Source organism: Psychrobacter nivimaris, from assembly GCF_904846365.1.
Classification (GTDB): domain Bacteria; phylum Pseudomonadota; class Gammaproteobacteria; order Pseudomonadales; family Moraxellaceae; genus Psychrobacter; species Psychrobacter nivimaris_B.
Map to the genome: position 1 here is coordinate 57,672 of NZ_CAJHAL010000008.1, position 40,863 is coordinate 98,534.

General features: G+C 43.9%; 31 protein-coding genes and 1 pseudogene (1 of these 32 cut by a window edge). 17 read left to right on the forward strand and 15 right to left on the reverse strand.

All coding sequences use genetic code 11. The features are described from left to right. The 3 genes in view from JMX63_RS05315 to tolQ are tightly spaced (at most 57 nt apart) and all read right to left on the reverse strand, a layout consistent with a single transcriptional unit that may run on beyond the window. Positions 1-220 carry the 5' end (the start) of a cell envelope integrity protein TolA gene (locus tag JMX63_RS05315; protein ID WP_227673246.1) on the reverse strand. Its footprint begins 803 nt before the window's first position, so the window shows 220 of its 1,023 coding nt (coding positions 1-220); its start codon is at positions 218-220; the stop codon falls past the left edge of the window. Positions 221-277: 57 nt separating this feature from the next. Further along, entirely contained in the window at positions 278-739 is a 462-nt protein-coding gene (gene tolR, locus JMX63_RS05320; RefSeq protein WP_201571412.1) for a protein TolR, read from the reverse strand. Continuing rightward, entirely contained in the window at positions 736-1,458 is a 723-nt protein-coding gene (gene tolQ / locus JMX63_RS05325) for a protein TolQ (protein ID WP_102092824.1), read from the reverse strand. The genes tolR and tolQ overlap by 4 nt, the downstream gene beginning before the upstream one ends. A gap of 628 nt (positions 1,459-2,086) precedes the next feature. On the opposite strand from tolQ, the gene JMX63_RS05330 reads away from it, so the two are divergent. From JMX63_RS05330 to JMX63_RS05340, 3 genes are all read left to right on the forward strand, one after another. Beyond that, positions 2,087-3,382, forward strand: coding sequence for an NCS2 family permease (locus JMX63_RS05330; RefSeq protein WP_201571413.1), 1,296 nt, complete (start codon positions 2,087-2,089; stop codon positions 3,380-3,382). Positions 3,383-4,119: 737 nt separating this feature from the next. Next, positions 4,120-7,383 carry a bifunctional proline dehydrogenase/L-glutamate gamma-semialdehyde dehydrogenase PutA gene (gene putA / locus JMX63_RS05335; RefSeq protein ID WP_201571415.1) on the forward strand — a complete coding sequence of 1,088 codons (3,264 nt, stop codon included), beginning with the start codon at positions 4,120-4,122 and terminating at the stop codon, positions 7,381-7,383. Positions 7,384-7,394: 11 nt separating this feature from the next. Further along, positions 7,395-8,087 (forward strand): 1-pyrroline-5-carboxylate dehydrogenase, encoded by a 693-nt coding sequence (locus tag JMX63_RS05340; protein ID WP_201571417.1) that lies wholly within the window; start codon positions 7,395-7,397, stop codon positions 8,085-8,087. A 192-nt stretch (positions 8,088-8,279) separates the two neighbouring features. Here the strand turns inward: JMX63_RS05340 and JMX63_RS05345 are convergent, their stop codons facing one another. Continuing rightward, positions 8,280-9,452 carry a cupin domain-containing protein gene (locus tag JMX63_RS05345; protein ID WP_201571419.1) on the reverse strand — a complete coding sequence of 391 codons (1,173 nt, stop codon included), beginning with the start codon at positions 9,450-9,452 and terminating at the stop codon, positions 8,280-8,282. Positions 9,453-9,582: 130 nt separating this feature from the next. Between JMX63_RS05345 and JMX63_RS05350 the strand changes: the two genes are divergently transcribed. After that, positions 9,583-9,768, forward strand: a complete 186-nt coding sequence (locus tag JMX63_RS05350) for an NF038104 family lipoprotein (RefSeq protein WP_201571421.1) — start codon at positions 9,583-9,585, stop codon at positions 9,766-9,768. 180 nt (positions 9,769-9,948) lie between these two features. On the opposite strand, the gene purB is transcribed toward JMX63_RS05350, so the two are convergent. Together purB and mnmA are read right to left on the reverse strand one after the other, a co-directional pair. Continuing rightward, the gene (purB, locus tag JMX63_RS05355; RefSeq protein ID WP_201571423.1) at positions 9,949-11,340 is read right to left on the reverse strand and encodes an adenylosuccinate lyase; all 1,392 of its coding nucleotides are present in this window, start codon (positions 11,338-11,340) and stop codon (positions 9,949-9,951) included. A 212-nt stretch (positions 11,341-11,552) separates the two neighbouring features. Continuing rightward, complete coding sequence (gene mnmA / locus JMX63_RS05360; RefSeq protein ID WP_455566973.1) at positions 11,553-12,665, reverse strand: tRNA 2-thiouridine(34) synthase MnmA; 1,113 nt, start codon at positions 12,663-12,665, stop codon at positions 11,553-11,555. Positions 12,666-13,039: 374 nt separating this feature from the next. On the opposite strand from mnmA, the gene ispF reads away from it, so the two are divergent. From ispF to JMX63_RS05385, 5 genes are all read left to right on the forward strand, one after another. After that, on the forward strand, positions 13,040-13,543 hold the full coding sequence (gene ispF, locus JMX63_RS05365; protein ID WP_201571428.1) for a 2-C-methyl-D-erythritol 2,4-cyclodiphosphate synthase: 504 nt from the start codon (positions 13,040-13,042) through the stop codon (positions 13,541-13,543). A gap of 116 nt (positions 13,544-13,659) precedes the next feature. Beyond that, a complete protein-coding gene (gene grxD / locus JMX63_RS05370; protein WP_057759647.1) occupies positions 13,660-14,010 on the forward strand; it encodes a Grx4 family monothiol glutaredoxin in 351 nt (116 codons plus the stop codon). 266 nt (positions 14,011-14,276) lie between these two features. Next, entirely contained in the window at positions 14,277-14,816 is a 540-nt protein-coding gene (locus JMX63_RS05375; RefSeq protein WP_201571430.1) for a hypothetical protein, read from the forward strand. A gap of 259 nt (positions 14,817-15,075) precedes the next feature. Then, a complete protein-coding gene (mnmG, locus tag JMX63_RS05380; protein ID WP_201571432.1) occupies positions 15,076-16,971 on the forward strand; it encodes a tRNA uridine-5-carboxymethylaminomethyl(34) synthesis enzyme MnmG in 1,896 nt (631 codons plus the stop codon). 239 nt (positions 16,972-17,210) lie between these two features. Beyond that, positions 17,211-18,170 carry an AEC family transporter gene (locus JMX63_RS05385; protein WP_201571434.1) on the forward strand — a complete coding sequence of 320 codons (960 nt, stop codon included), beginning with the start codon at positions 17,211-17,213 and terminating at the stop codon, positions 18,168-18,170. Positions 18,171-18,279: 109 nt separating this feature from the next. Here JMX63_RS05385 and JMX63_RS05390 read toward each other — a convergent pair whose 3' ends face one another. From JMX63_RS05390 to katG, 5 genes are all read right to left on the reverse strand, one after another. Continuing rightward, the gene (locus JMX63_RS05390) at positions 18,280-18,444 is read right to left on the reverse strand and encodes a hypothetical protein (RefSeq protein WP_160021934.1); all 165 of its coding nucleotides are present in this window, start codon (positions 18,442-18,444) and stop codon (positions 18,280-18,282) included. A 48-nt stretch (positions 18,445-18,492) separates the two neighbouring features. Further along, complete coding sequence (locus JMX63_RS05395; RefSeq protein WP_201571435.1) at positions 18,493-19,494, reverse strand: LLM class flavin-dependent oxidoreductase; 1,002 nt, start codon at positions 19,492-19,494, stop codon at positions 18,493-18,495. 347 nt (positions 19,495-19,841) lie between these two features. Beyond that, a complete protein-coding gene (locus tag JMX63_RS05400) occupies positions 19,842-22,325 on the reverse strand; it encodes a glucose/quinate/shikimate family membrane-bound PQQ-dependent dehydrogenase (RefSeq protein ID WP_201571436.1) in 2,484 nt (827 codons plus the stop codon). Between the two features lie 204 nt (positions 22,326-22,529). Then, positions 22,530-23,459 carry a LysR substrate-binding domain-containing protein gene (locus JMX63_RS05405; RefSeq protein WP_057759664.1) on the reverse strand — a complete coding sequence of 310 codons (930 nt, stop codon included), beginning with the start codon at positions 23,457-23,459 and terminating at the stop codon, positions 22,530-22,532. A gap of 346 nt (positions 23,460-23,805) precedes the next feature. Continuing rightward, on the reverse strand, positions 23,806-25,989 hold the full coding sequence (gene katG, locus JMX63_RS05410; RefSeq protein ID WP_201571470.1) for a catalase/peroxidase HPI: 2,184 nt from the start codon (positions 25,987-25,989) through the stop codon (positions 23,806-23,808). A gap of 784 nt (positions 25,990-26,773) precedes the next feature. Here katG and JMX63_RS05415 point away from each other — a divergent pair. The 5 genes from JMX63_RS05415 (at position 26,774) to JMX63_RS05435 (ending at position 33,371) form a co-directional block, all read left to right on the forward strand. Then, a complete protein-coding gene (locus JMX63_RS05415) occupies positions 26,774-28,690 on the forward strand; it encodes an AmpG family muropeptide MFS transporter (protein WP_201571437.1) in 1,917 nt (638 codons plus the stop codon). Positions 28,691-28,740: 50 nt separating this feature from the next. Beyond that, the gene (gene prmC / locus JMX63_RS05420; protein WP_201571438.1) at positions 28,741-29,613 is read left to right on the forward strand and encodes a peptide chain release factor N(5)-glutamine methyltransferase; all 873 of its coding nucleotides are present in this window, start codon (positions 28,741-28,743) and stop codon (positions 29,611-29,613) included. A 47-nt stretch (positions 29,614-29,660) separates the two neighbouring features. Next, positions 29,661-30,464 (forward strand): HesA/MoeB/ThiF family protein, encoded by an 804-nt coding sequence (locus JMX63_RS05425; protein WP_406947827.1) that lies wholly within the window; start codon positions 29,661-29,663, stop codon positions 30,462-30,464. Between the two features lie 170 nt (positions 30,465-30,634). Then, complete coding sequence (locus tag JMX63_RS05430) at positions 30,635-31,978, forward strand: ABC1 kinase family protein (protein WP_201571447.1); 1,344 nt, start codon at positions 30,635-30,637, stop codon at positions 31,976-31,978. Between the two features lie 127 nt (positions 31,979-32,105). Beyond that, positions 32,106-33,371: a YbfB/YjiJ family MFS transporter gene (locus tag JMX63_RS05435; protein WP_201571449.1), complete on the forward strand. Its 1,266-nt coding sequence runs from the start codon at positions 32,106-32,108 to the stop codon at positions 33,369-33,371. On the opposite strand, the gene JMX63_RS05440 is transcribed toward JMX63_RS05435, so the two are convergent. Then, positions 33,368-33,856, reverse strand: a complete 489-nt coding sequence (locus tag JMX63_RS05440) for an Lrp/AsnC family transcriptional regulator (protein WP_201571451.1) — start codon at positions 33,854-33,856, stop codon at positions 33,368-33,370. The genes JMX63_RS05435 and JMX63_RS05440 overlap by 4 nt on opposite strands. Positions 33,857-34,077: 221 nt before the next feature. Here JMX63_RS05440 and leuA point away from each other — a divergent pair, with 221 nt between their 5' ends. Next, positions 34,078-35,862, forward strand: a complete 1,785-nt coding sequence (leuA, locus tag JMX63_RS05445; protein ID WP_160021915.1) for a 2-isopropylmalate synthase — start codon at positions 34,078-34,080, stop codon at positions 35,860-35,862. A gap of 217 nt (positions 35,863-36,079) precedes the next feature. Continuing rightward, a complete protein-coding gene (locus JMX63_RS05450) occupies positions 36,080-36,715 on the forward strand; it encodes a hypothetical protein (protein ID WP_201571455.1) in 636 nt (211 codons plus the stop codon). 129 nt (positions 36,716-36,844) lie between these two features. On the opposite strand, the gene accC is transcribed toward JMX63_RS05450, so the two are convergent. The 3 genes from accC to JMX63_RS05465 form a co-directional block, all read right to left on the reverse strand. Next, positions 36,845-38,206 (reverse strand): acetyl-CoA carboxylase biotin carboxylase subunit, encoded by a 1,362-nt coding sequence (gene accC / locus JMX63_RS05455; protein WP_201571460.1) that lies wholly within the window; start codon positions 38,204-38,206, stop codon positions 36,845-36,847. 125 nt (positions 38,207-38,331) lie between these two features. Continuing rightward, positions 38,332-38,754 carry an acetyl-CoA carboxylase biotin carboxyl carrier protein gene (gene accB / locus JMX63_RS05460; RefSeq protein WP_101204416.1) on the reverse strand — a complete coding sequence of 141 codons (423 nt, stop codon included), beginning with the start codon at positions 38,752-38,754 and terminating at the stop codon, positions 38,332-38,334. 240 nt (positions 38,755-38,994) lie between these two features. Next, positions 38,995-40,362, reverse strand: a complete 1,368-nt coding sequence (locus tag JMX63_RS05465; RefSeq protein ID WP_201571461.1) for an MATE family efflux transporter — start codon at positions 40,360-40,362, stop codon at positions 38,995-38,997. 430 nt (positions 40,363-40,792) lie between these two features. Between JMX63_RS05465 and JMX63_RS14715 the strand changes: the two are divergent. Then, positions 40,793-40,863, forward strand: a pseudogene (locus JMX63_RS14715) (transposase); the annotation flags it as partial.

A 40,863-nucleotide genomic window follows, 5' to 3' on the forward strand; every position in this document is an offset into this window, starting at 1 on the left:
GTATTTGTCCTTGCATTTCAGCAAGTTGCTCAGGGGATACCATGACCGTCTCAATACTACCAGCAATCTCAACTTCAGTGGTTTGATAGTTATAAACCAGTATGCCAATGACAAGGCCATGCGCCAGTAAGCTTAGCAACGTAGGCAATGTTAGGCCGTTGCTTTCTGGTTCGGTGGGGACATAGACGGCAGGCGCATTATGCATGGTATGGATACTCATGAACGTGGTTTATCGGATTGGCTGCTATGATGTGACATACCTATATAGAAGGTATAGCTATTGGAATGATGGCGTCGGTAGAGGCGCACCGGTCAGTAATCCAACTTTTTCGATACCTGCTTGCTGCAAAGTTGCCATGAGCGTCATGATGGCACCATACTGATTGTTTTGATCGGCATTGATCATCACCTGTACTGGCTCAGCATTACTATTATCGCTCTGAGACTGTAGGTTAGATAATGTATTAATCAGCTCAGGCTCACTTACAGGCACGTCAACATTGCTTTCATAACTGATAAAAATATCACCCTTGTCAGTCAACGAGACAATCACAGGTAATTGGCTTTGACTCATGGTATTGGTTTGTTCTTTTGGCAAATCAACATCGACGCCTGTAATCAGCATCGGCGCTGTCACCATAAAGATCACCAGTAGCACCAGCATGACGTCAATGTAAGGTACGACGTTCATTTCTGCATTAAGAGCTTTTTTTTCACGGCCGTAGGGGTTTGGTTTCATAGCCCTGTCACCTGACCTGCATTAACTTGGGTTTCTTTGCTAATAGGTGCTTGTACGCTGGTCTCACGCTGCAGCATGCCCGTCATCTCATCACAAAATAAGGCACGCGAGTCATATAGTTGGCTCGATTTTGCTGTGAAGTGGTTGTATGCCAATACCGCAGGGATAGCGGCAAACAAACCCATGGCTGTGGCAATCAGTGCTTCGGCGATACCGGGAGCGACAGAGGCGAGGGTAGCTTGCTCAGTTTGAGACAGTCCCAAAAAGGCATTCATAATGCCCCACACTGTACCGAACAATCCGATGTACGGAGCAACGGAGCCAATGCTGGCTAGCGTCGTCAGTCCCGACTCTAGCAATTGCTGCTGGCGACCTAGGCCGACGCGTAGCTTGCGTTCAACACCATCGATAATGTCGTCTTTAGGTTGACGCTTTTTATGCATTCTTAGGTATTCTGAAAAGCCCACATAAAAAATCTGCTCAAGTCCCTGACGATCAGGAGAGCCTTGAATGCCTTGATATAGTTTGGCCAAGTCTTCGCCTGACCAAAACCAAGTCTCAAATTGTTGATCAAAGTTTTTGGCTGTACCAAGTCGAGCACTCATGCGAAAGATAATAACCCAGCTGAGCAAAGAAGCTAATAACAATAGTGCCATCACAATCTGCACCAATAGACTGGCTTGGGTAATAAGATCGACAATATTTAATGATTCAGGCATGTAATGGACTCACGAATAATTGATAACAGCTGGCTGGAATAGTGGTATCCGAACCAGACAACCCCTAAACAAACACTATTTACTTTTTATTATTTAATACGCAGCACGTTTCTTCACTAAAAATTTGTAACTGTGCTTAGAAAAATGCTGCAACAGTAAGTATCGCGATTTAGGTATCGGTATAATAACCCCCTAGTTTACTTCTAAATGAGAGAAAGGTCATTATTAATGTGTTAAACGACTATTTAGTTGGGCTGCTATTGATTCATTCAATAGTTAGTTGGATAACATGGATAATGACCGAGCAAATACTTATTACCTAAAACTTATGACTCAAACCGAATATTTCCTCAATAACGAGTAGAAAGTAGTTTTTCGAATAGCGTCGAGCAGCATGACTATATATAGCTTTTCATGTGGCTTTTCTGACCGATAGTCTTGAAGTCTCTCAAAATCCTATTTTGTACGAGATAGACATTATCAACGATTGAGTTTGTAAGATAACTGGTCTAATATGTTACGCTTTGTTACTACATTATTCTTATTGTGGCATCGTTATTTTTTCGCTGAGGTCATGTTCAATTTTAGGTAATGATGACTTTTTATTAGCCAGTCGGGGGCGACACTTATGAATGCAATTGAACGCTATTTTGGGATTAATGGTGAAAATACCACGATCAAAACAGAAATCATCGCTGGTATAACCACGTTCTTGACGATGGCTTATATTATCTTTGTCAACCCTAACGTTTTAGCCGATGCAGGTATGGATAAAGGGGCCGTATTTGTAGCGACCTGTATAGCAGCAGCAGTAGGTTGTTTCATTATGGGTATCTACGCCCGACTACCAGTTGCGCTCGCACCAGGTATGGGTCTTAATGCCTTCTTTACCTATGGTGTGGTGCTTGGTATGGGCTACGCATGGCAGACAGCGCTAGGTGCGGTGTTCTTGTCTGGTTGTATCTTTGTACTATTGAGTCTATTTAAGATTCGTGAAGCAATTATTAATGCTATTCCAACATCCCTCAAGAACGGCGTAGTTGCTGGTATTGGTGCGTTCTTGGCGTTTATTGCATTGCAAAGCGCAGGTATTATCGTCAATCATGATGCAACTTTAGTTGGTCTTGGTGACATGACATCATTCGGTCCTGTCATGGCTTCATTAGGTTTTGTTGTTATCATTGGTCTGTCTTATAAGAGAGTCCCAGGTGCGGTAACCATTGGTATTTTATTGGTTGCGTTGATTAGCTTATTAATGGGCTATACACAGTTCACAGGTATCATCTCTTCACCGCCTTCTATTGCACCGACGCTGATGCAGTTAGACATTGCTGGTGCATTTGATGTGGGCATGATCAGTGTTATCTTTGCTTTCTTATTTGTCGATTTGTTTGATACTGCTGGTACTTTGATTGCTACCACTAGCCAAGCAAAACTAACGGACAAAGATGGCAATATCCCGAACATGGGCAAGGCACTACTCGCTGATTCAACAGCGACAGTAACGGGTTCTTTATTGGGTACTTCATCGACGACTAGCTATATTGAGAGTATCTCTGGTATCGCCTCAGGTGGCCGTACAGGCTTGATGGCTGTTACGGTAGGTGTGTTATTCCTGTTCAGTATCTTCTTCTCGCCATTAGCAGGTATGATTCCAGCTTATGCAACGGCTGGCGCTATCTTTTATGTAGCCGTACTCATGATGGGTACTCTAAAAGACATTAACTGGAGCGACTTAACAGAAGCAGCACCAGTGGTCGTGGTATTGCTATTCACGCCGCTTACATACTCTATCGCTGACGGCATCGCACTTGGTTTTATTACCTTTACGGCTGTAAAAGCAATTGCAGGTAAGTTTGCAGATATCAGTATCGCTGTCTGGATTTTGACTGCTATATTGTTGTTCAAGATTATCTTCTTATAATGCAACGCATTGTGAGACATTAGATAGCGTCTTAAACAAAAACCCTCTTTATCAGCTGATGATAAAGAGGGTTTTTTTGTCAGTATTATAAGACTATCGTCTTAATTTAATCCCGATATTCTTATGGTTAATGTTTAGTATTTCTGATAGCAGCATTAAGTAGGGTGATGCCAAACTATGGGCAATAGTAAACAAAAAAACGTAACCAAAGCGTCATGGCCAATAAAGTGCTTGTAAGTTATTGTTATTTAGATATATATTAATTTATGAAAATAGTGAATTTCGTTAGTTTGAAAAAAACTTTCGTGATATTATAGCCGAGTTAAGCGCATCACCTCAATCAACGCCGTAGAGGTTTTTCTTACAGTGAATTAGCATCATAAAAGATGACAGATTTGTGATTATTAGAGCGATTTTTCGGTTCAATAAGGCGATATTTGGTCATCACACTCCTTTCACTACTAACAAGAAGAAGGCACTAATGCCGCTTAGCTTTTCGTTGTTGCCTTTGTATTGTTAACGTAGCCCGTTTAACAGTCGAACGACCTACTTAACCGTCTCCAGCCTATGCTGGATTTTTAGTTTTGTGATGGCGCCGTTTGGTCTTTTGATTATTGCTGTGAATATCCGTCAATAACCACTATTTTTTAATAGCGGTTATGAGCAGTTATACAGAACGATCAGACTTCCTAAAGCACCATTTATTATGGTTTTTAAACGATAGTTATGGAGTTATTATGAACCCAGTAGACCAGTTTACCCCGCAAGAGCCGATCTTGTTTAATCCTGTTGATATGCTGTCGCCTGAGTATCTCGCCCAGTCAGCAGAAGCGCTAAATAAACGTATTTCGCCGCTATATAGCGCCGATGAAGAACGTTGGTTGTCTGAGTTATTGCCACTTGCCAAACCCAGTATAGAAGAACGCGATGCTGCTGCTGAGCAAACGCGCAAACTGGTCGAGCACGTACGTAATGATGGTAAAGCCGTCAAGATGGTTGACTCATTATTGCTTGAGTATAGCCTCGATACCCAAGAAGGTATCTTGCTAATGAGCTTGGCAGAAGCCTTGATTCGTGTACCAGACAACTATACGGCTGATGCGTTGATTCATGACAAAATGAGTGTGGCTGACTGGAAAAAGCACATCAAAAATGACAACGGCTTTATGGTCAATGCCTCTACTTGGGGCATGATGATGACTGGTCGCGTTGTCAGTATTGACAGCAGCACCACTGCATCAGGTTTCTTGGATCGCATGACTAAGAAGATGGGCGAGCCTGTCATTCGTAGTGCGATGCAAAAAGCCATGCGTATCATGGGCCATCAGTTTGTATTGGGCGAGACCATCGAAGACGCCAATAAAAACAGCCAGCCATATCGTAATAGAGGCTATACCTATTCATTTGATATGTTAGGTGAAGCGGCTATCACGCATAAAGATGCGGAAAAATATTTCAATGACTATCTACATGCGATCAGAGCTACGGCGAACGTAAAAGTCAAAGAAGGCATGCCAAAGCCGTCAGTGTCTATCAAATTATCAGCACTGCATCCTCGCTATGAAGCCACGCAAGAAGCACAAGTAATGGGCTTATTGCGTCAGCGCTGCCTGCTATTGATTGAAGCGGCACGTGAAGTCAATGTCGATATCAGTATTGATGCTGAAGAAGCAGATCGTCTGGAGATTTCTCTCAAACTGTTTGAGTCTTTGTACCGTGATAATTTAACGGCGGACTGGGATGGTTTAGGTATCGTTGTACAAGGGTACTCTAAACGCGCAATCGCTGTATTAGCGTGGCTTGCTCGTTTGTCTACTGAAGTCGGTGATCGTATTCCAGTACGTCTAGTAAAAGGTGCTTACTGGGATACTGAGATCAAACTTGCTCAGCAAAAAGGTCTATCAGGCTATCCAGTTTGGACACGTAAAGAAGGTACGGATACTGCATACCTTGCTTGTGCGCGCTTCTTATTGTCAGACCATCTGCGCGGCCTAATCTGGCCACAGTTTGCGACGCATAATGCGCATACATTGTCTTCAATCATGACCATGAGTGCACATAGAGACTTTGAATTCCAACGTCTGCACGGCATGGGCGATGCGCTTTATGATCATATTTTGCAAGCTTATGAGATTCCTGTACGTATCTATGCGCCAGTAGGTGCACACAAAGACTTGCTACCGTACTTGGTGCGCCGTTTGCTTGAGAACGGTGCCAACAGCTCGTTTGTTCATCAGTTGCTAGACAAGTCTTACCCAATCGAAAAGCTAACAGTGCATCCATATGACAAGCTGCTTGGCAATGCAACATTGCACAATCCAGACATCCCGTTACCGTTAGAGATTTACGGTGAACGTCGTGCAAGTTTTGGCCCTAATATCTTTGTAGAGTCACAATGGTTGCCGTTCAAATCAGCTATTGATAGCCATCTGCATAAGACATGGTCAGCAACCTCTATTATTAATGGTAAAGCTGTTGATACCTATGAAGTAGATGGTCAAACGAATCAGCTTGATAAGCAGACTGTACTTGCGCCTTGGAACCACGAAGTTAGGGCTGGTAAAGTAACTTATGCTAACGCTGAAGTGGCTCGCCAAGCGATTGACGTTGCTGTTGCCGGTCAAGATGTATGGAAAAATGTACCAGCTGCTAAGCGTGCTGAGATATTACGTAAGATTGCTGAGCTATACGAAGAAAACTACGCTGAGCTAATGGCACTATGCCAAGTTGAAGCGGGTAAAACCATGCAAGACGGTATTGATGAAATCAAAGAAGCCGTTGATTTCTGTCGTTTCTATGCTGACGAAGCAGAGCGCTTAGATGACGTCGTACATGAGTTTACAGATTTGGCTGGCAAGCAGTCTCGTCAAGTATATAAAGCACGCGGTACTTTTGTTTGTATCAGTCCATGGAACTTCCCATTGGCTATCTATACGGGACAGATTGTAGCTGCACTTGCTGCAGGTAACACGGTAGTAGCGAAACCTGCTGAACAAACCAGTTTGGTAGCTCACTTTGGTGCCCAGTTGATGTATCAAGCGGGTATACCTGCAGAAGCATTGCAATTAGTCATTGGCGCAGGCGAGGTAGGTGGTGCTTTGACGGCTGCTGACAATATCGCAGGGGTGATATTTACAGGCTCTACTCAAACAGCCCAACGTATTAACCAAAGCTTAAATGATCATGCACAAACCAGTGGCGAATTGCCTGTCTTTATCGCTGAGACTGGCGGTCAAAATGCGATGATCGTTGACTCAACAGCATTGCCAGAGCAAGTCGTTAGAGATGCGGTATTATCAGCATTTGGTTCAGCAGGTCAGCGTTGTTCAGCTTGTCGCATATTGTGTGTACAGGAAGAAATGGCGGATGATCTAATTGAGCTGTTGCAAGGTAACATGGCTGAGCTGTCTGTAGGTAATCCTTTATATGCTGCCACAGATGTAGGTCCAGTAATTGATGCGGATGCTAAGCATGGTTTAGAGGCGCACATCGAACGTATGAGTGCTGAGCCGACTGCTACTATCTTGGCACAGACGCCGATGAGCTCAAGCTCAGTCGTCAGTCAAGAGAAGTCTACCTTTGTACTGCCAACCGCAATCGAAGTGAAAAGCATCGATGTGATCGGTGGTGAGCACTTTGGCCCAATTCTACACGTACTGCGCTATCAAGCACGTGATTTGAATAAGCTGATTGATGCTATCAACAACACAGGCTTTGGTTTGACGTTAGGTATCCATAGCCGTATTGAAAGTACTGTTGAGCACATTGAGCGCCGCGCATTTGTTGGTAACACTTACATTAACCGTAACCAAATCGGTGCGGTCGTAAACGTACAGCCATTCGGTGGTTGTGGTCTGTCAGGTACTGGCCCTAAAGCTGGTGGCCCGCACTATGTCGCGCGTCTGATGCAACTTAGCTCAGAAACAGTCAACGCTGAACAGTCAGCTGCTCATATGACTGCGACTGAAACCCAAACTACCACTCAAACAGAACTCGCATAAGGAGTAGCAACATGGCGACTGAATTCAAAAAAAATCATGCCCAGGTTTGTGAATCTTGGCGATTACTCGGCGCAGTCAATCGCGCAACGTATCTACAAGCAGCCATTCCAAAGCTGGCATTGCTCACTGGTGATGCCAATAAAGCAAAGCGTTTATTCAACCATTTGTTGAGCGCTGTGCCTAGCTTGGATGAGATGCATCGTATGACAGGGGCAACAGGCGAGTCTAATGACTTGTATGTGACTGGTCGTGGTAAGACGATGGTCATCGGCGGCGAAACTGCTAGAGCCATGGCAGTATTAGGTCAGCTTATCGCGGCACTCCTAACAGGTAATGAAGTTATATTGCATTGCCCAAGCCAAGATGAGATGTGTAATGAAGCGGCTAAGATATTGCACGATACAGGTATCAGCGAAGATGTATTAAGTGTGGCTAATGATTCGCAAACTGTGACACTTTTATATATCGATCGTCTAGCGCAAGTAGCAGTGTCTGGCAGCCATAGCGAAGTGCAGGCTATCAGTCAAGAGCTTGCCAATACTGACGGTATTTTGACGCAGGTTATTAGTGTTACTGATATGGAAGGCTTGTCAGAAATGCTAACGCCTGACTACCTACATCGTTTTGTCACTGAGCGAGTCAAGACTATCAATACCACAGCAATCGGTGGTAACGCGAGCTTGCTTGAGCTTGGTACAGAGTAGAATCACTGCATTAATTACGAATCCGCTTCGCTTTTATATCAACTTTTATAAAGGCTAAGCGGTGTTTGGTAGCGCTATAACTACCAAACCAGTGATTGCATAAGATGTATAAGAAAAAACCGCTATCTGAGTCATTATCAGTTAGCGGTTTTTTTTATTTGCGCTGTTTGGCTGAAATTTGATTATGGAATTTTATTCGGCAATATCCACCCATACCCAGCCGTTCTCTAGCCATTCGCTCAAATCATCTGCATCAACATCGGTGACGTCTCTATGTTGTAATGCTTCACCATTGGCCAAGCGTACTAGTACTGCTATCGCCGCTTCATCGAGCCCATCGATACGTTGACCATTGGCATATAGCACGGTGCCATCAGTGGTCTGGCTATAGAGTAGGCGGTTGCTATAGTCCGCCTGCAATGTGGCCCCTTCTGATAGCGCTTGCATTAGCTCATCGGTATCTAATGTTTCTTCTGGCATTAGTGCATCGTATTGACGCTTACTGACCACCTCCAAGACTGCCTGACGAATCATGTCGTCACCGCGACTAGATTGTAGCATCTCTAGCAATTGTGCTTTGATAGCAGCGATACTGTTCGCCTGTAGTTCACCTGAGTTCTGTAGTGCTTGTGGTAGTAGCATCGGGACAAACAACTTGCTGTCGTTGGTCGCAATATCCGCTACGCTATCGACAATTTGCATCAGGTTTGGACGACGACAACCAAAAGAAAAGGTCAGACAGTCATCTTGTGCCACACCAAAATGCGATAGTTTTGGTGGTACATAAAGCACGTCACCTGCTTCTAGTACCTCATCAAAGATAATCTCGCCCATGTCATCAAACAAACGCAGCGGTTCATCAGCAACAAACTCTGTCTGCTCATCACAGAACTTGCCCAACTGCCAACGTCTAGAGCCATAGCCTTGTGCCAAAAACACATCATAGTCGTCATAATGCTTACCGACCGATCCCCCAGCTGGTGCATAAGACACCATGATGTCGTCACGCTGCCACTGCGGAATAAAGTCAAACGCTTGCCACAGTTGTCCAAGCTCTGGTGACCATTGCTCGAGATTTTGTACCAATACCGTCCACTGTTCTGGTAGGTTTTCAAAATCAGTCTCAGTTAGTGGGCTTTTTTTAAGTTGCCACTGCGCTTGACCTTCTTTTTTACTCGCCGCTTGGGTTAGCAGTCGCGCGCTAGCGTCTTCTTCGAGGGCAAGACCGATCATGTCGTCGGGTTCAAACATATCAATCAGTTGCGACAACCCTTGCTTAATAAGAAGTGGCTTTTTTTGCCAGTATTCAGTTAGGAACTGCTCAGGCGTGATAGTGTCAGGTAGACAAAGAGGAATAGAGGTCATTGATAAATCCATATTTTAAACGCGTACAATATTAATAATAAGGGACGCTTTATAGGAAGGTTTTAATAGTCTATGATTATGGTCTATCTGATGGTTATCATCAGAGTAGTCACTAAATCGTAGGAAAGTTATGAAAAAATTGCACTTGATCGCAATCATCGCTAGCGTGTTTTTGCTACAAGCCTGTGTCCACAAAATTGTCACAGTACCTGCTAAAGTTGCTTATAAAACCACTAAAGGCGTGGTCAAAGGAACCGTTGCTGTGGGTAAAGCTATCATACCGGGCGACAGTGATGACGATGATGATAAAAAATAAAACCTTACTTATCGACTATGGGTTTTGAATCAAAAGCAATCGAATCAAAACCAGTCATAGTATTCAAAGTAAGGTTACTGTTTATTTAGACAATAGCTATCAAGATAGGAGCGAGTAAATAATACTAGGCGCTCCTACCTTTCTAGTCCGATCTTATTATCAGTATGCTCTTATTAGTTATTAAAGCTTGACAATCCATTCTTTAATAGCGCGTGCTTGCTCAGCGGCATTACCGATATAAGTAGCAGGCGTCAATGCACGTAGACGTTCTTTGTCCACATCACTAACTGCTGATAGCTCATCACTTTCGACAAACGTTAGCATGGCTTCACGAGTCATGGCATTACCACGAGTCAAGGCTTTTAGCTTTTCATACGGGTTTTCAACACGGTAGCGACGCATGACCGTTTGAATCGGTTCTGCCAACACTTCTTGTGCTTGATTCAAATCATCATTTAAACGCTGTGCATTTAGCTCAAGTTTACCCACGCCTTTTAAGCAAGCGTCAAACGCAATCATGCTTTGGGCTAGGCCAACACCGATATTACGCAACACTGTTGAGTCCGATAGGTCACGCTGCATACGTGAAATTGGTAACTTCTCACCCAAATGGGCCAGCATCGCATTGGCAACGCCTAAGTTACCTTCAGAGTTTTCAAAGTCAATTGGATTAACTTTATGCGGCATAGTAGAAGAGCCAACTTCACCATCTTTTAGGCGCTGTTTAAAATAGCCTAAGCTAATATATTGCCAAATATCACGGTTGAAGTCGATCAAGATTGTATTGAAGCGTTTAACAGCATCAAACAATTCAGCGATATAGTCGTGTGGCTCAATTTGAGTCGTATAAGGGTTAAACGTTAACTCAAGACGCTGATTGATAAACGCTTCAGCATGGCTCTGCCAGTCAACATCAGGGTATGCTGAAAAATGGGCATTGTAGTTACCAACGGCGCCGTTAATCTTACCTAACAACTCTACTTGACCGATTTGCTTGATTTGACGGGCTAGGCGATAGGCCACATTTGCCATCTCTTTACCAAGCGTTGTTGGACTGGCTGTCTGACCATGCGTACGTGATAGCATTGGTTGGTCAGCATGAGCAATAGATAAGTCAACGATACTATCAGTCACTTGCTGCATTTTGGCAACGACGAGCTCACGGCTGTCTTTTAGCATCAATGCATACGATAGGTTATTGATATCTTCACTGGTACAAGCAAAATGAATGAACTCAAGTGAGTCAATCAAGGCATCCTGACCACGGAACTTGTCTTTGATAAAGTACTCAACCGCTTTTACATCATGATTGGTCGTCGCTTCGATGTCTTTGATAGCTTGAGCATCTGCTTCGCTAAAATCATCAACGATTGCATTCAAAAAAGCGTTGGTCTGGTCATCAAATGCTGCTAATTCACCAATTGCGCTGTTGTCAGCCAAAGACTGCAACCAGCGAATCTCTACCGTAACGCGAGCTTTGATTAGACCAAATTCAGATAAATAAGGACGTAAGCTGTCAGCCTTTGATGCGTAACGGCCATCAATTGGAGAGAGAGCGGTAAGTGGGGTCATGGTTATGCCTCAGTAGTTATGAAATAAAAAACTGCAAGAGTCTGGATGAAAAATTACCATATAATAAACGACGTCAAAATCGTTGCGCGTAATATAGCAGAAATATGATATTAAAAAAGCGGTCTATGCAAATAAAGCGATGTTGACGCTCGTTAAACTCAATCTATTCACTGCATCAACCTCTCTGCTTTAAGTTGGGTCTTAGGAATCAATTAGAATCCGCAAGGTGCATCGATAGATTCAATCACGCCGCCGCCCAGACATACTTCATCGATATAAAATACCGCTGACTGACCAGGGGTGACAGCGCGCTGTGGCTCATCAAATACCACGCGCACTTCGCTGCCATCAGCATTGGTCGCAAATACGCGGCAGGCTTGGTCTGGCTGGCGATAGCGAGACTTTTCCATACAGGCTAGACCTTCGTTGCTAAACACATCCGCAGGTGGTAAACCATCAATCCAATCGAGCTTATAGGCTTTTAGCTCGTTGCTCATTAGCATGAGATGTTCATGCCCTTGACCGACGATTAAACGATTTTTCTCTAAGTCTTTTGCCAATACAAACCATGGTTCTTCCGGACGGTCTTTAACGCCGCCAATGCCGATGCCGCCGCGTTGACCCAATGTGTAATACATGAGGCCATCATGAGTACCGATGACTTTATTATCATCAGTAAGTATCTCGCCTTTTTGGGCAGGCAAATATTGCTGTAAGAAGTCTTTAAAACGGCGCTCACCAATAAAGCAAATGCCTGTAGAGTCTTTCTTTTTAGCCGTCGCTAGGTCATGATTTTCAGCGATCTGACGTACCACTGGCTTTTCAAGCTCACCAACGGGAAATAGCGTTTTGGCGATTTTGTCACCGCCAACCGCATGTAAGAAATAGCTTTGATCTTTATTATTATCAAGACCGCGTAAGAGCTGCGCAACCTCATCACCGTCATCATTAGTATAATTCACACTGCGGCGCGTATAGTGACCAGTAGCGATATAATCTGCCCCAAGGGTCAACGCATAGTCCAAAAACGCCTTAAACTTAATTTCTTTATTGCACAAAATATCAGGGTTTGGAGTGCGGCCTGCTTTATATTCCGCCAAAAAGTGCTCGAATACGCGATCCCAGTATTCCATAGCAAAGTTGGCCGTGTGCAGCTTCATACCGATTTTGTCACATACGGCTTGGGCGTCTGCTAAATCATCCATCGCGGTACAGTATTCGGTACCGTCATCTTCTTCCCAGTTCTTCATAAACAAGCCTTCGACCTTGAAGCCTGCCTGCTGAAGTAGAACGGCTGATACAGAAGAATCGACCCCGCCTGACATACCGACGATCACATGCTTGGTGCTAGGATTTTCGACATCAGCAAGTGTTAAAGGGCGATGAGCATGAAAAGACTCAGAAACGGTTGTGCTTGAGGTATTTTGTATGGCTGACATAAAACGGCTCAACTATTTATACGTTATCCAAAGTACATGCCGCCGCCAAGTGTTGTGCAATCACTACAATAGGTAGTCTCAGCATAACAACGTCAGCTTGTCTTTTGGATCTGGTATTATGATAAAATAAACGTCATATTATACCAGTTAATTGAAACTGGTGGCGACCGATGGTGTCTGGCTACTAGTAAAACCACTTTGAAAATTCAGATAGTGGTTTTGAATTATTTTAATCACCTTTAACTCATCTTGGAATAATAATGATAAAAATTGGTCAAGGTATCGATGTTCATGCTTTTCATAATAATGGTCAGCAGCAACAATATGTCATTCTAGCAGGCGTGCCTATTGAGCATACTCACAGTTTGCTGGCACACTCTGATGGTGATGTGGTCTTGCACGCATTGGCTGATGCGCTTCTTGGTGCTTTAGCACTTGGCGATATCGGGCAGCATTTTCCCGATACCGATGCGGCACATGCTGGATTGGATTCACGAGTATTGCTGCGTTATGTTTATAGTAAAGTGCAAGAGGCTGGTTATAGCCTAGGTAATGCTGATATTACGGTAATGTGCGAGCGTCCAAAGTTAGCGCCGCATAATCCAGCAATGCGCGCTAATATCGCTAGCGACTTACAAACAGATATTAGCAATATCAGTGTAAAAGCGACCACGACTGAAAAATTGGGATTTACGGGTCGTCAAGAGGGCATCATGGCCAATGCCGTGGTATTATTAGTCCCTAATGCTGTCGAACCTACATAGATTGAAATTCGTGCTTGTAATACAGCGGCAGTCGCCCCATGTATCAGCCACGTCTTTATACAATTATTTTATATAAATAATCATTTTAATGAACCGCTTTATCAATAGGAGCTTTTATGAGTGAGCAAACCCCAAACACTGCTGCAAACGACGTTGAACAATTGATCCGTGATCAAATCCGTGACAATAAAGTTATTATCTACATGAAAGGCACACCGCAATTTCCACAGTGTGGCTTTTCAGCGCGCTCTATTGAAGTGTTGACTCAGATTGGTCGTCCATTTGCGTTTGTAAACATTTTAGAAAACCCAGAAATCCGTGCAACGTTGCCAAAAATCGCGAATTGGCCAACGTTCCCGCAGTTATGGATTGATGGCGAGCTAATGGGCGGATCAGACATTATCTTGCAAATGTATCAATCAGGCGAGTTAAAGCCATTGGTTGAAGCAAACAGCCCTGCTGCTTAATACTTGAAAGTGTGAATTGGATGTCTTTAATGTCCAATTAGCCTTTGTAAGATACGAGCACAGCAAACCCAAGTAGTCATTTAATGGCTATTTGGGTTTTTTATTGTCGCTATTATTGTCGTTAGTAGCGTATCTATTCTTGTCCCCATTAGTATTTTCACGCGCCTATGTCATTAGGCTTCGTTGTTTTTATGGGATTTACCCCCATATAGTGTCCAAGATACCAGCGATATAAATAATAATTATCAGATGAGTAAGAGAGCTTTATGAATAACCAAACCAGCGAACAGTTAAACGAGCAAAGAGAAGCGGCTGAGCAGGCAGCGATTGAAAAACGCCGTGAACGTTTAAAAAATGTATCGACATGTATTATTGAGATTGCTAATAATGAGTCATACTCAGCCCTTAAATGTATTCATCAGCTGAGTGTGGCGGGCGGTGCAACTGAAGCGACATATGTTGCGATTGAGCAGCGCATCGTTGTAGACCAAGACCCTGCAGGCGCTTATCATTTGGCACTTTTAGCACAAAACACGCCAGATTTGCCTATTGATGCCCGTCAGCTTATCGAGTTGGTAGTCAACAAGGGTGATAACCATCAACGCTTGGCATTGCTCAAAAACTTACCATTACCGCCAGTTGAGCTTATCAAAGAGCAGATTTTGGCCAGTGATGATGGTGAGGCGATTGGTCAAATGAACGCCTATCTACAGATCAATCCAGAAGGGTATGGTAGTCATCATATGCTGTCTAGTGGGCAATCAGATCAGATCGTACCGCTTAGCCGTGGAAACAGTAATAACTAAGACATCATCACGAACTCAAAAGCTAGCAACCAAAGTGATGATGGCATAAATATCTTTGCGCTTAATTATAATAGTTTTTGTCCTAGCGTTTTTTAAGCGTGAAAAAATTGTTATAATGATAGGTTATTCAACCAATTATGAACGACTTATCTGAGTCGTTATCTTCTTATAAATTCGACTGACGTTTATTTGCTGATTGTTTTCTTGTTTGAACATAAGATATGGCAATCAGCAGCGTTATGAGTCAAGTGAGGCACACATGCAATACCCAAAACATTACGACGTGATAGTGATCGGCGGTGGTCATGCCGGTACAGAAGCTGCTCTGGCGGCTGCACGTATGGGCGCACAGACCTTATTGTTGACGCATAATATTGAGACGCTCGGACAGATGAGTTGTAACCCTGCGATTGGCGGTATCGGTAAATCGCATTTAGTGCGTGAGATTGATGCGTTGGGCGGTGCAATGGCGCTGGCAACGGACAAGGCTGGTATCCAGTTTCGCGTATTAAACAGCCGTAAAGGGGCTGCCGTTCGTGCCACGCGTGCGCAAGCAGATCGTATCTTGTACAAAGCGGCTATCCGTCATACGCTAGAGAACCAGCCAAACCTAGATATATTCCAGCAAGCCGCTGATGATATCTTGGTAGAGAATGGTCGTGCAACGGCTGTTGTGACTTCTACAGGTATTGTCTTTAAGACCGAAACAGTCGTATTGACCTCAGGGACTTTCTTGGGCGGTGTCATTCATATTGGTTTAGAGAATTCAAATGGTGGCCGTGCAGGGGATCAGCCTTCTATCAAGTTGGCAGATCGTTTACGTGAGCTCAAGCTGCCAGTTGGTCGTTTAAAAACGGGTACGCCAGCACGTATCGATGCGCGTAGTGTTGATTTCAGCGTGATGACGGTACAGCCGGGTGATACGCCGTTGCCAGTGATGAGCTATATGGGTGATGTTTCTATGCATCCTGAGCAGGTCAATTGTTATATAACCCATACCAATGCGCGTACTCATGACATTATTCGTGAAAACCTTGACCGTTCACCAATGTTCTCTGGAAAAATCGAAGGCGTAGGCCCGCGTTATTGCCCATCGATTGAAGATAAGATTCATCGTTTTGCGGATAAAGACAGCCATCAGATTTTCATCGAGCCAGAAGGTCTGACCACGCATGAGTTGTATCCAAATGGTATCTCGACCAGTTTGCCATTTGATGTGCAGTTAGACTTTATTCATAGTATGAAAGGCTTAGAAAACGCCCATATTACTCGTCCAGGTTATGCGATTGAGTATGATTACTTTGATCCACAAAACCTCAAGCCAACGCTTGAAACCAAGTCGATTGATCGTCTGTACTTTGCTGGTCAAATTAATGGTACGACAGGCTATGAAGAGGCGGGCGTGCAGGGTTTGCTAGCAGGTACCAATGCGGCATTGGTCACTACTAATAATAGCGAGTTTGACACATGGACACCGCGCCGCGATGAAGCGTATCTTGGGGTGCTTGTCGATGACTTGATTACCCACGGTACTACCGAGCCGTATCGTATGTTTACGAGCCGTGCAGAATATCGCTTGCTCTTACGTGAAGACAATGCCGATCAGCGTTTGACTGAGACTGGTCGTAAGCTAGGTCTAGTAGACGATGTACGCTGGCAAGCCTATCAAGAGAAAATAGAAGCCATCGCCACAGAAACTTCACGTTTAAAAGATATGTGGGCCACGCCTGCTAATGCTTTAGGTAAACAAGTGACCGAGCAAACAGGTGAAGTGTTGTCTAAAGAGTCGACCGCCTTCGATTTGCTAAAGCGTCCGCAAATACATTTTGCTGATATCGCCGCTATCACTGACTCAACGGTTGATGCGCAAGTGGGTGAGCAGATAGAGATTTCTGTCAAATATGCAGGCTATATCGATCGTCAGCAAGAAGATATCGATCAAATGAAGCGTTTAGAAAACACGGCGCTACCGTTAGATTTTGATTATAGTATCGTGTCAGGTCTATCAAATGAGATTGTACAGAAACTCACGCAAGTCCGTCCTTCGACTTTAGCCCAAGCCGGACGAGTGAGTGGGGTTACACCTGCCGCCATTCAGTTATTGGCGATGACGGTTAAAAAGTATAAAAAAGCAAAAGCTGCATTGGACTCATAACAGCTATGTAATAAAGCCTTTTATAATAAGGCACTTATAGTATAAAAAGCCCGTAACGACATTTCGTTACGGGCTTTTGTTTGTCAAAAAAACAGTCAGTTTTAAAAGAAAGTCACCTGTAACCTTGTCCTACTTGCTACTTTGTCTCTATACTAGGTCAGTAAATTTTCTTACTACTTGTTAATTTGTCTCGCTGATGTCCATATATTGATGGGCTTGTCACCGAACTGAGTCTACTTATGATTGATGCTATTGTTTTTGCTATTACCATTGTCTTACCCAACCTTGCCTTAATGTGGTTGGGTTTTTTTATGCAACGACGCGGTGAGGCAAGCCAAACTTTTATCGATCAGGCATCAAGTTTTGTCTTTAATTATTGCTTGCCGTGTTTATTGTTTTTTAGCGTGGTTGATAGCGACGTCGATTATGGTAAGCAAATTACGCTTATTCTTGTTGGTATCTTGGTGACGTTTATATTATTTATTGGCGCAGAGTTTTATGCCAAACGCTTCGTCAAGCGTCCTGAGGACCAAGGTGTGTTTGTACAAGGCGTATTCCGTAGCAACATGGCCATCATTGGCCTTGCAACCGTGGCCAACGCTTACGGCGCGCAAGGGTTAAGTATCGGTGCTGTCTATATGGGCGTGGTGACGATACTGTTTAATATCTTAGCGGTCATTACCCTAAGCCGCGTATCCAAAAGCGTGGATGACACATGGGTTAGTCGCGGCACGATGATTGTGAAAAAATTACTGACCAATCCTTTGATTTTGGCATTGGTTGGGGCATTCGTCTACAAAGCATTGCCGTTACCACCGCTTACTGGGGTAATTCATACGACTGGCGACTTACTGGCAGCGGTGGCTCTGCCGCTAGCACTGATCTGTGCAGGTGCTAGTATTAACCTAAAGTCTATGTTGCATCCTTCGGGCTTATCCATGCAGGCGAGCATTGGGCGAATTGTCATTGCGCCATTGATTGCTATCGCTGTTGGACTTGGGTTCGGGTTGTCAGGCGTGCATATGGGGGTTTTGTTTTTGATGGTCGCATCACCAACAGCTGCAGCCAGCTATGTCATGGCAAAAGCAATGGGTGGCAATGACGTATTAGCGGCTAATATTTTGGCATTTACCACTGTTGTCGGCATGTTTGGTATGGCGATTGGGGCAGCGACGTTACGTGCGTTTGGATTGATGTAATGCAGATTTTATACTATCTTTAAATAAGCAAGTACTTTCGCCTTATCTAATTTTGACAGCATTAAAAAAGCCCTCTTTTCAAATAAGGAAAGAGGGCTTTTTTATTAATCTAGCGTTCACTATTACGCTTGTCTTCACGGCGCTGCTTACGCTTTGGGCTAGTACGATAGGTCAAATAACCACCGATAGCCATAACTGCAAGAAAGGCGATGATATACATAAATATTGATGAGCCAATCATGAGCGATGCACCGATAATGGGAGTTGCTTCCATGTCAAAAATCCAGTTAAGGTTCATCAATAATTATGCAAGTGTCTCATTTCATTGTAAAGTAAATAAGTTTAGCTCCGGTGTAAGTTCAAGTGAACGGATACGGGCAGCTTGGTCATAGATATTGGCCGTCACAATTAGCTCATCTGGCTGATAGGTTGCCAAAAACGCAGCGAGTCTTGGTTTGACCGTGTCGACAGAGCCAATGAATGATACTGACAATGCATTGTCTACCATCATTTTTTCTGCTTGACTCCAGATACTGTCCATATCGTGGGTAGGCTTAGGCATTTGACCTGTCTCACCACGACGCAGACGTACAAAACTCTGCTGTGCTGAAGTAAAATGATACTCGGCGGTCGCATCATCATCAGCCAGCAATAAGTTTGCAGCTAGCATCACATAAGGCTTATCTAGATAGACAGACGGTTTAAACTGTTCACGGTAAGCCTCAATTGCTTGCCCAAGCATTTGCGGGGCGAAGTGAGAGGCAAACACATAAGGTAGTCCTAAATGTGCAGCCAAAGTCGCACCAAATAGAGAAGAGCCTAATATCCAAATCGGTATGCCTGATTTTGCGCCAGGGAACGCCTGTACAGGGCTGCCATCTGTATCATTACCTAGGAAATACATCAGCTCTTGCACATCTTGTGGGAAGCGTTCTGCATCTTTCATTTGTCGACGAAGTGCCTGAAACGTCGCACCATCAGTACCGGGCGCACGGCCTAGGCCTAGGTCTACACGGTCGCCATACAATGCCTGCAAAGTACCAAACTGCTCAGCAATCACGAGAGGGGCATGGTTCGGTAGCATAACGCCGCCCGCACCAATACGGATACGGCTAGTTTGACTACCGATATGCGATAGTAGTACTGATGTGGCTGCACTGGCGATACCCGGCATATTGTGATGCTCTGCCATCCAGTAGCGGTTTAAGCCTGATTTTTCTGCTTGCTGCGCGGTTTCCACCGTTTGGGCGATGCCTTCAGCGATGGTTTTGCCTTGAGGGACGGGTGCGAGGTCTAGGAAAGACAAAGGGATTTTATTACTCATAAATGTTCCAGTAGTGTGTAAATTATTTTCTACTGATATGCTTATAGACAGTGGTAGTTTCAAGTGCCGCTAGTCACTGTTAATGAATCATAACAAAGTCAGTTAACTCTGTTTTTAAGCTCGCTTAACAATTATTAAGGTGTATTTATAAAGGTTGTCGTTTGTCAAAATAAGCGATAAATAAACCATAAGTAAGGTAATAAAAGGATTTAGCAGCATTATACTATGGCATTAAAAAAAGATGGCATTAAAAAAAGCAGGCAACCTAGGTTACCTGCTTATCTAATTAGTCAATTATAAGATAATGGTTATTTAATTTATCATTATCTTAAGCACCAAATGCAACATTATTTATCTTGGTCGCTAAGCTTATAAGCTAAGACATAATCACCAATGGTTGTGCCAACTGAGCCATGACCACCTGCGACCAATACGACCATTTGCTCACCTTTAGAGTTCAAGTAAGTCATTGGCGTGGCTTGACCACCTGCTGGAATACGGACATTCCATAGTACGTCGCCATTTTTCAAGTCATAAGCTCGGAAGTTGTTTTCTGTCGCCGCTGACAAGAACGCGACGCCACCTTTAGTGATGATAGGTCCACCGATACCAGGTACGCCCAATTCCAGTTTGATAGGAATAGGAGACAAGTCTTGTACCGTACCATTTTTGCGTTGATAAGCGATATCACCTGTGGCTAGGTCAGCACCAGCGATCGTGCCCCATGGTGGCTGCTGACAAGGTACGCCTAATGGTGACAAGAAGGGCCCCAATTCTACTGCATAATCTGCACCTTCATTGGCATTGACGCCTTGCTCGCCTTTATTGGTTTCTGCATCGCCCAACGTGTCTCTAGGAATGAGTTTTGAGGTAAATGCCAAGTAAGTCGGCATACCAAACATCACGCCATTCTCAGGATCGACTGCAATACCGCCCCAATTAAAGGTACCAAAGTTACCAGGATAGACCAAGCTACCATTTGTTGATGGCGGGGTATAGCGACCATCATAGTTGAGCTGATTGAACTCAATACGGCACATCATTTGATCGACGAGACTGGCACCCCACATGTCTTTTTCAGTCAGTGGTTCAGGCTCAAAGCTCAAGCCAGAATAAGGCTGAGTTGGCGCTGCGTGCTCTCCCGCTATGAGATAGCCTTGCGGTGCAGGACGTTCTTTAATCGGTACAATAGGCTCACCCGTTGCGCGGTTCAAGACGTATACATCGCCTTGTTTGGTTGGTACAACCAGCGCAGGCTGTACGCCGTCGGCCGTATCTAGATCAAGTAAGGTTGGCTGAGCAGGCGTGTCCATGTCCCAAAGGTCATGATGGACAAACTGCTGAACCCAGCGTGCTTCACCAGTTTCGATATCTAGAGCGACAACAGACGTTGCATATTTTTCTTCAGCAGCATTTCGGTAGCTACCTAGCTGATCCGGTGTGCGGTTGCCCATAGGGAAGTACGCTAATCCAAGCTCTTCATCGGCAGTAGCGACTGACCATGAATTTGGTGAGCTGGTCTTGTAAGTTTGAGTTGGATCATTGACATCAAAAGGCGCTGTATTATCAGGATCACCTGAGTCCCAGTTCCAAAGAAGCTCACCGGTATTGACATCATACGCACGGATTACACCAGAAGGCGAGTTGACATCATAGTTGTCATTGACAGCACCAGCTACGATAATGGTATCACCGGCGATGACTGGTGGTGACGTAGAATAATAGTAACCTGCTTGATTGAACGGCATGTTATGCATCAAGTCTAATGCACCATCATCACCAAAGTCTTGGCAGCGTTGCCCAGTATTTGGATCGAGTGCATATAGTTTCGCATCAGAAGTTGGGATAAATATCTTGGCATCACATTGCTTAGATGCGTTTTCAAAGGTATTACCAGCAATTTTTTGTACTTGCACAGGACTGGTTGCTTGACCAGCATAATAAGATACGCCGCGACAGGTTTGGTGCTGGCGTTGTAAGTTTTCCTCTACTTGAGGATCAAACTTCCATAGCGTCTCACCAGAGTCGGCATCTAGCGCTAGTACCCAGTTATGAGGGGTACATAGGTATAAACCGTTACCGATTTTTAATGGTGTTGCTTGATAAGTGGTCTCACCGACATCGTTAGGCCCTTTGACATCACCTGTTTGGATTTGCCATGCCAGTTCTAAATCTTTGACGTTATCGGTATTGATTTTATCTAGAGGTGAGTAGCGCTGACCATAATCAGTACGACCATACGCGCTCCATTCGCCATCTGGTGTTTGCTGACCGTTTGATAACGGATCACCAAGGTTAGCTGACGTCTCATCTGAGCTGACGTTTTGCTCGTCATCATTTGCAGCAGTCAAATCAAGCTCACCGAGTTTGTCAGTGGCATTATTAGCTAGACTACCAAAAGAGAGTAGTGCACCTACGGCCACGCTTACGAGCAGACCCCAATAGTACAGAGGGCTTTTCTTAGCAGTATTTGTGGTTGATGCATTAGCTGCAGCATTTGCGTTTACTTGAGTTTTAGGCCCACGCATTTTGTTGGATACCCATGGCAATAGCATGAGCAAACCAAATATAAGCGGGAAGCCAACTCGAGGTGCTAGCGCCCACCAATAGAACCCAGATTCCCAAAGTGCCCAAGCCATGGTCGCTACGATAAATAGCGCATATAACCCGTAAGCACTCCAGTGTTTTTTGAACAATAAAAAAGCTGTCGTTAGTATAATGACGCCAGCAATGAGGTAGTAAGGACTACCGCCTAAGGACAATAAATAAGCGCCGCCAATGAGTAGAGGGGCGGCAAAAATTGCCATAATGATCGCTACGAATTTTTCCATGAGCGGTATCACCTGTTTACAAAAGAGCAAGTTAATATGTATTGATATTTAGTCGCTAATCAATTTCATTCGACCAAATATCAATACAAGTGTGAATAATATATAAAAGAAACATTGAATAACGTTCTAGAATCTATTTTATCATCCACAGCTCAGTCTAGTAAGGGTGAGCAAGTCTGAGATACTTTATTTAACAAATGCTCATTAATTTGCAAATTGCTTTTGGCATAGCTCCATGAAAGCGCGTCCATATTGACGGATTTCTGCGTCATCACGTACCGCCATCCAACTGGTAAAGCGACCAAAATGATCGACGGGGATGGCCGTTAGGTTTTGATAATGGCTTGGCTCAAATGCCATTTCTGCGATGATACCAATACCTAAGCCTAGACCGACGTAGGTGCTGATCACATCGGCATCGAGCGCCGCTAATACGATATCCGGCTCTAACCCTGCTTCATCAAATGTCTTGTCAATCGCGCCGCGTCCTGTAAAACCACCGTGATAAGTCACAATCGGATAGCTGGCAAGCGTGGGCAGATCAATAGACTCTTGACTAGCCAGTTCGTGATCACTTGGTACGATAACGCGATGCGTCCAGTCATAGTAACGATAGCATCTAAGATAATTATTATGCAGCAAGGACTCAGTGGCAATACCGATATCGGCTTGACCACGGATGACCATCTGAGCGATGGTCTCAGGATCTGCCTGTTGTAAAATCAAATTTACTTTTGGGAAACGATCTTTGAATTCTTTAACCACTTGCGGCAGTACATAACGCGCTTGAGTGTGGGTGGTGGCAATCGTCAACGTACCGATATTAGGATTATTAAAGTCTAAACTTAGGTTTTCAATGGTACGAATTTCAGCAAAGATAGACTCGATATGCGGCATGAGCGCTGTGCCCATAGTGGTCAGTCCCGTCAGGCGTTTGCCTTGGCGCACGAATACTTCCGTCTTTAACTGATTTTCTAGCGCAGCAATATGCTTTGATAAGCTTGATTGACTGGTATGTAGCACGGTCGCCGCTTGGCTTAAGTTATAACCGTTAATCACCGTATGCCATACTGTTTCTAGCTGTTTGAGCTGAATCTGCAAATGCCGTTGGTTGACCACTACGTCGATTGCCATAACTTAATCCTATCGTATAAATATACAAACCTCGTCTGTATATGAAAGTAAAAATGTCTGAACATACAGTAATAAAGTAGTGTAAAACAAAGCTATTATTCTTGTATATAATAAATAGCTATCAATTTATGATAATTATGAATATAGAATTTGTATTTTGCAATGCTAAAAAATTATCCGTTCCGTAAACGCTGTCTAGTCAGTGAAGCCATTTGACCTAATAGTTCATAAAGAACGGTCATTATTAAGCATAAAAAACAGCTACCTTTTGAAAGATAGCTGTTCGTCAGTTATAAAGTTATTTATTACTATTAGTTAGTCGATACTGACCAACTTCAAACTCAGTTTATTTAGCAATATCAAAGCGATCTGCATTCATAACCTTGTTCCAAGCGCGGACGAAGTCACGAACGAATTTCTCTAAGTTATCATCTTGCGCGTATAGCTCAGCATAAGCACGTAATATAGAGTTAGAGCCAAATACCAAGTCTACACGGCTTGCTTGCCATTTGACGTTTCCTGTACCACGCTCACGTACTTCGTAGCTATTGGCAGTGTTGTCTGCTGCTTTTACAGGATGCCATGTATAGTTCATGTCTGTTAGATTGACAAAGAAGTCGTTGGTAAGCACACCAGCACGTTCAGTAAAGACGCCATGTTGGCTTTGACCGTGGTTGGTATCAAGCACTCGCATACCACCAAGCAATACGACCATCTCAGGTGCTGTTAATCCCATTAATTGCGTGCGATCAAGTAGCATCTCTTCTGGTGATACCGCATAGTCGCCCTGAATCCAGTTACGATAACCATCATGTAGCGGCTCTAAATCAGCGAAAGATTCAGCGTCAGTCATTTCAGCGTCAGCATCACCGCGACCTGGATTAAACGGTACAGTAATATCTACGCCTGCATCATTTGCTGCTTGTTCAATAGCTGCATTACCAGCCAACACAATGAGGTCTGCTAAGCTAACGTCTTTATCAAAGCCAGACTGAATGCTGGTCAATGTCTCAAGTACACGTTGTAATTGTTCTGGCTCGTTGCCTGCCCAGTCTTTTTGTGGGGCTAAACGGATGCGTGCACCGTTGGCACCGCCGCGATAGTCCGAAGCGCGGAAGGTACGAGCGCTGTCCCATGCTGTGATGATCAACTCACGACGACTAATGTCACTGTCTAAAATCTGTGCTTTTAGCGTTGCAATATCATCAGCAGTCAAGTCCGTATTACCTGTAGGAATAGGGTCTTGCCATACAAAGTCTTCGCTTGGTACATCAGCACCTAAGTAACGAGATTTTGGTCCCAAATCGCGGTGAGTCAGTTTGAACCACGCTCTAGCGAATACTTCATCAAAGTACTCTGGATTGTTATGGAACTTTTCTGAAATCTCACGATAGATAGGATCCTTGCTCAATGCCATATCTGCATCAGTCATGATTGGGTTACGACGGACATTTGGATCATGAGCATCTAACGGACGATCTTCTTCTTTGATATCAGTTGGTTCCCACTGCCATGCACCCGCTGGACTTTTAGTTAGTGCCCATTCGTGGTTCAATAGTAGTTCAAAGTAACCGTGGTCCCACTGGGTCGGATTGGTGGTCCATGCGCCTTCGATACCACTTGAAACGGTATCACCTGCATTACCACGACCTTTAGGATTGCGCCAGCCTAGACCTTGCTCTTTAATGTCAGCAGCTTCTGGCTCGTCTTCTAGTATCGTTGCATCACCATTACCGTGACATTTACCAACGGTGTGTCCACCAGCAGTTAGAGCGACCGTCTCTTCATCGTTCATTGACATACGAGCAAAGGTAGTACGCATATCTTGAGCAGTCTTTAATGGGTCAGGGTTACCATCCACACCTTCAGGGTTGACATAAATCAAGCCCATTTGTACTGCTGCTAGTGGGTTTTCTAGTGACGCGCGGTCTTCGTCGCTGTCATAACGGTTTTTGGTAGCAGCTAACCATTCGCGCTCAGAACCCCAGTAGATGTCTTTTTCTGGATGCCAGATATCAGCTCGGCCGCCAGCAAATCCTAGAGTTTTAAAGCCCATAGATTCATAAGCCATGTTACCTGCCAAAATCATCAAATCGGCCCATGACAATTTATTGCCGTATTTTTTCTTAATTGGCCACAATAGACGACGGGCTTTATCAAGGTTGACGTTGTCAGGCCAGCTGTTCAATGGTGCAAAGCGTTGGTTACCAGTATTAGAGCCGCCGCGACCATCAGCACCGCGATACGTACCAGCTGAATGCCAAGCCATACGAATCATCAAGCCGCCATAGTGACCCCAATCCGCTGGCCACCATTCTTGTGACTCAGTCATTAGATTTTTTAGATCAGTTTTGACCGCTTCTAGATCTAGCTGTTTAAAAGCTTCAGCATAATCAAAGTCTTCACCCATTGGGTCAGTCTTTTTGTCTTGCTGATGCAATATGTCTAAGTTCAGTGCATTTGGCCACCAATCTGTCGCAGCAGAAGCCGTGGTAGTATGTGCCTGATGCATTACAGGGCAGCCACCCATGCTCGGACGCTGAGGCTCGTGCGAGTTATCAACGTTTTCGCTATGAATCGTTGGGCCTTGACCATCACCCTGGTCATAGGTTGTGTTAGTAGTCGCATTATTATTGTTGCTTTCATGATCTACAGGACAACGAGCAGCATCTGGGGCAGTGTTTTTGTCAGTGGTGTTATTGGTTGAGTCGGACATGGTATAACTCCTAGGCTATGATAATAGAAAAGAACAAACCGTGAATCTCGGTAGTCGTTGTTTATGTACAAAGCATAACTAAGCTGAGTAGATTTATAAAACTAATATATAAGAATTATAAGTTTTAAATTACCAATCATAAAAGACTTGATGTTTTGTTTATCTCAATCATTATTAACGCCCGCGCTTATTATCGCCAATTAAGAATAAACCAATAGAGTACACCCAACTAATGAAGCCTGCGTCAGTTTTACTACTACCTTTATATTACCTATAAATAATGTCATTGTCAGACATCTTTCAAAACAGAAATTAGCAATAAAAAAGAGAGCTAAGATAACCTTGGTAAAACACTGCGGTTTTTTGCGTTACGATTAAGAAATATAAGCGATTGTACATGGCTTGCAATCGCTAAGTTAATGCAAAAACATCTAGTCAAGATAAAGGTTCTCAAGTACCATAACTGGATTTTGTTGTAATGATAATATTGGTGCAACGTAGAGCAATTTTTATCGATCCTTTTGTCGATAACTGATTTTAAAGATTGATAAAAATTGTGCGCGGTTGTGTTCTTTGTCTGAATTGTTGGTGAGTTATTATGTCTGCTGTCAAATCTGTACCGCCCAATCAACCAATTGCCAAAAAGTCATGGGGCGAGGCTACAAAAGCTTATCTCGATCCTCGTGTCATTATTATGCTGTTTTTGGGGTTCTCAGCGGGTATACCCATTCTGCTGATTTTCTCAAGTCTGTCGCTATGGCTGAGAGAAGCAGGCATTGATCGTAGTGTCGTCACTATGTTCAGCTGGGCAGCACTGGGGTATTCGTTCAAGTTTATTTGGGCGCCATTGATTGATGCGCTCCCTGTACCGTTTTTGACCAAGTGGCTAGGGCGTCGTCGTAGTTGGATGGTGGTATCACAGCTGCTTATCGTGCTGGCAATCTTTTTGATGGCAAGGGTAAATCCTGTTAGCGAAGATGTCTTGGTTTATATGGCAGGCGCGGCCGTGCTGCTTGGGTTCTCTTCTGCGACACAAGATATCGTGATTGATGCGTACCGTATTGAGCTTGCACCGCCATCTATGCAGTCTATTCTGTCCTCTATCTATGTGTCAGGCTACCGTATCGGTATGATTGTCGCAGGGGCAGGCGCGTTATATTTGGCTGATTATTTCGGCTCAAATGAGACATTTTATAGTTATGAAGCGTGGCGCAACACCTATTACATCATGGCAGGGGTTATGACGTTAGGGGTATTAACGACATTTGCCAGTTATGAGCCAACCGCTGAGACCCTGCAAAGTAAAAAGCAGAAGGGTAACTTAAAAGTATTCCTGATTTATTCAGCGTTACTACTTATCCCAGGTCTGCTGTTTGGTGTTATTTACCTAATTAATATTTTGATCAATACAGTATTTGATAGCACAGTGGCCTTGATACCACTAATGGTAATGCCAGCGATTAAGTTTTACTTTTTAGCATTGGTCGCGTGCGCGCCATTGTTATTACTGTACTTTATTATTAATCAACCAAAAATCATTAACAAAGCCCCGTTGGTCGCTGAAACTCGTGAAGACTACGTCAGACTGGTAGCGTTGTTTGTATTTTCAGTGATTGCCTTTATCACTGCTTATATATTGATGGGGCAAGTCCTGCCAGAGTTCGAAGGCGCGTTTTCTAGTTTCTTTGTAGAAACCTTGCACTTATTAGTAAGCCTAGGCGCGGCGATGGCAGCAGGTTATGCACTGGTACAAGTAGGACTGGTGAAAAAAGAAGTGGCCATGGCAACATGGATCGAGCCTGTTTTAGATTTTTTCCGACGTTATGGCAAAAAAGCCCTGCTACTCTTAGCCTTGATTGGTCTATACCGTATCTCAGATATCGTCGCAGGCGTGATCTCCAACGTCTTTTATCAAGATATGGGCTTTAGCAAAACAGATATCGCCAATGCCGTAAAACTGGTCGGTGTGATTATGGCAATTGCAGGTGGCTTCTTGGGTGGTATTTTGGCTCAGCGTTTCCGTATTATGCATGCCATGATGATTGGTGCGATTTTAGCGTGTGCGACCAACCTGTTGTTTGTGGTATTGACATACAACCCAGGTAGCCTGCCGATCATGTATATGGCAGTGATATTTGATAACTTGGCTGCGGGCCTTGCGAGCGCTGTATTTATCGCTTTCTTATCAGCACTAACCTCGATTCGCTTTACCGCGGTACAGTATGCGATTTTTTCCTCATTGATGACCCTGATACCAAAAGTGATGGGTGGTTATTCTGGTGCTATCGTCGATAATATGGGTTACCCGTTTTTCTTTATCTTTACCTTTGCCATTGGTATTCCAATTCTGGCACTGATCTACTTTGTCGATAGACATATTGTCATTGGTGACAACGATGATATTTATGGCGATGACAATAATGATGGCAGCGGTGGTAACGGGGTAGGTGACAAGCTAAGTAAAACCAATCCTAACCTGACCGATACCAAAGAGCCACCACGCGCATCAGAGTAGGCTAAACAGTATTTTACCTTTATTCATTCACTGTTATTTAAGAGCTATCTATGACCATATCGACCATTCGTCAAATCAAGCAGCAGATTCAACAACTGACGAATGGTGAGTCAAATAATCGGCTACCGTCGTTTTGGCTAACGGATTGGTTGTTGTATGTCATTGATAAGCCTGCGATAGCGTTGATGACGGATGAAGATTATCAGCTCACTGATAGTGAGGTCGCACGGTTCAATGACGGCGTGGTAAAAATGCAGCAAGGCATACCGCTTGCGTACCTAACCGGACAGCAGGAGTTTTGGTCGCTTAGCTTTAAGGTAAACGAGCATACTTTGATTCCTAGGCCTGATACCGAAGTACTGGTCGAGCAGGTATTGAACTGGATAAACGCTCAGCCAGCGCAACTTAGTAATAAACGATTACTAGACTTGGGGACAGGGTCAGGTTGTATCGCTATCAGTCTTGCCCATGAATTAAAACACGCTAATTTGCAAGTCGTGGCAGTCGATTTATCGTCAGAGGCGCTCAAAGTTGCTCAGCACAATGCCGTGAGCAATAATGTTGCCAATGTCGAATTTTTCCAAAGCAGTTGGTATCAAGCGCTACCTACTAATGATGAGCCGCAGTTTGATATCATCGTCTCCAACCCTCCTTATATTGACGAGACAGACGAGCATTTGGCAGGTCTAACAGCTGAACCGATTAGTGCGCTCAGTGCATCCAATCAGGGTTTGGCTGATATCGAGCATATCGTCCAGCAAGCAACGACATATCTCTGTACAGGTGGGTTATTAGCTATTGAACATGGATATGATCAAGGTGATGCTGTTCGCAAGTTGTTTTTGGATAGTGGTTTTGAATCAGTACATACCGTAAAAGACTACGGTGATAATGATCGCGTTACGCTAGGGCAAGTCCAGTAGATAGTTTTTTGGTAGTAGATTTCTTTGATTATAGGTTGTAGATGAATATGGTAGAAGAGATGGTACAGCTATCGGATGACGAGCTGCTGCGTTATGCTCGGCAAGTATTATTAGACGGTTGGGATATGGACGCTCAGCTGCGATTAAAGACAGCACGTGTGGTCATAATAGGGGCAGGCGGCCTTGGTTGTCCTGCGTCTGAGACATTGGTGCGTGCTGGGGTGGGTTATGTCCATCTGATTGATGATGACGAGATTGAGGCGAGCAACTTACAACGCCAGACGCTATTTTTACCGGACGATATTGGTAGACCCAAAGCACTGACCGCAGCGCATATGTTAGCGCGTATCAATCCTTTGATAAAAGCTCGCGGAACAGTGGCACGATTAGACGAATACAACGCTTATGAATTGCTCGATATGGCAGCAGGCAAGCCGGACTTACTCTTAGACTGTACGGATAATTTTGCCACGCGCGACATCATCAATCGTATTAGTGTACGCTACCAGATCCCTCTATTGTCTGCGTCGGCAATTGCGATGCAAGGACAGCTAGCACTGTTCGAACCTCAGCTCGATACTGGTTGCTATCATTGCGTGTTCGGCTCCGTAGTGCTCGACGAAGCCGCTGACGAACGTACGTGTGCCAATTCAGGAGTGCTGGCCAGTACCACTGCGGTTATGGGTAACCTACAAGCCAATGCCACATTACAATATTTAGGATTAACCAAAAATCCACTGACAAACAAGCTGCTCATATGGGATGGTAGTCAGATGCAGCAGCGGCTGATGGGCTATCGAAAAGACTCACAGTGTCCTGTCTGTAGCAGTCCTATAGTCAGCTCTCTATAAATTGGATACGGTGTTAAGCTTGCTTAGTCTACGAGTTGTAGTACTTTCACTTGCCTTCCTTGTATCCAAATTATATCGAACCGACTATAACTGAATAATCTGATTTTAACGCACTTTTATATTGTATTGCCTATCTTCAAACCTCCTTCTTATTACCATAGTTGTTTTTTATGAAAATTCATCGTCCGCATTTATTAAAGCATACTTTTAATGTCGTTAATCGTGTTCGCCAAACAGCGAGCGTGGCAGGTCTGTCTGCGCTAAGAGTGGCAAAAGGTGAAAAACCTGACGCTATGCTACTCAAAGAAACCTTTGAGCAGTTAGGTACGACTTATATCAAAATCGGTCAGTTTATCGCCAGTACACCGTCGCTGTTTCCACGTGATTATGTCAAGGCTTTCCAGAGCTGTTTGGATCAAACCACGCCATTGTCTTATGCTTATATCGAGCAAGTTCTGACAGAGGAGCTGGCGATTGATGGTATGACGCTCGCTGATAAGTTTGCGCATATTGACTCAGAGCCACTAGCATCCGCCTCTATCGCTCAAGTGCATGCAGCACGATTGCACAATGGTGATGAAGTGGTGCTAAAGGTACAAAAACCTGGCGTCGAAACCATCATGCAGACCGACTTGGGTGTATTGCATGGCGTAACTAAGCTACTTGAAATATTGATGCCATCGATGAAATTTGCGAGTATTGCACCGATTATTGATGAGATTCGCCTGCGTATGCTTGCCGAGACTGACTTTATCGCCGAAGCACAGAATATTCGCGATTTTCAGCAGTTTTTAGCGGTATCAGGTAATACTCGTGTCGTTGCACCAACTGTCTATGAAAAGCTGACTACCAAGCGTGTACTAACGATGAGCCGTCTATATGGCGTCTCTATGGTCGATGAGTCACTCATGCGTCAATACTGTGTAGATCCTGCCCAAGTTATGGCAGATACTTTGAACACATGGTTTGCCAGTCTTATGCTGTGCAATAGTTTCCATGCTGATCTGCATGCGGGCAATTTGATGCTATTGACCGATGGCCGTATTGGATTTTTGGATTTTGGTATCGTCGGTAAGCTCAAAGCTGAGAGCTGGCGTGCATGTATGGGCATGATGCAAGCCATGCAAGATAGTGACTACCAAGCCATGGCGCACCATATGATTGATATGGAAATGACGCATGGTGGCAATAAAGTCGATGTGACTGCACTTGGGAATGACTTACAGCGTATGATGATAACCATCATGGCAGAAGATAAAACCTTTACCAGCGGTGTACCGTTTAATAGTAAAGAACAAGCTGATGAGCTCAATAAAATGATGCTTGAGATTGTCGAAGTTGGCAAACGTCATGGCATCCATTTCCCACGAGACTTTGCTCTATTGACCAAACAGATGTTGTATTTTGATCGGTTTATGCGTACGCTAGCTCCAGATATGGATATGTTTAGCGATCAGCGGGTACAAATGCTAGGGCAAGATACGGTAGAGACGCCAACGTTAGACGTATCATAGTTTTCTCGGATACTTTATGCTTGCCTACTATATTTAATAACTTCTCTATTTCTGTGTTTATTTATTACTGCTTTTGACTGTCTAACACAAAGGATTGTGTGCTAATTGCCGCAAAAATGGCTCTGTCATGATGACTGCTTTTAAAAGCCGTATGGTCCCGACGATTACCAACGAAACTGCCATTGCCTGTATCGGTATGTACTGCATGGCAGTCGTTATGGGTTATGGACGCTTTCTGTTTACTGCCACCTTACCGGATATTATGGTGCAATTGTCGCTATCAACGACCATTGCAGGCTGGCTGGCATCAATCAATTATATCGGCTACTTTATCGGTGCACTTATCGCCATGTTTGTGCCTCAGCGCTCGACATGGCAGGCGATGACGCTGTGGGCGATTATCAGTGTTGTCACCACGATGCTACTTGTCATACCAAATATGTCGCTCATGCTATGGTATATCATCCGCTTAATCGCAGGCATTGCAAGTGGCGTGGCGATGATTCTAAGCTCATCGTTTGTCATTCAAACCCTTAGCCCTGAGCGCCGTTCTGTATTATCAGCAGTTCATTATGCAGGTATTGGCGTTGGCATTAGCGCTTCTGCCATCGTGACGTGGTGGCTATTGAAGTTAGACTATCACTTCGATGTAATTTGGCTAGTCGCAGGTGTCACCAGTTTGCCGCTTGTATGGCTACTGTATGCGATAAAGCCAAGACAAGTACGGGCTGTTGATTCACAGCAGATTGATGCCAAGCAACACGTGTCAGTGCACCAGACCTATGTAAACTTTAAACGCTCCTTATACGAAGCAATTTCTGGACACCATAAAGCGCTTACTTTACTTTTTGTCAGCTACGTACTGGCAGGGTTTGGTTATATCAGCTCAGCAACTTTTTTACCCGTTATGGCAGCACAACGTCTAACAACACAGACGTATGCTGGACTCATGATTTGGTTGGTCGTTGGTATTTTTGCGATGTTGTCAAACCCCCTATGGGGCGCGCTTGCCAAACGTATCGGTGAGATAAAAACCTTAATGGGGCTGACGGTATTGCAAGCATTTGGGATGTGCTTGCCGATATGGTTTGATGGTGCATTTGGATTATATGGCAATGCTGCGATTTTGGGATTGACCTTCGTCGGTATGGTATCGATGACACTGACACTGTTTAAAAACATCAATCCTGCCTATTCTAATTTACTGATTGCTTTGGCAACGTTGGCTTATGCATTGGGGCAGTTTTTGGGACCTTTGGTGACAGTGGCACTGGCAGGGAGAGATGGCAATTTCAATGCAGGGTTGCTTGTCGCTGCTATCGGATTAATGATCGGATTTGTACTATTGGTATGGTTTCGTCGACAGTCGCCAAAGACAGCTAAGCTCGTCTAAACCACGCTACGGCTAAATACTTCTCGTAATTCAAAACTGGTATGAACTTGGGCCACGCCTTCGATACGATTGAGGCGATGCAATAAAAACTCTTCGTAATGTGTCATATCACGTACCCTGACCTTAATCAGATAGTCTTCCGTGCGTCCTGTGACAATACTACAGCTAATGACTTCCTCAAAGCTCTGAACTTTGCGTTCAAACTGCTCAAAACGTTCTGCTGTATGTTGATCCATACTAATAGCGATAAACACGGCTAGCGGATAGCCAAGTTTTTGCGCATCGGTTTTGGTATGGTAGCCAGTGATAATGTTCGCATCTTCTAAGCGCTTGATACGACGTGCGCAAGGGGTAGCAGACAGGTTGACGCGCTCAGCGAGTTCAGTAATGCTCATACGCGCCTGTGTTTGCAATAAGCGTAGCAACTGTCTATCTATCTCGTCTATATCTGCAGTTCCTGTACTATCAATATGATTGTCTGGCATTTCTCAAGCCTTAATAGTGAATTTATTCGATTATAATGTCTAAATTGTGTTTTTCCACTAAAACAACAGAAAATAAAGTAAAAGAAAGCAGGTTTCTCTCTGTGAAACTTTGATATTATTATGGTATGAACACTAGTTATCTCGTATGATAAATACTGATCTAATCAACAGCTAATCGCCTAGCTAAATATATAAATAACCATATCATCTAAGGATTGATTATGTCTGACCAAGCCACGCACACCGCAGCCACAGGGACTGCAAAGATCACACCAAAAAGTGCCGCTTTTGACTTCCGTAAATACCGTCCATTTGCATTTGCGCCATCGCTGCCAGATCGTACTTGGCCAAGCAAAACAATTGAGAAGTCACCGATATGGGCAAGTGTGGATCTGCGTGATGGTAACCAAGCACTGATTGATCCGATGACCATTGAACAAAAAATGCGCTTCTTTAAGACTTTAGTAGATGTGGGTTTTAAAGAGATTGAGATTGGTTTTCCGTCAGCGGCGCAGGTAGAGTTTGACTTTGCGCGTAAGCTTATCGAAGAAAACCACGTACCTGAAGATGTGACGTTACAAGTATTGGTACAAGCGCGCGAGCATTTGATTGCCCGTACTTTTGAATCATTAAAAGGTGCGAAACGTGCGGTTGTCCATGTCTATAACTCAACCAGCCGTGTACAACGTGAAAAAGTCTATGGCAAAGATAAAGCTGAAATCAAAGAGATTGCTATTGCAGGTGCTAAGCTATTGCAAGAATATGCAGCAAAGTACCCTGAGACAGATTGGGTATTTCAGTACTCGCCAGAGAGCTTTAGCCAGACAGAGACTGAATATGCTGTAGAGGTTTGCGATGCAGTGTGTGACGTGTGGCAACCACAGCAGGGTCAGGAAGTTATTTTTAACTTACCAGCGACTGTTGAGGCCTCTATGCCTAATGTCTTTGCTGATCAAGTAGAGTACTTCTGCCGCAATCTGGCCCAGCGCGAGCATGTGATTGTGAGCTTGCATACTCATAATGACCGTGGCTGTGCGGTAGCTGCCGCCGAATTGGGCGTGCTTGCGGGCGCGGATCGTATCGAAGGCACATTGCTTGGTAACGGTGAGCGTACAGGTAACATGGATATCATGGTCATGGCCATGAACTTGTTTAGCCAAGGTATCGATCCTGAGCTTGATTTTAGCAACATGAGTGAAATCGTACAGGTGGTGAGCGAATGCAATAATTTACCATTGCACCCTCGTCATCCTTATGTAGGCGAGTTGGTCTTCACGGCATTTAGTGGCTCACATCAAGATGCTATCAAAAAATCTCTCGACTACAATGAAAGTAATCAGAGCGAAACAGACAATGTCTGGGACGTGGCTTATCTACCCATTGATCCTGCGCATATTGGGCGTAGCTATCAAGATGTGGTACGTATCAATAGCCAGTCGGGTAAAGGTGGCGTCGCATATATCTTGCAGCGTAACTATGGTTTCAACTTACCACGTTGGATGCAGATCGACTTTAGCCGTGTGGTACAAAAGCAAGCTGAAGCGGCGGCACGCGAGCTGCAGAATGATGAAATCTTGCAGACCTTTGAAGATACTTATTTGCAGCAAGGTAAGTTTGAACTACTAGACTATAGCGTCAACAATAAAGGCGGCGCGGTTTACTTTAGTGGTCAAGTACAGATGAATAGCGATACCATTGATATTGATGGCACGGGTAACGGCCCATTATCATCGTTTATTGACGGACTTGCGCAGCATACTGGCAAATCACTACATATTATTAACTATGCAGAGCATGCGATTAACCCGCATCATAACAGTGGTAATGGTATCGATGATGATACCAATAGTGATAACAAAACTAATGCCAACGCTGCTGCTTATATTCAGTTAAATGTCGATGGCGAGGTATATTCAGGTATCGGTACTTGTAGCAGTACGGTATCAGCCATGCTAAAAGGGGCATTATCGGCTTTTGCTCAAGCGCTAAACACAGAAGCTGCTTAATATTAAGTAGTCATTAATATCACGCAGAATTCTGTATGCTAATAACGCCATCGCTCCTTGTTTCTAGCAAGTAAAGCGATGGCGTTATTTTTTGCTATAAATACCTATGAAATTCCGACTACAGGTTTATGAGCAATAGCATAATGTTACTTGTGTTTTTGGTGTCTAAGACTTACGCTAATGTATATATTAAAATATTATAAATAAAAGGTTAATTATGGAACCTATTTCATTTGCTTCATTCACGCTAGCATCTATTTTGGCTTCGTTGCCTGCGAATGGTGAGGCTATTACCAAGCCGTCCATCACCACTCATATTAGTCCAGCCATCGCTGGACAGTGGGAAATAGACTTGGACAGCAGCGCTCATTCTACTCACGCCATGATGACCAAGGAAGCGGAAGCTAACCAGTCAGTATCAAATAGTGTGCAACAAGCAAGCAGAGTAGAGCCTAAGGTAATGACGGGCATGGACGGTGGCGTACTGACTCAAAGTGAAGATCGGGTTCTAAACATCAAACCAACTACTAGTAAGAACTTACTTGCGTCAGTTGGTAAGTCTAACCAGTGCCGTGAGCTATATAACTTTAGTGCGGATAATGAGATGTGGTCTGTCAGTGGCAAAGAGTGGACATACGGCCGATATCTGGTTACCCATCGTGAAGAAGGGCTGCCAGTTATTGCGATCAAGACTGTTTATGATAATAATGAAGTAGACTGCTCAGGCAATCAGATCGACCAGACTGATGAAGCGTTAATTGCATTTATTAATCATGATGGTAATCAGATGCAATGGTGTGCTGACCCTGATGGTAACGAGTGCTTTATGAACTTCAATAGAGTGTTACCGTAATCAGATATGCTCTTTGTACTTTACGTATAATTGATAGCTTATTGATGACATAAAAAAACCGCTATATTGATAGCGGTTTTTTTATGTGCTGTTTTAATTAAACTTAGCGAACTCTATAAGTATTTTAGCCTACAAGTCTTTTTTAGCTTTATTCGCAGTCAGCAGCTCTCTTTCGAGATAATGAATGTTTTGCGCTTCACGAGTGAAGTTATCATCCGCCAAAATTACATCACGATGCAAAGGTATGTTGGTTTTGATACCTTCGATAATCAGCTCATCAAGAGCATGTACTGTCTTAGCAATAGCTTGCTGACGAGTTTGACCGTGACATATAAGCTTACCAATCAATGAATCGTAATAGGTCGGTATCTCATAGCCAGGGTATAGATGAGAGTCAAAACGGATACCAGAACCACTTGGCGTGAACAATTGACTGATAGTACCTGGGCAAGGTACGAAAGTCGCTGCATCTTCGGCATTGATACGACATTCGATCGCATGACCCTGAATCTCAATCTCACTCTGACGATAAGACAGGCCGTAACCGGCAGCAATTTTGAGCTGTTCGACAACAACATCAATACCAGTAATCATCTCAGTCACTGGATGCTCAACCTGTACACGAGTGTTCATTTCAATAAAGAAAAATTCGTTATTTTCAAACAAGAACTCAAATGTGCCGGCACCGCGATACTTAACAAGCTCACACGCTTTTACGCAAGCTTTTAAGATTGGCTCACGTACATCATCTGGGATGTCTGGGGCAGGTGCTTCTTCTAGGACTTTTTGATGGCGACGCTGTAATGAGCAATCACGATCATATAGATGGATAGCATTACCATTACCATCACCTAGCACCTGTACTTCTACGTGGCGCGGGTTTTGTAGATAGCGCTCCATATAGACAGTGTCATCACCGAACCATAGCTCAGCTTCTTGTTTGGCGGCTTGTACCTGACCAATTAGTTCGTCAAAGCGTTCAACCACACGCATACCGCGTCCACCGCCGCCAGAGGCCGCTTTAATCAATAGTGGAAAGCCGATATTGCGTGCTTGCTCTTCAGCATTATGCAGGGTCACAGCGCCAACTGAACCAGGTACAGTTGGTACGCCAGCTTTTTTCATGGCGTTAATGGCAGAAACTTTGTTGCCCATGAGGCGAATATGATCAGCATTAGGACCAACGAAGGTCAATCCTGCTTCTTCTACTTGTTCAGCAAATTCAGCATTCTCAGACAAAAAGCCATAACCAGGATGGATAGCATCTGCACCAGTGATTTCAGCAGCGGTTAAGATGGTATTGATATCAAGGTAGCTTTGGTTAGCATTAGGCTTGCCAATACAAATTGCCTCATCAACAAAGCGCAAGTGCATCAAGTTGGCATCAGCAGTAGAGTAGACACCTACCGTTTCGATACCTAGCGCTTTACAGGCGCGGACGATGCGCAGGGCAATTTCACCTCTGTTGGCAATGAGCAATTTTTTTATCATGGGTTCATCCTTGTCGAAGCGTCAGTCATTGACTGAGTTTCGATACATAGCATCATGTTATTTAGCATTGACGCGGTATATATACCAAAAGTCAGCCATAATGAAATAAAGTATGGCAAATATCGTTACGCTTTATAGCGTATGACAGGTTGACCGAACTGTACGACTTCAGAGTTATCTACCAAGATTTCGTCAACAATACCACTTTGAGTCGCTTCAAGCGGGTTCATGATTTTCATGGCTTCGATAATACCTAAAGTATCACCTGCCTGAACCTTTTGACCGACTTTCACAAATGGTGGGTCATTAGGGCTTGGTGCTGAATAGAAAACACCAACCATTGGTGAAGACTCAACGCTACCCGCTTTTTCTGCAGGTTTGCCTTCAACAGCGGCAGCAGGAGCAGCGCTCGCAGCCATCATAGTTGGCGCAGGCGCGTCATAGTGACGAGTTAAGCTAATATGCTCGTCGTCAGAACTGATTTCTAAATTAACCAGTTCACTTTCTTCCATAAGGGCGATGAGGGTGCGTATTTTTTCAATATCCATAGTTTTTATCTGGCCTTGTACTAAATTCGAGAAATAGTGTAACTAAATATTGTCTAATTAATTGCTAATGATACCTAGATTCAGGGCAATGAGCAATCAATGTACAGTTGTTAACTGAGAATTTTTACATATTTTGACGTAAGCCATCTTTTTAGTAAGAAAATATCTACGATTTTTCATAGTCTGTATGATCAAATAACGCTAACAATGATTATAAAATGCAATCCATAAGCAATTGGCTCAACCCCATAGTATAGTTAAGCGTTTTTGCTGATAGCGTAGACGCAAAGTAAGTAAAATAGATGATAAGAACAAACCTGTAATCAACGCCATCCAAAATCCTTGCGCACCAACGTCAGTGAAACGTACTAGATAAACGCCAAGTGGTAGGGCAACTAACCAATAGCAGAAGAGCGTTACCCACATCGGTATAGTGGTATCTTGCATGCCGCGCAATATACCAGCAACGTTAACCTGCCAGCCATCAAATAATTGATAGGCAAGTGCAAAGATAAGCAAATGCATAGACTGGGCTCTAACTTCTGGGTTATCCGTGAATGCTGCTGCCAGTTCTGGTCTGAATAGCCATATCCCAAGCATACAAGTCAAAGCGATCAATACGGTCCATACCAGTCCAGTAGCTTGCACTTGGCGCAGTGCTAATAGGTTTTTTTGGCCAAATCGATTGGAGACCATGATAGTGAGCGCCATGGCGACAGATATCGGTATCATAAATAGCTGTGAGGTCACTGACAGTGCCACTTGATGCGATGCTGTTGCTAGCTCACCCAAGGGACTGATAACGAGTGCGCCTAAGCTAAATAAACTGGCTTCAAAGAAAATAGAGATGCCAATAGGAATACCAAGTTTTAACAGCTTTTTAATCTGCGTACGATTAGGGCTAGAGAAGCCATAAAAAAATCGCGTGCTCACAAATTCGCGACGTTTTGTGAAGCTAGTATAGGCCGCAAGCAATAGGACATTTATCCATAACACCAATGCTGTCGCCACCCCGCAGCCTGCACCACCCATTTCTGGCATGCCAAATAACCCATGAATAAAAATATAGTTCAAGGGAATATCTGCGAGTAGGCCAATGATACTAATGACAGTCACAGGCTCAGGACGACCCAATGCCTCACAATAACTGCGTAGAACAGCATATACAGCGAGCGCTGGGAAACCAAATGAGACACCATGTAAATACTGTGTCGCTATCGGCTGAATGTTTTCTGGGACACCCATAATGCCAAGAACATTGGGAGCCAAATTAACAATGATAAAACCGATAATGCCAATGACACTGGCGGTCCATAGAGACTGCTGCGTGATATGTGGTACTTGTCCGTGCTGATCTTGACCAATCGCTTCACCAATTAGAGGCGTGGTTGCGATAAGCACACCTGTGGCCAATAAAAACAGCGGTAGCCAAATACCAGATCCAACGGCTACCGCAGCCAAATCGAGCGCCGAAACTTGACCTGCCATGATGGCATCGACCACGCCAAGTGCGGCTTGGCAAAACTGAGTGATTAAGATAGGGAGGGCAAGTACGCCTAAACGTAAGCTATAGCTTTTAAAATCTTTGAAAGACAATGGAAAAACCATGGTAAGCAACTTTTTATTCTTTGCGGTAATTGTTATTAAGGTAGTTGTTATTAATAAACAAACACTGCTATCAATCGACTAAGATTGACGCAGCAAGGAGAGTGTAGTGCCGACGATAATACTCCGATAAATAATATGAGCAAGCTTATAATGTTGCATAAGTAGATAGGCAGAGTATGAAAATAAAAGTAAAGACACTAAAATAAAAATAACCCGTCGATCCAAGTAGTGGATTGACAGGTCATATACATAGTAAGATGGTAAAGAAGCCACACTATGATGTCAACGCTTTAGCACCGCTATGTAAGTATTAATCTTAGGTTTTTTGTACTCTATTTCATAGCCAATAGCCAATAGCCAATAGCTCAGAGATGGAGAGTTTCCCAAACTTTGTGTAACTGCTTATAATCCACTAACAGGAGAATAAGCAATGACTAACCAATCTGACATCAAGAAACTGGCTGAGCAAATGGCCAGCAGCATGAAAAGCTTCGATGACAT

What these genes read in the sequence shown, in the direction of transcription:
- accC (WP_201571460.1), bottom strand. Translation starts at nt 38,206, where the DNA reads ATGATAAAAAAATTGCTCATTGCCAACAGAGGTGAAATTGCCCTGCGC.
- mnmG (WP_201571432.1), top strand. Translation starts at nt 15,076, where the DNA reads ATGCAATACCCAAAACATTACGACGTGATAGTGATCGGCGGTGGTCAT.
- JMX63_RS05450 (WP_201571455.1), top strand. Translation starts at nt 36,080, where the DNA reads ATGGAACCTATTTCATTTGCTTCATTCACGCTAGCATCTATTTTGGCT.
- JMX63_RS05415 (WP_201571437.1), top strand. Translation starts at nt 26,774, where the DNA reads ATGTCTGCTGTCAAATCTGTACCGCCCAATCAACCAATTGCCAAAAAG.
- JMX63_RS05350 (WP_201571421.1), top strand. Translation starts at nt 9,583, where the DNA reads ATGAAAAAATTGCACTTGATCGCAATCATCGCTAGCGTGTTTTTGCTA.
- JMX63_RS05340 (WP_201571417.1), top strand. Translation starts at nt 7,395, where the DNA reads ATGGCGACTGAATTCAAAAAAAATCATGCCCAGGTTTGTGAATCTTGG.
- JMX63_RS05435 (WP_201571449.1), top strand. Translation starts at nt 32,106, where the DNA reads ATGATGACTGCTTTTAAAAGCCGTATGGTCCCGACGATTACCAACGAA.
- prmC (WP_201571438.1), top strand. Translation starts at nt 28,741, where the DNA reads ATGACCATATCGACCATTCGTCAAATCAAGCAGCAGATTCAACAACTG.
- JMX63_RS05395 (WP_201571435.1), bottom strand. Translation starts at nt 19,494, where the DNA reads ATGAGTAATAAAATCCCTTTGTCTTTCCTAGACCTCGCACCCGTCCCT.
- grxD (WP_057759647.1), top strand. Translation starts at nt 13,660, where the DNA reads ATGAGTGAGCAAACCCCAAACACTGCTGCAAACGACGTTGAACAATTG.
- JMX63_RS05425 (WP_406947827.1), top strand. Translation starts at nt 29,661, where the DNA reads ATGGTAGAAGAGATGGTACAGCTATCGGATGACGAGCTGCTGCGTTAT.
- JMX63_RS05345 (WP_201571419.1), bottom strand. Translation starts at nt 9,452, where the DNA reads ATGACCTCTATTCCTCTTTGTCTACCTGACACTATCACGCCTGAGCAG.
- leuA (WP_160021915.1), top strand. Translation starts at nt 34,078, where the DNA reads ATGTCTGACCAAGCCACGCACACCGCAGCCACAGGGACTGCAAAGATC.
- JMX63_RS05440 (WP_201571451.1), bottom strand. Translation starts at nt 33,856, where the DNA reads ATGCCAGACAATCATATTGATAGTACAGGAACTGCAGATATAGACGAG.
- putA (WP_201571415.1), top strand. Translation starts at nt 4,120, where the DNA reads ATGAACCCAGTAGACCAGTTTACCCCGCAAGAGCCGATCTTGTTTAAT.
- katG (WP_201571470.1), bottom strand. Translation starts at nt 25,989, where the DNA reads ATGGGTGGCTGCCCTGTAATGCATCAGGCACATACTACCACGGCTTCT.
- JMX63_RS05465 (WP_201571461.1), bottom strand. Translation starts at nt 40,362, where the DNA reads ATGGTTTTTCCATTGTCTTTCAAAGATTTTAAAAGCTATAGCTTACGT.
- JMX63_RS05390 (WP_160021934.1), bottom strand. Translation starts at nt 18,444, where the DNA reads ATGGAAGCAACTCCCATTATCGGTGCATCGCTCATGATTGGCTCATCA.
- JMX63_RS05375 (WP_201571430.1), top strand. Translation starts at nt 14,277, where the DNA reads ATGAATAACCAAACCAGCGAACAGTTAAACGAGCAAAGAGAAGCGGCT.
- accB (WP_101204416.1), bottom strand. Translation starts at nt 38,754, where the DNA reads ATGGATATTGAAAAAATACGCACCCTCATCGCCCTTATGGAAGAAAGT.
- JMX63_RS05400 (WP_201571436.1), bottom strand. Translation starts at nt 22,325, where the DNA reads ATGGAAAAATTCGTAGCGATCATTATGGCAATTTTTGCCGCCCCTCTA.
- JMX63_RS05430 (WP_201571447.1), top strand. Translation starts at nt 30,635, where the DNA reads ATGAAAATTCATCGTCCGCATTTATTAAAGCATACTTTTAATGTCGTT.
- JMX63_RS05385 (WP_201571434.1), top strand. Translation starts at nt 17,211, where the DNA reads ATGATTGATGCTATTGTTTTTGCTATTACCATTGTCTTACCCAACCTT.
- JMX63_RS05330 (WP_201571413.1), top strand. Translation starts at nt 2,087, where the DNA reads ATGAATGCAATTGAACGCTATTTTGGGATTAATGGTGAAAATACCACG.
- JMX63_RS05405 (WP_057759664.1), bottom strand. Translation starts at nt 23,459, where the DNA reads ATGGCAATCGACGTAGTGGTCAACCAACGGCATTTGCAGATTCAGCTC.
- tolR (WP_201571412.1), bottom strand. Translation starts at nt 739, where the DNA reads ATGAAACCAAACCCCTACGGCCGTGAAAAAAAAGCTCTTAATGCAGAA.
- ispF (WP_201571428.1), top strand. Translation starts at nt 13,040, where the DNA reads ATGATAAAAATTGGTCAAGGTATCGATGTTCATGCTTTTCATAATAAT.
- tolQ (WP_102092824.1), bottom strand. Translation starts at nt 1,458, where the DNA reads ATGCCTGAATCATTAAATATTGTCGATCTTATTACCCAAGCCAGTCTA.
- purB (WP_201571423.1), bottom strand. Translation starts at nt 11,340, where the DNA reads ATGACCCCACTTACCGCTCTCTCTCCAATTGATGGCCGTTACGCATCA.
- mnmA (WP_455566973.1), bottom strand. Translation starts at nt 12,665, where the DNA reads ATGTCAGGCGGGGTCGATTCTTCTGTATCAGCCGTTCTACTTCAGCAG.